Here is a 57671-nt window from a genome sequence, read left to right as displayed (position 1 = left end):
GGGTTTCCGTGGCGGTGAGCGTCGCGAGGGCGGTTTCCGTGGCGGTGAGCGTCGTGAGGGTGGCGACAGGCCCGGCGGTGGTTTCCGTGGCGGTGACCGCGAGGGTGGCTACCGTGGCGGCGACCGTGAGGGCTTCCGCGGTGGTGAGCGCCGCGACGGTGGGTTCCGTCGTGAGGGCGGCGAGCGCCAGGGCGGCGGCTTCCGGGGCGGTGACCGCGAGGGCGGGTACCGCGGCGGTGACCGCGAGGGCGGCTACCGGGGCGGTGACCGCGAGGGCGGCTACCGGGGCGGTGAGCGCCGCGAAGGCGGGTACCGCGGCGGTGAGCGTCGTGAGGGCGGCTACCGGGGTGGTGACCGCGAGGGCGGTTTCCGTGGCGGTGAGCGCCGCGAAGGCGGGTACCGGGGTGGTGACCGCGAGGGCGGTTTCCGGGGTGGCGAGCGCCGCGACGAGCGGCGGGAGCGACCGGAGGCGGAGGGGGAGCGCACCCAGGCTCCCGCGCTGCCCGACGAGATCGTCGCCACCGACCTCGACAAGGATGTCCGGGCCGAGCTGCTGTCGCTGGCCAAGCCGGTCGCCGAGACGGTCGCCCGACACCTGGTGGCCACGGGTCAGCTGATCGACGAGGACCCGGCGGAGGCGCTGGCGCACGCGCTGGCCGCCCGTCGGCTGGCGTCCCGGATCGCCGCCGTCCGCGAGGCGGTGGGCCTGGCCGCGTACCACGCGGGGGAGTGGCAGACCGCGATCGCGGAGCTGCGCACGTACCACCGGATGACCGGGCTGCAGAGCCACCTGGCGGTGCTCGCGGACTGCGAGCGGGCGCTGGGCCGGGCGGAGCGGGCGATCGACCTGTTCCGTGGCGCGGACCGGGAGAAGCTGGACCAGGCCGTGGCGATCGAGCTGCTGATCGTGGCGGCCGGCGCGCGCGGCGACCTCGGCCAGAAGGACGCCGCGGTGGCCATGCTCCAGGTTCCCGAGCTGACCGCCGAGGCGGCCGAGCCGTGGACGGCCCGGCTGCGCTACGCGTACGCCGACGCGCTGCTCGCGGTCGGTCGTCGCGAGGAGGCCCGCGAGTGGTTCTCCCGGGCGGCCGACGTGGACACCGAGGGCGAGACCGACGCCGCCGAGCGCCTGCTGGAGCTCGACGGTGTGGTGATCGAGGGCGACGAGGAGGACGAGGAGTCCGCTGAGGCGATCGCCGCCGGCCCCGGCGCCCCGGGTGCGGTGCCGGCCTGTCCGGATGCCGACCTCACCGGCGACGCCGAGCGCGACGAGCGTGACGACGACGGGCGACGGGACGAGGCCGGCCCGACGGCCGACGAGCGGGACGAGGCCGGGAGCGCGGACGTGCCGACGGACGACCTGGCCGACGACGAGCTGACCGACGACGAGGCGCGCGCTGTCGCGGCCGGTCCCACTGCCGACGGCACCGGGACCGACGCCACCGACGCCGCCGCCCGTGGCGAGTCGGCCGGCACCGGCGAGTCGGACGCCCCGCAGCGATGACGGCGTACGCCGGGGAGCGGCTGGTCGACGGGTACGCCCTGGTCGTGTTCGACCTGGACGGGGTGATCTACCTGATCGACCGGCCGATTCCCGGCGCCGTCGAGGCGGTCGGCCGGCTGCACGCCGAGGGGCGGGGCGTCGCCTACGCGACCAACAACGCCTCGCGCCGCTCCAGCGAGGTGGCCGCCCTGCTCACCGGGATGGGCGTTCCCGCCCGGGCGGAGGAGGTGCTCACCTCCGCGGCGGCCGCCGCCGAGTTGCTCCGCGACCGGCTGCCCCCCGGCGCCGCGGTGCTGGTGGTGGGCGCCGAGGCACTGCGGGCCGAGGTTCGCGCCGCCGGGCTGACGCCGGTGTCCCGGGCCGACGAGTCGCCGGTCGCCGTCGTGCAGGGGTACGGGCCGCAGGTCGGCTGGGTGGACCTGGCCGAGGCGTCGGTGGCCGTACGCGGCGGGGCGACCTGGATCGCCACCAACACCGACCGGACGCTGCCCAGCGGTCGGGGACCGCTGCCGGGCAACGGCGCGCTGGTCGCCGCGCTGCGGACCGCGCTCGGGCGGGATCCCGACGTGATCGTCGGCAAGCCCGAGCCGGCGCTGTTCGCCACCGCGGCCCGCCGCGCCGGCGAGGGCCGGGCACTGGTGGTCGGCGACCGGCTGGACACCGACATCGAGGGCGCCCGGCGGGCGGGCCTGGACAGCCTGCTGGTGCTCACCGGCGTCAGCGACGCGACCGAACTGCTCGTCGCCCCGCCGCAGCACCGGCCGACGTACGTTGCGATGGACCTCGGCGGGCTCTTCGACCCGGCGGCGGTGGTGCGGGTCCCGGGCCCGGCGGACGGGTGGTCGGTGGCGTCGCGGGACGGCGCGCTGGAGCTGTCCGGGGCGGGCCGCCCGCTGGACGCTCTGGCGGCGCTGTGCGCGGCCGCCTGGACCGGGGACGCGACGCGGGTGCGTGCCGGGTCGGCGGCGGCCGGGCAGGCGCTGACCGCGTTCGGCCTGTCCGCCTGAACGGTCCCGCCCTCCCGGCCCGGTCCCACCCCGGCGGTCGGGCCGCCCCTGGCCGGGGCTCGGCGCAGGCTGCCTCGGCCGCGGCTCAGAGCAGCTTGCGCAGCTTCATCAGGTCGAGCGGGTTCGCCTTGATCGACACTCGCCGGGACGTGACCGCGCGGGTGATGTCGAGTTCACCGCGGACCAACGCGAGCAGGTCGTCGCTGCTCGTGCTCAGCGCGATCTTCGCCTTCGGGTCGTCGCCGTCGGTCAGGTCGACCAGGCGGCCGTCGGCGAGCCGGCCGTGGAAGGCCGTGTCCAGGTCCGTGATCCGGCAGGCCAGCGTGCGGTCCAGGTCGATCCGTTCCCGCACCGTCTCCGCGTTGCGGTCCAGCCGGGCGGCCAGCTCCTGCAACGCCTGCCGGCACTCGTCCACGCTGGCCACTGTCGCCCCCTCGCCGTTCGCCACGCCGTCCCCGGCACCGTACCGCACAGGGCCTCGCGGGGTGCCCGGTAGCGTGACACCTGCACACCCCCGCCCCGCGGAAGGACTCAGGCATGCAGGACGCGTGGCGCGCCTACCTCGAGCTGGCCATGGGCCTGACGGAGGCGCCCCGGAAGAAGGCCCAGGACGCGGTGCGCCGCCTCGTCGGCTCGGGCGGAGCGACCGCCGGCCAGTTGCAGGCGCTCGCCGAGGAACTCGTCTCCACCGGCGCGGCGAACCGGGAGGCGCTGACCAAGCTGGTCCGGTTCGAGGTCGACCGGGCCCTCGGCGCGGTGGGGCTCGCCACCGCCGACGAGGTCGCCGAGCTGACCCGCCGGGTGCACGAGCTGGAGCGCCTGCTCCGGGAGGCCAGGGCGACCCCCGCCACCCCGTCGCCGGCGACCCCCGCCACCTCGTCCGCGGCACCCACCACCTCGTCGGCGGCCCCGGGCGCCACCGAGCCGGCCACGCCCCCCACGGCCGGGCCGGGCGCGCCCGTCGCGACGCAGGCGGTGGCCAAGAAGGCGGTGGCCCAGAAGGCGGTCGCGAAGAAGGCCGTGGCCAAGAAGGCGGTGGCGAAACGGGCGCCGTCGGCCGTCGCCCCGGCCGAGGGCAGCCACGTCGAGCAGGTCCAGCCGGCGAAGGCCCAGGGCGCCGACGCCGGACCGGCCCGGCCGGTGAAGAAGGCGTCCGCCCGCAGGCAGCAGCCGGGCGGCGAGGCGTGATCCGCCTCGCGGCCGGGAGCGGGTCGTGACCGGCCCCCACCGTCCCGGCCCGCCCCCGGGTGCCCGTCCCGGCCCGCCGCCCGCTGCCCGGCCGGGCCCCACGCCCGGACCGCGCCCCGGGCCCCCGCGACCCGAGCCGCTCGACGATTTCGACGAGGCGCGCCACCCCGCCGTCGACGCCGCCGTGCGCGCGATGGCCAACGCCGCGACGCTCGCCCCCGCCGACCAGATCGCGCAGTACGAGGCGGCGTACGAGACGCTGCGGGAAACCCTCGCCACCATCGACCAGGCCTGACCGGACCGGAGAAGAACCACGCATGGCACGTCGTAACCGGCTGGACGCCGAACTCGTCCGCCGCGGCCTGGCCCGCTCCCGTGAGCAGGCCGCCGCGCTGGTGGAGGCCGGCCGCGTCCAGCTGCGCGGGGTGCCCGCCCGCAAGCCCGCCGCGATGGTCGACCCCGCCGACCCGCTGCTGGTCACGGGCGAGGACCCCAGCTCGGAGTACGTCTCCCGGGGCGGGCACAAACTGGCCGGCGCGCTGACCGCCTTCGCCCCCGGCGGGCTGCGGGTGGCCGGCCGGCGCTGCCTGGACGCGGGCGCCTCCACCGGCGGCTTCACGGACGTGCTGCTGCGCGCCGACGCGGCCGAGGTGGTGGCCGTCGACGTCGGCTACGGGCAGCTCGCCTGGCCGCTGCGCAACGATCCCCGGGTGCGGGTCTTCGAGCGCACCAACGTCCGTACGCTCACTCCGGAGGCCATCGGGGGGCCGGTCGACGTCACGGTCGCCGACCTGTCGTTCATCTCGCTGCGGCTGGTGCTGCCGGCGCTGGCCGGCTGCACCCGGCCCGACGGCGACCTCGCGCTGATGGTGAAGCCGCAGTTCGAGGTCGGCAAGGAGCGGGTCGGCGCCGGCGGGGTGGTCCGCGATCCGGCGCTGCGCGCCGAGGCGGTGCTCGACGTCGCCGCCGCGGCGGCGCGGCTCGACCTCGGTCTGGCCGACGTGGCCGCGAGCCCGCTGCCGGGGCCCAGCGGCAACGTCGAGTTCTTCGTATGGTTACGCCGGGACGCACCGCCGGCCGACCCGGATCGGGTGCGTGCCGTGGTGACCGCCGGGCCGCAGGGCCCGGTGCCGTCCGGCGACCTGCCGGACACGGCGACGGAGGAGGTGGCCGGGTGAGCGAGCAGGCGAGCCCCGCGGTCGCGGCTGGGCCGCGCGGGTGCGGGTGCCGGGCGGGCGTGACGGGACGGCCGTCCCGGTGAGCCGCACGGCCCTGCTGGTGACCCACACCGGCCGCCGCCGCAGCACCGAGCACGCGCGGGCGGTGGCCGCCGACCTCATCGCGGCCGGTTTCGAGGTACGGGTCGTCGCCGAGGAGGCCGACGACCTCGACCTGCCCGGCGTGGTGCCGGTGACCGGCCTGGAGGCGGCCGAGGGCGCGGAGATCGTCTTCGCGCTCGGCGGGGACGGCACGTTCCTGCGCGCGGCCGAGCTGGCCCGGCCGGCGAAGGCGCCGCTGCTCGGCATCAACCTCGGCAAGGTCGGCTTCCTCGCCGAGGCGGAGATCGACGACCTGGACAGCGCGGTGCGGGACGTGGTGGGCCGCAACTACACCGTGGACGAGCGGCTCACGCTGGACGTGACCGCCGAGTTCGACGGCGGCCCGACCATCGAGTCCTGGGCGCTCAACGAGATCAGCGTCGAGAAGGGCGAGCGCGCCCAGATGCTGGAGCTGCTCGTCGACGTGGACGGCCGCCCGCTGTCCCGCTACGGCTGCGACGGCGTGGTCTGCGCGACCCCCACCGGCTCGACGGCGTACGCGTTCTCGGGCGGCGGGCCGGTGGTGTGGCCCGAGGTGGAGGCCCTGCTGCTGGTGCCGATCAGCGCGCACGCGCTGTTCAGCCGGCCGCTGGTGACCGCGCCCACCTCCACGTTCGCCATCACCGTCGACCCGTTCACCACCCTCGCGGTGTTGTCCTGCGACGGCCGGCGCGTCTACGACCTGCCGCCCGGGGCCCGGGTCACCGTGCGGCGCGGCGCGCTGCCCGTGCGCATCGTGCGGCTGCGGGACCGCCCGTTCACCGACCGGCTGGTGGCGAAGTTCGACCTGCCCGTGCACGGCTGGCGCGGCAACCGCCGCTGACGGCGCGTCGGTGGCGCGTATCCGGTCGGCGGTGACCGGCCTCACCGGGGCGTCCCGGCCGGTGGTGAGGCGGGGCGCGACGCCCCGGTACGCCCGCGCCGGCTGGTCAAGTGTCGGGGGCCGCGTCTACTGTCGGTTGCTGTGCTGGAAGAGCTGCGCATCACCGGACTGGGCGTCATCGAGGACACCACGCTGCCGTTGACCGGCGGCATGAACGTCATCACCGGCGAGACCGGTGCGGGCAAGACCATGGTGGTCACCGGCCTCGGCCTGCTCTTCGGTGGCCGTGCCGACGCGGGGCGGGTCCGCGCCCAGCCCGGCCGGGCGGTGGTCGAGGGGCGGCTGCGGCTCGACGGCCGGGTCGCCGCCACCGTGCACGCCCGGGTCGTCGACGCCGGCGGCGAGCCCGACGAGGACGGTTCGGTGCTGCTCAGCCGCACGGTCACGGTGGAGGGTCGGTCCCGGGCGCACCTGGGCGGGCGCAGCATGCCGGTGGCCATGCTCGGCGAGGTGGGCGAGCAGGTGGTCGCCGTGCACGGCCAGTCCGACCAGCTGCGGCTGCTGCGTCCGGCCGAGCAGCGGGCCGCGCTGGACCGGTTCGCCGGCCCGGAGCACGAGAAGCTGCTCGACGCGCTGCGCGAGGCGTACGCCCGCTGGCGCGCCGTGGTCGACGACCTGGCCGACCGGCGGCGCAACGCCCGCGAGCGCAGCCAGGAGGCCGACCTGCTGCGGCTCGGCCTGGACGAGATCACCCGGGTCGACCCGCAGCCCGGCGAGGACGACGAGCTGAAGGCGGAGGCGCAGCGGCTGGAGCACGCCGAGGGGCTGCGCACCGCGGCGCAGCTGGCCCACCAGTGCGTGGCCGGCGGCGTGGAGGCGGCCGACGAGACCCCTGACGCCACGGCGCTGCTCGGCACCGCCCGGCGCACCCTGGAGGCGCAGGCCGGCACGGATCCGGCGCTCGGCGAGCTGGCGGGGCGGCTGGAGGAGGCGGCGACGCTGGTGGCGGACGTCTCCGCCGAGCTGTCGGCCTACCTCGCCGCGCTCGACGCCGACCCGGCCCGGTTGCAGGCCCTCTACGAGCGCCGGGCGGCGCTGCGCGCCCTGACCCGCAAGTACGCCGACGACGTCGACGGCGTGATCGCCTGGGCGGAACGGGCCCGCACCCGACTGTCCGACCTGGACACCTCCGACGAGTTCCTCGACGAGTTGGAGCGGGAGTCGGCGCGGCTGGCCGGCGAGGTCGCCGACCTGGCCGGCCGGGTGTCGACGTCCCGGCAGGAGGCGGCGACCCGCTTCGCGGAGCAGGTCACCGTCGAGCTGGCTGGCCTGGCCATGCCGCACGCCCGGATCGAGGTGGCGGTGCTGCCGCGGCCGGCCGGCCGGGCGGAGCCGAGCCTGCCGGTCAACGGCGCCGAGGTCGGCGTCGGCCCGGACGGCGGCGACGAGGTCGAGCTGCGCCTGCTGGCCCACCCCGGCGCGCCCGCGCTGCCGCTGCAACGCGGCGCCTCCGGTGGTGAGCTGTCCCGGGTGATGCTCGCCATCGAGGTCGTCTTCGCCGGCTCGGGCGGGCCGCCCACGCTGGTCTTCGACGAGGTGGACGCCGGGGTCGGCGGCCAGGCGGCGGTGGAGATCGGCCGGCGGCTGGCCCGGCTGGCCCGCAGCCACCAGGTGCTCGTGGTCACCCACCTGCCGCAGGTCGCCGCGTTCGCCGACCGGCATCTGGTGGTGGCGAAGGACACGGGCGGAGCGGTCACCACGAGCGGGGTCCGCGTGGTGGAGGACACGGAGCGGGCCCGGGAACTGGCCCGGATGCTCGCGGGTTTGCCCGATTCCGACCTGGGTATCGCCCATGCCGAGGAGCTTCTCGCCGTGGCGGCCCGGGAAAGGCGTCCGTGAGGGCGGCGATTGTGAGCACAGGCACACCGGCCTGCGCGCTAGTGTGCTTCCCTGGGTAGGCGGCCCTGCTCAGGCATGTCGCGACAGAAATGCCTGCCTCACATGCCAGGATGGTCACGATGCGTCTACCCACGTTGCGCCGGACCCGGAACGCGGAACCGGGCAGAATCCTCGGCACCGCGCGCCTGGACCGCCGGACGAAGCGCCTGGTCGGCCGGCTCCGCCCCGGTGACATCGCGGTCATCGACCACGTCGACGTGGACCGGGTCGCCGCCGACTCGCTCGTCGCGGTCGGTGTCGCCGCCGTGCTCAACGCGAAGCCGTCGGTCTCCGGTCGCTACCCCAACCTCGGGCCGGAGGTGCTGATCGGCGCCGGCATCCCGCTCCTCGACGACCTGGGGGAGGGGATCTTCGAGCGGATCCGTGAGGGCGACACGGTCCGGATCGAGGGCAACACCGTCTACGTCGGCGACGAGCCGGTGGCGCACGGCAGCCTCCAGGACGCCGAGACGGTGGCCAAGGCGATGGCCGACGCCCGGGAGGGCCTGTCGGTCCAGCTCGAGGCGTTCGCCGCCAACACGATGGACTACCTCAAGCAGGAGCGTGCCCTGCTCCTCGACGGCGTCGGCGTGCCGGAGATCCAGACCGAGATCCAGGGGCGGCACTGCCTGATCGTGGTGCGCGGCTACGACTACAAGGCCGACCTGGACGTGCTGCGTCCCTACATCCGCGAGTTCAAGCCGGTGCTGATCGGCGTCGACGGCGGCGCGGACGCGCTGGTGGAGGCCGGCTACACGCCGGACATGATCATCGGTGACATGGATTCGGTCACCGACGACGTGTTGCGCTGCGGCGCCGAGGTGATCGTGCACGCCTACCCGGACGGGCGGGCGCCCGGCCTGGCCCGGGTCACCGGGCTCGGCGTACCGGCGGTGACCTTCCCGGCCGCGGCCACCAGCGAGGACCTGGCCATGCTGCTCGCCGACGAGAAGGGCGCCTCGCTGCTGGTCGCCGTCGGCACCCACGCCACGCTGGTGGAGTTCCTGGACAAGGGCCGCGGCGGCATGGCCTCCACGTTCCTGACCCGGCTCAAGGTCGGCGGCAAGCTCGTCGACGCCAAGGGTGTGAGCCGGCTCTACCGGCAGAGCATCTCCGGGTCCTCGCTGCTGCTGCTGGTGCTCTCCGCGATCGCGGCGATGGCCTCCGCCGTGGCGGTCTCCACCGTCGGCAAGGCGTATTTGGGTGTGGTTTCCGAGTGGTGGAACAATTTCGTGTTCCAGCTTGAACAGCTTTTCTAGCGTCCGACCGATCAAGAGGCTGCAGGTGTGATCAACTTCCGGTACCACGTGGTGTCCCTGACCGCGGTCTTCCTCGCGTTGGCGATCGGTCTGGTGGTCGGCACCGCCGCACTGAACGGCCCGGTCGCCGACTCGCTCAAGGAGAACGTCAACGGGCTGCGCAAGGACAACCAGCTGATGCGCCAGCAGGTCCAGAGCATGGAGAAGGAACTGGAGCTGGAGGAGGACTTCGCGGCCCAGATGGCGGAGTTGTTCCTGCCGGGCAAGCTCGCCGGCAAGCGGGTGGTGGTGGTGACCCTGCCCACCGGGCGGGACCACACCGAGGGCGTGGTCAAGATGCTCCAGCTCGGCGGGGCCGAGATGACGGGTCGCATCGACCTGCAGGACAAATTCATCAATCCGGACAACAACAACGACCTGCTGGAACTGGCGGTCACCGCCGCGCGCCCCACCAGCGCGCCGACCGCCGACCTGCCGGGCAACGGCAACGGGGTGGAGACGTCCAGCGCGCTGCTGGCCAGCGTCCTGCTGGACCGGGCGCCCGGCGCCACCCCGGTCACCGAGGCCGACCGGCGGGCGGTGCTGGCCGCGTACACCAACGCCAACTACCTGACCACCGAGGAGCGGGTCAGCGCGTCGGCGGAGGCCGTCGTCGTGGTCAGCGGGCAGCCGTACGTGGACAAGGACTCGGCGAAGAAGGACGAGTCGGTGCTCAAGGTCGCCGAGCAGTTCGACCGCGCCGGGACGATCGTCGTCGCCGGCAACGGCTCGACCGGCGGCAACCTGGTCGCCGCCGTCCGCAGCGACCCGGTGCTGGTGCAGAGCATCTCCACCGTCGACAACGCCAACACCGTCCAGGGCCAGCTGGTCACCGCCCTCGCGATGGTGCAGCAGGTGACCGAGAAGAAGGCCGGGCAGTACGGCGTCGGCGACAATGCCACCCTGCTGCCTAGACTGCCCCAGTGAGCGAGCGACGTACCCCGGTGTCCGGATCCAGCCGCACGCACGAGCGGGAGGGGGCCGCATGAGTCTGCTCGGTCGACTGTTGATCGCCGGGGCGGGCGCCGCCGCCGCCCGGTACGCGCTGCGCGAGGTGCGCACCTCGCCGGCCGGCCCGGCCCTGGGCCGGACGAACTTCCGTGGCCGCACGGTGACCCTGGCCGCCGGGCCGGCGCTCGCCGCCGGGGCCGCCGGCGCGGGCGCGTTCGGCGCCTCCAGCGCGTCCTCGGGGGCCGCGGCCCTGGTCGCCGGGGTGGGTGCCGGGGCCGTCGGGCTCTACGACGACGTGGTGGGGGCGCGGCCGGAACAGAAGGCGGCGAAGGGCTTCGCCGGTCACCTGGCCGCGCTGCGCGAGGGCCGGATCACCGCCGGGCTCGTCAAGGTCGTCGGGGTGGGCGCGGTAGGGCTCGGCGCCGCCGCGCTGCTCGCCACCGACCCCGGGGTGGCCGGGCACCGCCGCCGCCAGCGGCAGGGCACGCTGGGCCGGGGCGTCGACGTGCTGCTCGGCGCGGGCGTCATCGCCGGCACCGCGAACCTGCTGAACCTGCTCGACCTGCGACCCGGCCGGGCCCTTAAGTCCGGCATCCTGCTCGGCGCCCCGCTGGCCGGCGGCCCGCACGGCGGGATCGCCGCGGGTGCGGTCGGCGCCGCCGCCGGGCTGCTCCCCGACGACCTCGGCGAGGACGTGATGCTCGGCGACAGCGGTGCGAACGCGCTCGGCGCGCTGCTGGGCGTGGCGCTGGCCGCGCGTACCGGGCCGGTCGGGCGGGCCGGGCTGCTCGCCGTGCTCGCCGGTCTCACCGCGGCCAGCGAGAAGGTCAGCTTCACCCAGGTCATCCAGCGCACCCCCGGGCTGCGCGAACTCGACGCGCTGGGCCGTCGCGCCGACTGACGTGACTACCCCGGCACCCCTCGCCGGCGCCGGCCGCGTCGCCGGAGCGGCCGCGCTCATCGCCGTCCTCACCGTGCTCAGCCGGCTCGCCGGGTTCGGCCGCACCGCCGTCTTCACCTGGGTCGTGCAGAAGAGCGACCTCGGCGGCATGTACGTGATCGCCAACACGGTCCCGAACATCATCTTCGAGATCGTCGCGGGCGGCGCGCTGGCGAGTCTGGTCGTACCACTGCTGGCCGGGCCGGTCGCGGCCGGGGACCGGCGCGCGGTGGCCGCCACCACCGGCGCCCTGCTCACCTGGACGGTCACCCTGCTGGTGCCGCTGGCCGTGCTGGTCGCGGTGGCGGCCGACCCGGTCGTGTCGCTGATCAGCGAGGGGCGCTCCGAGGCGGAGGTGGCCGCCGGCGCGCGGATGCTGCGGGTCTTCGCCCCGCAGTTGCCGCTCTACGGCATCGGCATCGTGCTGACCGGCGTGCTCCAGGCGCACCGCCGGTTCGCCTGGCCGGTGATCGCGCCGCTGCTGTCCAGCCTCACCGTGATCGTGGTCTACCTCGCCTTCGGCGGCGCCGAGGGACGTGGCGCGAGTGTGGCGCAGGTGAGCCGCGGCGGCGAGCTGATCCTGTCGGGCGGCACCACGGCGGGCGTGGTGGTGCTGTCGTTGTCGCTGCTGATCCCGCTGCGCCGGCTGGGGCTGCGGCTGCGCCCCGGGTACGCGTTCCCCGCCGACGCCCGGGCGCGGGTGAAGGGGCTGGCGCTGGCCGGCGCCGTCACCGTCACCGCCCAGCAGATCGCGCTGCTGGTGCTGCTCAACCGGGTCTCCGGCGGCCCGACCGGCTCGCCGCAGGTGTTCAACCTGGCCCAGACCATGTACCTGCTGCCCTGGGCGGTGCTGGCGGTGCCGCTCGCCGTGGCGGCCTACCCGACGCTGGCGACCGCGGCGGCCGCCGGGGACGACGGGGACTACCGGCACACGCTCTCCTCGACCGCGCGCGGCGTGCTGCTGTTCAGCTGCCTCGGCGCGGCGACCCTGGTCGGCACCGCCGCGCCGGTCGCCTCGTTCTTCTACCCGGACGATCCCGGGTCCACGGCCGCCGGGATCGCCGGCTTCGCCCCGGGGCTGCTCGGTTACGGCCTCTTCGCGGTGCTCTCCCGGGCCCTCTACGCCCGCGGCGACACCCGCCCCGCCACCGTGGCGATCACCGCCGGCTGGCTGGCCGTGCCGGTGGCGGCGGTGCCGCTGGCGGCCCTGCTCCCGGTGGCGGACCGGGTGCTGGCGGTCACCCTGGCCAACTCGGCCGGGATGCTGCTGCTCGGCGGCCTGCTGCTCGCCGCCGTGCTGCGCTCGGCCGGGGCCGCCGCGCTCGCCGGCGTCGGCCGGGCCGGCGCCGCCGGGCTGCTCGCCGGTGCCCTGGCGGCGCTCGCCGGGGCGGCCACCGCCCGCTGGCTGGACGCGGCCGGCGACGGCACCCCGACGACACCGGCCGCACTCGTGCAGGGCATGCTGTCCGGAGTCCTGGTCGGCGTCGTGTTCCTCGCCGTCGTCTGGCTGGTCGACCGGCGGGACGTGCGACCGCTGCTGGCCGGGGTGCTCCGGCGGCTGAGCCGGGGCCGGCGCGCGCCGACGGCCCCCGCCGAACGGACGGGTGAGGGCGAGATCCCCCCGGAACGGGGTGACGGGAAGGAGACGGTGTCCCGGTGAGCGGGTGCAGGACGGGTGACCGGCCGGCGGCGACCGACGAGCGGGGGTGGTCCCGGTGACGGAACCGACACCGGACACCAACTGGCGCGGCACCGTGGCCCTGCTGCTCGCCTCCAGCACCGGCGGGGTCGGACAGCACGTCCGTTCCCTCGCCCAGGGGCTGACCGCCGCGGGCGCCGCCGTGCTGGTCTGCGGGCCCGCCGCGGCGCAGGAGCAGTTCGACTTCACCGGCGTCGGCGCCCGGTTCCGGCCGGTGGAGATCCCGGCCAGCCCGACCCCTGCCGACGCCCGTGCCGTGGGCGCGCTGCGCCGGGCCCTCGCCGCCGAGCCGGTCGACGTGCTGCACGCCCACGGGCTGCGGGCCGGGCTGGTCGCCGTCCTCGCCCGGCCGGCCGTGCCACTCGTGGTCACCTGGCACAACGCGGTGCTCGCCGGCGGGTTGCGCGGCGGCGTGTCCCGCCTCGTCGAACGGGTCGTCGCCCGGGGCGCCCGGGTGGCCCTCGGCGCCTCCGCCGACCTCGTCGAGCGGGCCGCCGCGCTGGGCGCGACGGACGCCCGGCTCGCCCCGGTCGCCGCGCCGGCGCTGCCCGCGCCGCGCCGCCGCCGGGCCGCCGTCCGCGCCGAGTTCGGCGTCGGCCCGGACCAGCCGCTGATCCTCTCGGTCGGCCGGCTGCACCCGCAGAAGCGGTACGACGTGCTGGTCGACGCGGCGGCCCGGTGGCGCACCCGGACCCCGGCACCGGTCGTGGTGATCGCCGGCAGCGGCCCGGCCTACCTGCCGCTGGCCGCCCGGATCTCCGCCGCCCGGGCCCCGGTGACCCTGCTCGGGCACCGCACCGACGTGGCCGACCTGCTCGCCGGGGCCGACCTGGCGTTGGTGACCAGCGACTGGGAGGCCCGTCAGCTCTTTGCACAGGAGGCGATGCGGGCCGGCGTACCACTGGTGGCGACCGCCGTCGGCGGCCTGCCGGAGCTGGTCGGCGACGCCGCGGCGCTGGTGCCGCCCGGGGACGTGGACGCGGTCGACGCGGCCGTGCGCGCCCTGCTCGACGACGAGGCCGGTCGGGCCGCGCTGGGCCGGCGGGGCGCCGCCCGGGCCGCGACCTGGCCCACCGAGGCGGACACCCTCGCCCAGCTCGCGGCGCTCTACGCCGAGCTGGCCCCGGACGCGGCAGGATCCGCCGCCCCCGGCGCCGACGGCGGGCCCGCCGAACCCGGACGTGACGGTCACGCCCCGTCGACGGGACGCCGGTGATGTTGCGCAGACTCGCCCCGGCCCTGCTGACCCTGGTCGTGGTGGCGCTCGGCATCGCGGCGCTGACCGCCCGGCCGGACCGGGAGGCGCCCGAGCGCACCGCCGACTTCGTCGTGCTCGCCGGGGTGGCCGGGCTGCGCTGGGAGGACGTCGACCCGGAGACCACCCCGACGCTGTGGCGGATGGCCCGCGACGGCTCCATCGGTTCCCTCTCGGTGCGCTCCGCGCACCGGCCGACCTGCCCCGTGGACGGCTGGCTGACCCTCGGGGCGGGCAGCTTCGCCGCCTGGAACGGCAGCCGGCAGGCCGGGGGCTGCCCCCCGACGGCGGTGACGGTGGAGCAACCCGACGGTATCGGCGCGAACCTGCCCGACCAGGAGAGCGTCGTCCTGCACAATCAGGAGCGGCTGCCGTGGGGCGCGGTGCCCGGCGCGCTGTCGGAGTCGGTGCGCTGCTCGGTGGCGGTCGGGCCCGGCGCGGCAGTGGCCGCCGCCCGGCCGTTCGGCCGGGTCGACCGGTATGCGGCCGCCCTGCCCGAGGACCCCGCCGAGCTGCTCGGCTCGTGCGTGCTGAGCATCGTCGACCTCGGCACGGTCGCCGGCGAGGACCCGACGGCCCGGGCCGCGGCGGCCCGCGAGGCCGACGCCCGGCTGGCCCGGGTGCTCGCCGCCCGGCCGCCCCGCTCGTTGGTGATCGTCGCCGGGGTGTCCGACACCGAGGTGCCGTCCCGGCTGCACGTGGCCGTCGCCGACGGGCCGGGCTGGGAGCGCGGGTGGCTCACCTCGGCCAGCACCGGCCGGGAGGGCTACCTGCAACTGGTCGACCTCGCACCGACCGCGCTCACCGCGCTGGGCCGGCCGATGCCCGAGCGGCTCTTCCTCGGCCGGCCGGCCGAATCGGTCGGCGGGCGGCCGGCGGACCTGGCCACCGCGATCGCGCAGCCCGCCGACGCCGACCGGGAGGCGGCCGCCCAACGGCGGGTGGCGGACTGGTTCTTCGCCCTGCTCGCCGGCGTCCAGGTGCTCCTGGCGGTGGCGGTGCTGCCGTTGCTGCGCCGGGCCCGCCGGCACGCCGGCCCGTACGGCCCGGAGCCGGTGTCGCGGCGGGTCGTGTCGGTCGTCGAGCTGCTGCTGATCGGGGCCGCCCTGGCCGTGCCGGCCGCCCTGCTCGCCGACGCGGTGCCGTGGTGGCGCGGCGACCACGCCGGCGTCTACTTCGCCGGGGTGACCGTGCTGCTGCTGGTCGCCGCGACCGCGGTGGTCCGGCTGGCGCCGGGGTACGCGAGCACCCTCGGCCCGCTGGGCGCGGTGGCGGGCCTGACCACGCTGGCCGTCGGGGTGGACGTGCTCACCGGCGCCCGCCTCCAGCTCAACGGGGTGGTCGGCTACTCGGCCCTGGAGGGCGGCCGGTACGCCGGGCTGGGCACCGTCGGGCTCGGCGTGTTCCTGGCCGGCGCCCTGCTGAGCGCGGGGTGGCTGGCCCAGCGGGTCCGCCGGTCCTGGCGGCCGATCGTCATGGTGGTCGTCGGCGGCGCGGCCGTGGTGGTCGTCGGCAGCCCGTACCTGGGGTCCGACCCGGTCGGCGCGATCGCGTTGACCGCCGGGCTGAGCGTCGCCGCCGCGATCAGCGCCGGCGGCTGGCTGACGATCAGCCGGCTGGCCTGGGCGACCATGGCCGGGCTGGCGTTGACCATCGGCTTCGCGGTGCTGGACCTGCGCCGGCCCGCCGCCGAGCGGGGCAGCCTCGGCCGGTTCCTGGCCGCCGTCGGCGACGGCACCGGTGGGCTCACCGTGCACCGCTCCAGCACCGCCAACTTCGACACCCTGGTCAACAGCCCGCTGACCGTGCTGGCCCTGGCCGGCGCCCTGCTGGTCTGGTTCGCCCTGCTCCAGCCGTGGGGCGGGCTGATGCGGCTGTTCGGCATCTACCCGGCGATGCGGGCGGCGATGGCCGGCACCGCCGTCGCCGCGGTGACCGGCGGGGTGTTGGGCGGCGACGCCCTGGACGTGGCCGGCGCGGCCGGCGCCCTGGTGGTGCCGATGGCGGCGCTGGCCGCGCTGCGGGTACTCGACCACTCGACCGACCGCACCCAGCCCGACGCGGCCCGCCAGAGCGACGACGGGCCGGGCGGGGCCGGCCAGAGCGACGGCGGGCCGGGCGGGGCCGGCGGCGGGTCGGGCGGCGGCGGGGGATCGGACGACGGCGGCCCGGACGGCCCGGACGGCCCGGGGCCGGCGGGCGCCGGGGCGAGCGCCGCGGATCCGGTCACCGGGCCGGACGCGTCGGCCGGCCGGCCATCGACCGAGGTCACGGCCTCCTGAGTCGGCCGGCGACACCCGGACGGCCGGTACGGGTGCGCCGGGCGGCGGGGGCGGGTGAGGTGTTACCGTGGAATCCCGTGGATCGCGTGATCACTTTGCTGATCGGCACGGCGGTCTGCACGACCGCGACGGACGACACGGGAGCAGGCCTTGGCCCCTTCAGCACGGACGACCAGGCACATTTTCGTCACCGGGGGCGTCGCCTCCTCGCTGGGTAAGGGCCTCACCGCCTCCAGCCTCGGCAACCTGCTCACCGCGCGCGGCATGCGCGTGGTCATGCAGAAGCTCGACCCCTACCTCAACGTCGACCCGGGGACGATGAACCCGTTCCAGCACGGCGAGGTCTTTGTGACCGAGGACGGCGCCGAGACCGACCTCGACGTCGGGCACTACGAGCGCTTCCTGGACCGGGCGCTCTCCGGGAAGGCGAACGTCACCACCGGCCAGATCTACTCGGACGTGATCGCCAAGGAGCGGCGCGGCGAGTACCTGGGCGACACCGTCCAGGTCATTCCGCACATCACCAACGAGATCAAGTCGCGGATTCTGGCCATGGCCGACCCGGACGACGACGGCCAGGTGCCGGACGTCGTGATCACCGAGGTCGGCGGCACGGTCGGCGACATCGAGTCGCTGCCGTTCCTGGAGGCGATCCGGCAGGTCCGCCACGACCTGGGCCGGGACAACTGCTTCTACCTGCACGTCTCGCTGGTGCCGTACCTGGCGCCGTCGGGGGAGCTGAAGACCAAGCCGACCCAGCACTCGGTGGCCCAGCTGCGCAGCATCGGCATCCAGCCCGACGCGCTGGTGCTGCGCTGCGACCGGGAGATCCCCGACAAGGTCAAGCAGAAGCTGTCGCTCTACTGCGACGTCGACCGCGAGGCGGTCACCGCCGCACCGGACGCGCCGAGCATCTACGACATCCCCAAGGTGCTGCACCGGGAGGGCCTCGACGCGTACGTGGTGCGCCGGCTTGGCCTCTCCTTCCGCGACGTGGACTGGGCCAGCTGGGACGACCTGCTGGACCGGGTGCACCAGCCCCGGCACACCGTCACCGTCGCCGTGGTCGGCAAGTACGTCGACCTGCCCGACGCGTACCTGTCGGTGAGCGAGGCGATCCGGGCCGCCGGCTTCGGCCACCGGGCCCGGGTGCAGCTGCGCTGGGTGCCCAGCGACGAGTGCGTCACCCCGACCGGCGCCGCGGCCGCCCTGGCCGGCGTGGACGGCATCGTCATCCCGGGCGGCTTCGGGGTGCGTGGCATCGAGGGCAAGATCGGCACCGCCCGGTACGCCCGGGAGAACGGCATCCCGCTGCTCGGCCTCTGCCTCGGCCTGCAGTGCATGACCATCGAGGTGGCCCGGCACCTGGCCGGCCTGGAGGGCGCCAACTCGCTGGAGTTCGACGAGGAGGCGAAGCACCCGGTCATCGCCACCATGGCCGACCAGGAGGACATCGTCGCCGGCAGGGGCGACCTGGGCGGCACGATGCGGCTCGGGGCGTACCCGGCGAAGCTGGCCGAGGGCTCGCTGGTCGCCGAGGCGTACGGCAGCACCGAGATCAGCGAGCGGCACCGGCACCGGTACGAGGTGAACAACGCCTACCGGGACCAGCTCACCAAGGTGGGCCTGCGCTTCTCCGGCACCTCGCCGGACGGCCGGCTGGTCGAGTTCATCGAGCTGGACCGCGGCCTGCACCCGTTCTTCGTGGCCACCCAGGCGCACCCGGAGCTGAAGAGCCGCCCGACCCGGCCGCACCCGCTGTTCGCCTCCTTCGTCAAGGCGGCCGTGGCGTACTCCGAGGCCGACCAGCTCCCGGTGGACCTGGAGGCGGCGGAGAACGCGGCGGCGAAGAAGGCCGCCCGCAACGGCGGCGCCGCCGCGAAGGCGGCGTCGGCGTCGTGAGCGAGCGGAGCGAGCAGACCGTCGGGCACAGCAGCGCCGTCGAGCACCGCTACGAGGTGCGCTCCCGCACCGAGCGCTACCGCGGCCGGATCTTCGACGTGGTCAGCGAGGAGGTGACCATGCCGGGTGGCGGGACGGGGGTCCGGGACTTCGTCCGGCACGTCGGCGCGGTGGCCGTGGTGGCGCTCGACTCCGCCGGCCAGGTGGTGCTGATCCGCCAGTACCGCCACCCCGTCGGGCGGCACCTGTGGGAGCTGCCCGCCGGGCTGACCGACGTCTCCGGCGAGGACCTGGCCGCCGCCGCGGCCCGGGAGCTGGCCGAGGAGGTCGACCTCGTCGCGGGACGGCTCGACGTCCTGGTCGACCTGCACAGCTCGCCGGGTTTCACCAACGAGCTGGTCCGGGTGTTCCTGGCCCGGGACCTGACCGACGTGCCGGCCGAGCGGCGCCACGAGCGCAGCGAGGAGGAGGCCGACCTCCAGGTCGTCCGGATCGACCTGGACGAGGCGGTCGGCATGGTCCTCGCGGGGGAGATCACCAACGCGTCCTGCGTGGCCGGGCTGCTCGCCGCCGCCCGGGCCCGCGACGCCGGCTGGTCGGCGCTGCGCCGGGCGGACACGCCGCCGCCGCGCTGAGTCGGCCGCGCCGGACGCGGTACGTGGGAAGGGGCCGTGCGGTTCACCGCACGGCCCCTTCGTCGTCCCGGTCGGGTCAGTCGCGCAGCGGCCGGCCCTGCCCGTCGACGCCACCGTTGACGAGGATCAGGATGCCGTCGATGAGGCCCCAGAGGCTGCCGAAGCCGCAGGTCACGATGGTCACCACGAGCTGGAGGACACCGGTCTTGGTGTCGCCCATGTAGAACCGGCCGGCACCGAAGCCGCCCAGCAGGATGCCGAGGAGACCGGCGACGAGCTTGCTCTTGTCGGAAACGCCCGTCGGGTAACCGGGCTGGTAAGGAGGTGTGGTCATGAGGCGACACCCTAGTGATCCACTCTCGTCGTGTCCGCAGCGGGACCCACTGGATGGGACGATAATGGACGAACATTGTCCTGACGGCTGAGGTGGCGTCCCACCGCCGGCCGGGTCGACGCCTGACACTTCGTCAGGGTGGGCGGGCACCGGATGTCACTGTGCTGGCTCATTTCGGGCGGCGGCGCGCCTAGACTGCCGCCGACGGGACCGGTGGACCGTGGCGGCAAAGGGGCCGTCGTGGCGCCGAGCAGTCGGGGGAGAGCAGCCCCGGAGAGAGGTGTCTGCATCGTGAAGGTCGGAATCCCCCGCGAGGTCAAGAACCACGAGTACCGCGTGGCGATCACGCCGGCGGGCATCAACGAGTTCGTCCGCAGCGGTCACCAGGTCTTCGTCGAGGCCGGTGCCGGGGTCGGGTCCAGCATCAGCGACGACGACTTCGCCGCCGCCGGGGCCAAGATCCTGGCCACCGCCGACGAGGTGTGGGACACCGCCGAGCTGGTGCTCAAGGTCAAGGAGCCGGTCGCCGAGGAGTACCACCGGATGCGCGAGGGGCAGGTGCTCTTCACCTACCTGCACCTGGCCGCGTCCAAGGAATGCACCGATGCGCTGCTCGACCGCAAGGTGACCGGCATCGCCTACGAGACGGTGGAGATGCCGGACCGGTCGCTGCCCCTGCTCGCCCCGATGTCCGAGGTCGCCGGCCGGCTCGCACCGCAGGTCGGCGCGTACCACCTGCAAGCGCAGGGCGGCGGGCGGGGCATCCTGATGGGCGGCGTCTCCGGTGTCTACGCCGCGAAGACCGTGGTCATCGGCGCCGGCGTCTCCGGCATGAACGCCGCCGCGATCGCGCTCGGCCTGCAGGCCGAGGTGCTGCTGCTGGACAAGAACGTCGCCCGGCTGCGTCAGGCCGACGCCATCTACCGCGGCCACCTCCAGACGGTCGCCTCCAACGCGTACGAGATCGAGCGGGCCGTGCTCGACGCGGACCTGGTCATCGGCGCGGTGCTGGTGCCCGGCGCGAAGGCCCCGACCCTGATCTCCAACGAGTTGGTCTCCCGGATGAAGCCGGGCAGCGTGCTGGTCGACATCTCCATCGACCAGGGCGGCTGCTTCGAGGACTCGCGTCCCACCACGCACGCCGACCCGACCTACAAGGTCCACGAGTCGATCTTCTACTGCGTGGCGAACATGCCGGGCGCCGTGCCGCACACCAGCACCTACGCGCTGACCAACGTCACCCTGCCGTACGCCCTGGAGCTGGCCAACCACGGCTGGCGGGAGGCGCTGCGCCGCGACCCGGCGCTGGCGCTGGGCCTGAACACCCACGACGGCCAGGTCACCTACGGCCCGGTCGCCGAGGCGCACGGCATGCGGGCCCTGCCGCTGGCCGACGCGCTGGCCTGAGGGGCGGCGGGCTGACCGGCACACCGGACGGGGCCGGCGCGGGCGCGGAGCCCGCGCCGGCCCTGCGCCGTGCCGTCCGCGGCTACCTGGACCACCTCACCGTCGAACGCGGACTGTCGGCGAACACGCTCTCGTCGTACCGCCGGGACCTGGAGCGTTACCTGGCCACCCTGGCGGCGGCCGGGGTGCCGGACCTGGCGGCGGTCGGCCCCGGCCAGGTCGAGGAGCACCTGTCCCGGCTGCGGGCCGGCGACGACGCGCACCCGCCGCTGGCGGTCTCGTCCGCGGCGCGGGCGGCCAGCGCGGTGCGCGGGCTGCACCGCTTCGCGCTGCGCGAGGGGCTGGCCGGCGGCGACCCCAGCCGCGACGTCCGCCCGCCCACCCCGCCGCGCCGGCTGCCCCGCGCGCTGCCGGTGGACGACGTGGTCCGGCTGCTGGAGACCGCCGGCGCCGTGACCGCCACCGGCGACGGCGCGTCGCTCGCGCTGCGTGACCGGGCGCTGCTGGAGTTCCTGTACGGCACCGGGGCGCGGATCTCCGAGGCGGTCGGCGCGGCCGTCGACGACGTCGACGTCGACGAGGGCACCGTCGTCCTGCGCGGCAAGGGCGGTCGCACCCGGCTGGTCCCCATCGGCGGGTACGCGGTCGAGGCGCTGCGCGCCTGGCTGGTGCGGGCCCGGCCCGGGCTGGCCGCCGCCGGCCGGGGCACCCCGGCGGTGTTCCTCAACGCCCGCGGCGGCGCGCTGTCCCGGCAGGGGGCCTGGACCATCCTGCGCCGCGCCGCCCAGCGGGCCGGCCTGCCGGTGGACGGGCCGCAGGCGGTCTCTCCGCACACCCTGCGCCACTCCTACGCCACCCACCTGCTCGACGGCGGCGCGGACGTGCGGGTGGTGCAGGAGTTGCTCGGTCATGCCTCGGTGACCACCACCCAGGTCTACACGCTGGTCACCGTGGAACGGCTGCGCGAGGTGTACGCCACCGCCCATCCCCGGGCCCGCGGCTGACCCCGTCGACCGTCCGGCCGGTGGGCGTCGGCCGGTCCGCCGGGGGTGGCCTGGTCGGCGGGGCGGCGACACGCCGAGCGGGTGCGACCGGCCCGCCGGCCGGTGGCGTACAGTCGGCATCGGCGCGGACCTCCTGGGGCGAGGCAGACGGGGTGCGCAGCGGCGCCGCGCAGGACGTCGGACGGCTCCGACGCCGGGTGGTCGTCGGGAGGGGGCAACGAGGACATGGCTGGCAACGGTGACCGTGCCGAGACCTGGACGTCGGAGCTCCGCGAGCAGCAGGCCACGCTCGGGGCGGATCTCGGCCCGGCGGATCCGGCGGCCTACACGATGCGCAAGCCGATCCCCGAGCCGATGCCGACCGACCGGCACGGCCCGGCCCGGATCATCGCGATGGCCAACCAGAAGGGCGGCGTCGGCAAGACCACCACGACCATCAACCTGGGCGCCGCGCTGGCCGAATACGGCCGCAAGGTGCTGCTGGTCGACTTCGACCCGCAGGGCGCCCTCTCGGTCGGGCTGGGGGTCAACCCGCACAACCTCGACCTGTCGGTCTACAACCTCCTCATGCAGGACGACGTCACCGCCGAGGACGTCCTGATCAAGACCGACGTGGCGGGGCTGCACCTGCTGCCGGCCAACATCGACCTCTCCGCGGCCGAGATCCAGCTGGTCAACGAGGTCGCCCGGGAGATGGCCCTGGCCCGGGTGCTCCGGTCGATCCGCAAGGAGTACGACTACATCCTGATCGACTGCCAGCCCTCGCTGGGCCTGCTGGCGATCAACGCGCTCACGGTCGCGCACGGCGTGCTCATCCCGCTGGAGTGCGAGTTCTTCAGCCTGCGCGGTGTCGCCCTGCTGCTGGACACCATCGACAAGGTGCGCGAGCGGCTCAACTTCGACCTGGAGCTCGAGGGCATCCTCGCCACCATGTACGACAGTCGCACCACCCACTGCCGACAGGTGCTCCAGCGGGTGGTGGAGGCGTTCGGCGACAAGGTCTACCAGACGGTGATCACCAAGACCGTCAAGTTCCCCGAGTCCACCGTCGCCGGTGCCCCGATCACCACGCTCGACCCGGCCTCGTCCGGCGCCCGCAACTACCGCCAGCTCGCCCGCGAGGTGATCGCCGCCCAGGCGGAGCGGTAGGCCCGGGGTGTACCTTCACGCCGAGGCGTCCGGGGCGTGGACTACGGTCTTCCGGTGACCGCGCCACCCCTCGATCCGCCCGCGACGCCGGAGCAGCCGCCCGTGCGGGCCGCTGAGTCCGCCGCCGAGGTGCCGGCGAGTCCCGGGGGCGTGCCCGAGGCGGCGGAGAGCGGCGGCTTCACCGTCCGGCTGGCGAACTTCACCGGCCCGTTCGACCTGCTGCTCCAGCTGATCGGCAAGCACAAGCTCGACGTCACCGAGGTGGCGCTGCACCGGGTCACCGACGAGTTCATCGCGTACATCCGGGCCATGGGCGACCAGTGGGACCTGGACGAGGCCAGCGAGTTCCTGCTCATCGCCGCCACCCTGCTCGACCTCAAGGCCGCCCGGCTGCTGCCCGCCGCCGAGGTCGAGGACGAGGAGGACCTCGCCCTGCTGGAGGCGCGGGACCTGCTCTTCGCCCGGCTGCTGCAGTACAAGGCGTACAAGGAGGCGGCGGCGCACATCGCCGCGCTGGAGGAGGTCGGCGGCCGGCGTTACCCCCGGGCGGTCACCCTGGAGCCCCGGTACGCCGAGGCCCTGCCGGACCTGGTGCTCGGCATCGGCCCCGAGCGGCTGCTGAAGTTGGCGATCAGGGCGATGACGCCGAAGCCGGTGCCGGAGGTGTCGATCGCCCACGTGCACATGGTCCGGGTCAGCGTCCGGGAGCACGCGGCGATCATCACCGAGCGGCTGCGCCGGGCCGGCACCGCCACCTTCTCGCTGCTCTGCGCCGACTGCGACGCCACCCTGGAGGTGGTGGCCCGGTTCCTGGCGCTGCTGGAGCTCTACCGGGAGGGTCTGGTCGCCTTCGTCCAGGAGCAGGCCCTGGAGGAGCTGACCGTACGCTGGACCGGCCCCGCCGAGGGCGGCCCGGACCTGCACATCGACGAGTACGCCGGCACTCCCGCCGAACCGGCGGACCAGACACCGCCTGCGGGCCCGCCGGGCGCCGCCGCGAGTGCGGCGGGCCCGGCCCACGAGGCCGGGGCGGGCGCGGCGGCGGGCGGGGACGGGACGGCGACGACGGAGGAGCAGAGCGGATGAGCAGCGAGGAGCGCCGGGACTCCCTGGCGGACCAGGCCGCCGCCTGGATCCCACCCTGGCAGCGACCCACCCCGGCGGCCGAGTCGCCGTCGGGTGATCCAGGCAGCGACCCGCCGCCGGAGGTGCCGGATCCCTCCGAGGTCCCCGCCGCGCCGGCCGGCGGCACGGGGGAGACCCTCGGGGACGCCGCGGGGGAGGGCACCGGGCAGGGCGGGACGGCGGCACAGGGCGCGGAGCGGCCTGACCCGGCGGAACGAGGCGCGGAGCGGCCTGACCCGGCGGCGCAGGGCGCTGGGCAGGCGGAGACCGCGGCACAGGACGCGGTTGCGGGCGTACCGACGAAGCAGCCGGCCGGGCGGCGGCGGGCGGCGCCGGCACCCGCGCCGGCGCCGGAACTCGACGACGCGGAACTGCGCGGGGCGCTGGAGGCGATCCTGCTGGTGGTCGACGAGCCGGTCAGCGAGCTGACGCTCGCCCAGGTGCTGGAGCAGCCCGCCGAGCGGATCGGCCCGATGCTGGACGAGATCGCCGCGGGCTACACCGCCGCCGGGCACGGCTTCGAGCTGCGCCGGGCCGCGGGTGGCTGGCGTCTCTACACCCGCCCGGAATACGCGACCTACGTGGAACGGTTCGTGCTGGACGGGCAGTCCGTGCGGCTGACCCAGGCCGCGCTGGAGACACTGGCCGTGGTCGCCTACAAGCAGCCGGTGACCCGGTCGCGGATCTCCGCCATCCGGGGTGTCAACTGCGACGGGGTGATCCGTACCCTGGTCTCCCGCGGGCTGGTGGAGGAGTGCGGCACCGAACCGGACAGCGGGGCGTTCCTCTACCGGACCACCACGATGTTCCTGGAGAAGCTCGGGCTGAACAGCGTCCACGACCTCCCGCCGCTGGCCCCGTTCCTTCCCGACGACGTAGAAGAGCTTGCCGATGCCACGCGATGACCGCACCCCCCGCCCCGACGCGCCCGTCTTCGAGGGGGCCGAGCGCCTCCAGAAGGTGCTGGCCGCCGCCGGCGTGGGCTCCCGGCGCGCCTGCGAGGACCTGATCTTCCGCCGCCGGGTCACCGTCGACGGGCGGGTCGCCCAGCTCGGCGACAAGGTCGATCCGGCCACCGCCGTCATCCACGTCGACGGCGAACGCCTCGTCGCCGACACCCGCCTGGTCTACCTGGCCATGAACAAGCCGCGCGGGGTCGTCTCCACCATGGCCGACGAGAAGGGGCGGACGGCGCTCGCCGACTTCCTCGGCAACCGGGTGGAGCAGCGGGTCTACCACGTCGGGCGGCTCGACGCCGACAGCGAGGGCCTGCTGCTGCTCACCAACGACGGCACCCTCGCGCACAAGCTGATGCACCCGTCGTACGGGGTGCAGAAGACCTACCTCTGCGAGGTGTCCGGGCCGATCCCGCGCAACCTCGGCAAGCGGCTGACGGCCGGCGTGGAGCTGGAGGACGGCCCGGCGAAGGCCGATTCCTTCCGGGTGGTGGACACCCTGGGCCGGACCGCCCAGGTGGAGCTGAGCCTGCACGAGGGGCGCAAGCACATCGTCCGGCGGCTGCTCGCCGAGGTGGGCCACCCGGTGAGCCGGCTGGTGCGTACCGCCATCGGGCCGATCCGGCTGGGCGACCTGCGCGCCGGGCGCACCCGGCGGCTGACCAACGCGGAAGTCGCCGCCCTGTTCAAGGCCGTGGGTGACTGACCGGCCGGCTCGCGGGTACGGCTGCCGGTAGGCTCCGTGGCGGCCCGGCGGCCGGCGGCGACCTCGCGCGCCGCCGGGCATGATTGAGGACGTGTGGAAACCGCTCGCGGGACGCGGTGGGCGTTTCGTGGGGTACGGGCTGAGGAGGACAACGGTGGAGGAAAACGTACGGGCCGGGCGCTGCGTGGTCGCTGTGGACGGGCCGTCCGGTTCGGGTAAGTCCACCGTCTCGCGGCGGCTCGCCGTCGGCCTCGGTGCTCGCTACCTCGACACCGGCGCCATGTACCGGGCCATCACCTGGGCCGTGCTGCACTCCGGTGTCGACCTGACCGACACCGAGTCGGTGGCCAAGGTCGCCGGCGAGGTGGACCTGCGCATCGGTACCGACCCCACGGGGTACGGCGTGACCGCCGACGGCGTGACCGTCGACGCCGAGATCCGCGGCCCGGAGGTCACCGGGGCGGTCTCCGCCGTGGCCGCCGTGCCGGCGGTGCGCGCGCTGCTGGTCACCCGGCAGCGCGAGATGATCGCCCACGCCGGCCGGATCGTGGTCGAGGGCCGCGACATCGGGTCCGTGGTGGCGCCGGACGCCGACCTGAAGGTCTACCTCACCGCCTCCGAGGCGGCCCGGGCCGCCCGGCGCAGCGCCGAGGACGCCACCGACGTGGCGGCCACCGCCGCCGACCTGGCCCGGCGGGACCGGCTCGACTCGACCCGCAAGGCCGACCCGCTGGCGCAGGCCGCCGACGCCGTGGTGCTGGACACGACCGAGTTGGGCATCGACGAGGTCGTCGCGCGCCTGCGTGACCTGCTGACCGAGCGGGGAGTGGCATGACCGACGCCGACGGTTGGGTGGAGCTGCGGGAACCGGACGTCGACACCGAGGAAGCGACCGGCCCGCAGCCGGTCGTGGCCGTGGTCGGCCGTCCCAACGTGGGCAAGTCGACCCTGGTCAACCGGATCATCGGCCGCCGGCAGGCGGTCGTCGAGGACATCCCCGGGGTGACCCGGGACCGCGTCCCGTACGACGCGCAGTGGGCGGGCCGGCAGTTCACCGTGGTGGACACCGGCGGGTGGGAGCCCGACGCCAAGGACCGGGCGGCCGCGATCGCGGCGCAGGCCGAGACGGCGGTCGCCACGGCCGACGTGGTGCTGTTCGTGGTCGACGCGATGGTCGGCTCGACCGATGTGGACGAGGCGGCGGTACGCATGCTGCGCCGCAGCGCCAAGCCGGTGATCCTGGTCGCGAACAAGGCCGACAACACCTCCATCGAGATGGAGGCGACCTCCCTGTGGTCGCTCGGCCTCGGCGAGCCGTACGCGGTGTCGGCGCTGCACGGCCGCGGCTCGGGCGAGCTGCTCGACGCCATCATGGACGCGTTGCCGGAGGCCCCGAAGATCGTCGAGCACCGCCCGCGCGGCCCGCGCCGGGTGGCCCTCGTCGGCCGGCCGAACGTCGGCAAGTCCAGCCTGCTGAACCGCTTCTCGGGCGAGGAGCGGGCGGTCGTGGACTCGGTGGCGGGCACCACGGTGGACCCGGTGGACAGCCTCGTCGAGATCGGCGGGGAGACCTGGCAGCTGGTGGACACGGCGGGCCTGCGCAAGCGGGTGGGCAAGGCCAGCGGCACCGAGTACTACGCCAGCCTGCGGACCGCGTCGGCGATCGAGGCCGCCGAGGTAGCGGTGGTGCTGCTCGACTCCAGCGAGGTCATCAGCGAGCAGGACCAGCGGATCCTGTCCATGGTCACCGAAACCGGCCGGGCGCTGGTGATCGCCTTCAACAAGTGGGACCTGGTCGACGCCGACCGCCGGTACTACCTGGACAAGGAGATCGAGCGCGAGCTGCGCCGGATCCCGTGGGCGATCCGGCTCAACCTGTCGGCGCGGACCGGCCGGGCGGTCGACAAACTCGCGCCGGCGCTGCGCAAGGCCCTGGCGAGCTGGGAGACCCGGGTGCCGACGGCGCAGCTCAACTCGTGGCTGACCGCCCTGGTGCAGGCCACCCCGCACCCGGTGCGCGGCGGTCGGGCGCCGAAGATCCTCTTCGCCACCCAGGCCGGCGTGGCCCCGCCGCGCTTCGTGCTGTTCACCACCGGTCCGCTTGACGCGGGCTACCAGCGCTTCGTCGAGCGCAAGCTGCGCGAGGAGTTCGGCTTCGAGGGTAGCCCGATCGAGATCTCGGTACGCCCCCGCAAGAAGCTCGGCCCGGGCGGCCGCGGTAAGGCGCACGGCTGACCCCTGGCCGGACCTGATGCCGGATGGGAGCACCGCTCCCATCCGGCATTTTCCGCTCCCAATCTCTTCCCTATCCTCCTAGGACGCTCTGCGGATGGTGAGGTGGGCGACGCGGCTCGGGGGCGGCAGGGGCCAGTGCGGGCGACGGGATGATCGTGCGCTAAGCTGTACCGGCTGTCGCGGGGAGAACCTTGCGGGAGCATCGGGACGTGGCGCAGCTTGGTAGCGCACTTGACTGGGGGTCAAGGGGTCGTCGGTTCGAATCCGGCCGTCCCGACAGTAAAACAGCAGGTCAGGGCCTTGATTCACTTCGGTGGGTCGAGGCCTTCTTGCTGTTCCGTCTCACAATTCATCACGTACGCTCGTACTGCTGAAATCTGGGCGTCAAAAGTCACCCGAACAGCCCTGATTCAAGGTGCTCGGCCGCCACCTTGAGGTGGCTGTTGTCGGGGTGGACGTAGACCCGCTTGGCGAGCGTGCCGCCGTCCGCGTGGCCGGCCCAGGCAGCCAGCACCACGTCCGGCACCCCGGCACCGGCGAGGTAGGTCAGGCAGGCGTGCCGGGCGTCGTACGGCCGGACCTTGCGTACCCCGACCTTGGCCATCAGCTCGTACACCCGGCGGCGGAGCCAGTCGGTACGTTGCGGCTGACCGAGTTCGTTCACCAGGACGTAGCCGCTGTCGACGTAGACGTCGCCCGCCTTCAGGCGCTCCTTCTTCTGCAAGGTCTGGAACGCCTTCAGCGCCTTCACGACCGTCGCCGGCATGGGAAGCCCGCGTTTGCCAGCCGCTGACTTGGCCTCCTTCTCCTCAATCTCGCCATCGACGAGCGTCCGAGTGTTCTCCCCGGCCGCGATCGTGCCGGCCTCGAAGTCGACATCGGACCAGCGCAAGCCACACACCTCAGCCGGTCGCAGGCCCATGAGCGAGAGTAGGCAGGGTGCGTACAGGCGTTCGCCGGTGATGCCGGTCAGGAACGCCTTCACCTCCTCCTGCGTCCATGGCTTGCGTTCGGCCCTCGCCTCAATGGCGGCCTTCGCCGCTGCCCTGGGGATGGCTGCGAACGCTGCAACGTTCCGCACCACGAGCTGGCGGCGAACCGCGACGTTCAGTGCCGTCCGGAGCCGGCCGAGAGTCAGACGCACCGATCGGACTCCCAGCCCCGTTCCCGGCTTGCCGCCGCGGCGGCGGCCCTCCGTCAGCATCCAGTCGATCAGCGCCTCGATGTCGGCCTCGGTGACATCCTGGAGTGGCTTGCTGCCGAGGCGGGCGCGGACCGGGAGGAGCGCGTCGCGGTAGTTGGCGGCGGTGGCCTTCTCGACATCGCGGGTAGCGGAGGTCAACCACTCGTCGAGGAACTCGTCGACGGTGATCTTGCCGGGCTTGACGTACGTGCCCCGGTCGGTCTCGTGCTTGATGCGGGCGTACTCCGCCTTGGCTTCCTTCCTGGTGTCGAAGGTGTACGTCCGTTGGTCCCGACGTCCGTCCGGTTTGCGCCCGATGTCGATGACGAACCGGTAGCGGGTCTTGCCGCTCCGAAGAGTGACCTTCTTGATCGGGTCCGAGGTGCTCACGTCGGTCCTGTTCCTTTCAGGGAGGGATGAGTTATCGCCCTGGCTTCCATGCCTGAATCAGCGGTGAGGCTGAAAGTGATGGTACCTAATAGCGGTACCTACTTTTGGGCCCGAGGTGGCGCGTGCCTCGCCGGTTGGTGATAGGCGATGTGGGATGTGGGAACCTCAACTCGTCATCCAGCCGTTCGAGTGCTCGCCGAGGAGTTGAGGCATGCCGCGACAGCGTCCTGTCGCCGAGAACCTGCCGCCGTTGCCGGCGCGCGAGAAGCGGGATCAGCAGGTCAAGATCCGGCTCACGCCTTCGGAGATGGAGAGGCTGGCGGTGATGCGGCCTGACCTCACGCCGTCCGGGATTGTCGCGTTGCTCGTCGATGACGTGCTCGCCGGACGGTACCGGCCGGCGTGGGCGGCCGCTGCGTCGGACGAGGCCGGCCGTCAGCGAGAGGCGTAGTCATGTGTCCGTCCGGGCTGGAAGGTCCTCACGGCCCGGCTGCTGTGGTTCAATGCCGACGAGGTTGAGTAGGTCCGCTGTGCGTACGCGGTAGGTGTTTCCGATGCGAAGCACCGGGCAGGGGAAGGTGCCGCTCTTCGCCAGTTCGTAAGCCTTCGTGCGGCCGACGCCGAGAGCGCGAGCGGCGGTCGCGAGATCGACCATCGCGGGTAGTTGCAGTAGCTCGTCCCGGTTGAGAGTGCTGACGGTCATCACCCTGCTCCTTAGGTCGAGGGGGTCGGACGCCGGGGTGTCCGGCCGGAGAGGCACGGTCTGACATGCCTCGACACGACCATCCGGCCTCAGCGTTGCTTGTGGCGCTACCTCTCCTTGGCTGCGTGGCCGAGAGCATTGGTAGCGCCTCGTTCATCCGGCACTCGCCACCGCTGAAAGCGTTGACGGCAACGCGACCGGCAGGACTGCGGAATTACGGATGGGAGTTCGGCAGCTTGATCGCGCCAAGTCGGGTGATCCGGCGGTCGGCGAGGGTCACCTAAACTCTCCAGGTCACGGGGGAGTACCACCCTCTATGGCCTGTGCCGCTGCCGGGTGCTCGGTTCCCGCCGCCTCGTCTGCCTTCTCTCGCCAGTAGGCGAGGCTGTTACGGGTGACAAGGGTGGGGGTGATCGGGTTCGAGGACCCAACTCGTCGGTCAGCAGGTCGGCCCGGGCGGTGGCGGCGCCGGCTAGTTTCTGGCCTCCCCTTGCTGGCAGGCTAGGTGTGGCGGGTGTTGAGGGTGTTGGGGGGATCGGGTCCGAGGACCCGCACCTGGCCGGCGAGCAGGTAGGTGAGGGCAGTGGCAACGCTCGTCCGGTCTCCGGCTTCTCCCGTCAGTAAACGAAGTTGTTTCGGGTAGCGAGGATGTGGAGATGATCGGGTCCGAGGATCCGCACCTCGTCGGTGAGCAGGCGGGGCAACGCAGAGATGGTCGCCGACGCGATCCGCACCAAAGATCTGCGCGCGCGGAATGAATTATTGGCCTCCACCTTTAGTTGTGCGGATCGGAAGAGGCCCTGCGAGTGCGGGAAACGACATGCCCTCCTCCAGGGTCAGGTTCGCTTCGTCGAAGGCTCCCGCGCATGCGGAGCCGACGGCAGAGGGCACGGCAGACAGCGACCACTGGCAGACCGGAAGATCCCCATGTGCGAGGACGACATGGCCCGACCGTTCGGATGGTGCATCCCCTGGGGAAGATCCTCGCGTTTATGGTGACGACGCGGCGAGCACCCACTCGCCGAGGAGGAACCGCGGAAGAACAACACGCTTGCGGGGACGACAGCGGCCGCCAGCATCACCAGCGCCTTGGCCGGAGAAGGCTTTTGCGCATGGGACGTGCCCCCGTCCGGGGACACAGGCTGCCGTCCCCTTGCTCGTCGATGTCGAGGCTTGCTCATAGCTGTACGCCGCCACGGTCGGCTGATTGGGCGGATCAGTCGGGATGAAGGCCTCCGGTGTCTCCTGCTGCTTCGGCTCGACCAGGGAACTTGGAATGCGGTGGTTACAGGTTCAGAGTCGCCAGCACCGGGGCGTGGTCGGAGTCTCGGGCGTTTCTGCGCTCGGTGGGATTGTCGGTGATTGAGGGGAGCGTGCGGTCGACGATCACGCGGACCTGACTAACTCGATCGAGCAGGGTCCGGCTGACGAGGATGTGATCGATCAGCTCTTGTCGGCCTCGATAAATGCGCGAGTAGCGTTCGACGTCGCGGATGAGCGGGGCGAGGTTCCACAGGCGCCACGCGTCGCCAGCGTCTGGACGGCGCTCGCCGGCAGTGCCGATTTCTGAGCCTGGCGGACCGAGCAGGACTTGGGTGGTGGCGGCTTGCGGTTCATCGTTCAAGTCGCCAAGCACAACCAGTGGCCGGGCTATCCCTTGGCCGTCGAGGAGGTCGTCCGCCAGGGCGCGGACGGTGACCGCTTCAGCCGCTCGGCGGTTGAGCGCGTATGCGGAATAGCGCGCACGCTCCCCTTCGTCTCGGGGCGAGAACCTCTTCTTGCCTGGCGGCGCGGGGTAGGTCACCAGCTTCGACTTGAGATGAACGACGACCACGGTGATCGCCTCACCGGTGACGAGCTCGACCTGCACGGCCAGTGCTCCACGGCCCATCTTCGTGGTGACCTTGGTCAGATCGTCGTCTGTGTGCACGGGAGCGAGACGTTCGGGGAGGTCGGCGACGTCCTGTACAACGTCGATCGGATGCCGGCTGAGTACTCCCACCCGAATGGTTCGATGTGCGTCGAAGTGTTCGGACAGCGCTACGTGCCAGTCGCCGTGGAGCAGCTCGACGAGGTCGCCTAGCGCCTGGGGACTACCCACTTCCTGAACCCCGAGGACGTCGGGCGTGGCCCCGTTGATCGTAGCGGCCAAGCCCGCGAGTTTCCCGCGGTACGCCTCCTCGCTGGTGGGCCCGGACGCTTCCCCTGGACGAAAGAGGTTCTCCAGGTTCCATGTGCCAAGTACAACCACGAGGACCCCCTCACCGAGCAACTGCACCGACAGTCAACAGCGACGACGGCATAGCCGCAGTCACTTCAGCGACTCGAAACTTGTTGTTCAACACCGGTCCGGCGAACCCCCGGTAGCAGCGCGCGGGTTGCGAAGTCTCGCACGCTGCGTCAGGGCTCAGCTGCGACCGCGACTTCTCACCGCGTTCCGACAACTGTCCACCGCAATCTCGCGCGAACGGCCCCAGATCAGGGCAACGCCACACATACCAGCCATAGTGCCGCGATACTTGCACGGGAGCCCGCACGGCCACTGTCCCGAAAGGGGACGCCATGCCCGATCAAGGCGCCACCATCTCTGGTCGCTGCGTCGACGACGAGGGTCAACCTCTGGCCGGTCTGGAGGTGCGCGCCTTTCACCGCCTTCCGGGGCAGACGGACCTGTCGCTCGGAGTCTCCACCACCGACAGCGACGGCAGTTACTGGATAGGCCTCGACCCTCAACAGGCGGAAGGGCTACGCCAGCCGCAAGGATTCGTCTTCATCCAGGCCAGGCGCGCAGACGAAGTGATCGCGGAAAGCGAACTGGTGCCGGCCGGATCGGACGCCCCGGTCATCGACGTGCGGCTGCGAGAACGACCGAGAGGGGTGGCGGCACCCGCGCCGCGCCGCGTTCACGGTCTGGTGCGCGACGAGCACGATCGACTGGTCTCCGAGGCCACTGTGCGTGTGTTCGACCGCGGCGTGCGCTCCGAGACGCTCCTGGGTTCCGCGCCGACGGTCGATGGGCAGTACGAAATCCGTTACCTTCAACATCGAAACGAGCGCGGGATCGACGAGACCAACGTGCTGATCGAAGTCGTCGACGAGTCCGGCCGTCGGCTGCATCGAACGCCGGTGCAGTTCGGGGTCAGCGACGACCTTAATTGCGATGTCTCGCTGCGACCCGACGGTTACCGCGGCCCGTCGCAGTGGGAACTGAGGATGTCACGGCTGTGTGGACTGCTCGGCGACATCCCGCCTGAAGAGGTCAGGGAGTCTGACGAATTCGGTGAGATCACCTTTCTGGCCGGCCAGACGGGATGGGGTCCGCCGGGGGTAGCCGCCTTGATCGCCTGCTACCTGTTATCGGCCAAGACCACGCAGCTGGCCGAGCGTGTCCCGCCAGAGCTGTTCTATGCATTTCTCGCAACGGGCCAGCCAAGCCTCTTCAAGGCGACCATGTTGGAGGATTTCCGTCGAGACGAGCGCCTTGACGTGCTGGAGGAACGGCTGCTGCAGGATGTGGTGGACCTCGGTAACGCCGAGCAGCGCAGACTGATCGACGAGGCCGTCGCAGCCAACATGATCTCTTCCCCAACCGAATCGGAGATCGAAACCGCGCTGCGCAGCTTCGAGTTCCTGCGGCGCAAGCTTTTGGCCGATCGCACGTTCGGATCCCGCGGCGAAACCGTCGCGGATCTGCTCTCGCTCGTTCCCGCCGCGGCACCGCATAAGGAGGATCTGCTCGCCAACATCAGTGCCCACGCGGGACCGATGGACCGGTTGTGGGACAACCTCCTCGAACGTTCCGTGGTGCCGCCGGAAACCGTCCGGGACCTCCGGCGCACGGTCGAGCTCGCCGCCATGACCCGCAATCACTTGCCCATGGTCGGCGCGCTCACCGCACGGCTGAACCGGGGCGAGGCGTCGTCGATGCGTGACTTCGCAAAGCTGTCTCGGCAGGACTGGATCGACCTGATCACTGGCTGTGAAGGTCCCGAACCGCCGATTGGCACGCCCGAGGGCATCGACGGCAACGGGGAAACCGAGCGCGCCGAGGCGTACGCCGCGCGGTTGGACTGGTACTTCGAACGCAAGTATCCGACAGCATCGTTCGCAGCCAAGCTGGACCGGGCACTGGACGACGGCAATGACGTCCCACACGCGTCTCGCAGCGTAGCTCGCTTTCTCGCCGACAAGTCCGACTTCCACCTGGACCGACACCGCATCGACCACTACCTCGCCGACCATCCTGACGACCTGCAGGAGGTCGACACCGAGCCAGGCTTGCGCTCCGACCTGATGGCCGTGCAACGCGTGTTTCGTCTGCAACCCACCTTCGACGCGGCCGAAGCGCTGCTTCGCCGAGGGCTCGACTCGGCCCAACGGATCTACGAACTGGGTGAACAGCGTTTTCTGGACCAGGTGGCCGACACCCCCATCAATGCCGTCGACGCCCGGAAGATCTATCGCCACGCCGAAACGTCCTATGCGACAGTGCTGGCGCTGCTCGGCGAGTACAACACCAATCTGAACGGCCTCGCGCCGGCGGTGGTGCCGGGCCTGTTGATCAGCGATGAGCAGCGGCGCCGCATAGATGATCTACCCAACCTGCAGACGCTGTTCGGATCGGAGGACTACTGCGAGTGCGCGCACTGCCAGTCCATTTACAGCCCGGCCGCCCATTTCGTCGACATGCTTCGCTTCCTCGACTTGCGCGCTACTGGCGTCGAGGCGAACAAGACCTGCAAGCAGGTGCTGTTCGAGCGGCGTCCCGACCTCGGCGACGTCGAACTGTCGTGCCACAACACCGATACCCCGCTGCCCTACATCGACCTGGTCAACGAGGTGCTCGAAGATGCAGTCGCTCCGAGCGGCAGCTCGATCAGCATCGACGCCTCAGTGGTCGCGGCGGGAAAGATCAGCTCAACGCTGCAGGCTGCGCTGAAAGAGACGCGGTTCACCGTCGAAAGCGACGCCGAGGTGGAGAAATCGCCCATTGTGGGGCAGTGGATCGTCCGTGACAGCAGAAGCGCGCTCACGCTCTCCGATTCCGGGGGAGGCACCGGATCCGGCGTAGCGCCTAACGAGTTCCTCGTCACCGACCGGAGGCAAACGCTCGGCACCGCCGAGGAGCTGCGCGCCGCACCCGAACACCTCAACGCCAACGCTTATATCCAACTCTTCGACGACGTCTTCCCTTTTGAGCTGCCATTCAATTTCTGGGACCGACAGGCCCGGTCCTACCTGACTCGCCTCGGGATAAGCCAGGCGAGGTTGCTGCAGCTGTTCGGCGAGAATGAGAACGAAGGGACACAGGAGTTCCTTGGTCTCCGCAAGGCCCGCGCCCAACTGGGGATACTCGACCGCACCCTGTTTCGTCCGGCTGAACGCGATGATCTCGGTAGCGTGGACCCGCCGTGGAAGTACTGGGGCCTCGACGAGGACAACAACGCTATCCCCCACCCTGACTTTCCGGCCGACGAGACCAAGAACCTCATGGGCACATGGGTCGAGGTACTAGCCAGCGTGTCGGTGTTTCTACACCGGGCCGGTCTGACGTACACCGAACTGCGCCAACTACTCGACATGGTTTTCGTCAACCCCGACCACGGCATCTCGATCGCCGACAACCCGAGCTGCGATACGTCGACCTCGCGCTTAGACGGCCTGACTGCCGCCGCACTGAACCGGGCCAACGGCTTTATTCGCCTCTCGCGTGCTCTCGGCTGCACCATGATCGAACTCGACCGCTTCCTGGGCAGGGTCTCCCCCACACTCGACCACGTCCTACCGGCCCAATTGAAGCTGATTGCCGAATGCATGGAGGTTCACGAGCGCACCGGTCTCGATTTGGAGATTCTGAGCGCTTTGTTCAACGGTTTGAGTGGTGTGCGCTATGTCGATCGGGCCCACGGTGACGCGCCGATCCTGAGCGTCTACGAGAAAACGTTCCGGGGCGACCCGGCGTCGGCCGCGGTGTTTCCACCGAGTCCGGCCGACTTCGAAGCTAAGGTCACCGATTGCGCTGCGCCCCTGATGGCGGCGCTGCGAATCACCGAATCGGACCTCGCTCGATCACTTCACCCGTTGGGCGTACACTTGCCCGCCGATTCCGACGCGATTTTGCGGGCACAACATCTGCGGTATCTAACTGCCGTCACCACTTTTTCAAAACTGGCCGGGCTCAGTGTCCCGGATATGTCTCAGCTACTCGACCTCACCGACAATAGCTTGTTGACGAGCCCGCACGGCACGCTGACGCTGCTCGATACCATTGATCAGCTCAAGATCCTAAGCTTGACCATTGGCGAGCTATACTGGTTGCTGAGAACGGACGGTACCGTCCCGCCCTCACCCGACCCTGACCCGGCGCAGTTCATCTCCGACCTCAAAGATCGCCATGCCAAGATCGTCGATCCCCAACCGGTACGGATTGCCGACGATGGGCTGCCTGATGCGTCAGAAATACGCGACCTGCTCCAACAACGAGCAGACACCCAAAAGCAGCTTCTTACCACCGAGGCAGTCGCGAGCGCTATCGGAGTCGCGCCTCCGATTGCCGCGCTCCTGCTCGATGCGCGTGTCAATTCGCAACCGCTGCGCAAATTGTTTGACGGTGTGCTGAGCGCCGACTCAGCACTCGGCCCCGCAACGAGCGAACAGATCACGGCGGTCGATACGGCCCTGCGGCGACTTCGCAAGAGCGCGTTCGTGACCACCAGGCTAGGCCTCGACGCCAATGACGTGGCGTGGTGGCTCGCCAAAGGCGATGCCAAGCACATGTCGTGGCCACCGCTGCTGAACTTTCCGGTGGCACCGGGCGACCGCGATCTTGTGATCCGTGATTGGTTGTCGCTTCAATCGTTTTACGCTACCTGGCGGACGACGCCAGGCACGACGGTAACCGCACCGCAGTTCGCCGCCGCCCTGACCGCCGAAACGCCACCCGAAACCCTGGCCGCGATGGCCGGCTGGTCGTTTGACGACTTCGCCACGATCGCCAAGAGCCTTGGTTGGACCGAGGACGACGGGTCTCTCGCACCGTCAACCGTCCGACTCAAACTGCGCTCTATGTTGAAGCGCGTCAGTGACTGCATGGCGGCGCTGCGCCGCATCGGCGCAACCGCTGAACGCGCGGTCTCGTGGGCGGCCGCGACCGGCACCACGTCCAACGGCGCAGATAAAGAGACCGCCGACGACATCAAACGGGTGGCCCGCGCACGTTATGACGCCACGCAGTGGCGACAGATCGCACAACCCATCGAGGACAACCTGCGCGAGACCAAACGCCGAGACTTGGTCAGCTGGCTCGTCTCTCACCCCGACTCAGGATCGGGGCGGAACTGGCATGACCCAGACGGGCTCTACCACCACTTCCTCATCGACATCGAGATGAGCCCGTGCATGCTGACCTCGCGGCTGGTGCAGGCCAGCGCGGCGGTCCAGCTGTTCGTGCAGAGGTGCATGCTGGGTCTGGAGCCCCAAGTGCATGTCGATCCCGAGAAGGACCCCCGCTGGCTTCAGTGGCAGTGGATGAAGAACTACCGAGTCTGGGAAGCCAACCGGAAAGTGTTCCTATATCCCGAGAATTGGATTGAGCCCGAGCTGCGCGACGAGAAGTCGCAGCCGTTTGTTGAACTGGAGCAGGAACTGCTGCAAAACGACGTCACCGCCGACACCGTTGAGCAGGCCTACACCAACTACCTCGCCAAGCTCGACGCAGTGGCCAACCTGGAGATTCGCACGTCGGTGCGGGAACACATCGACACGACCAGCTCGGTGCTGCATGTGATTGGCCGCGCCCGCAGCAGCGGCGGTGGCGACCACTATTACCGCCGCAACATCAACGGCGGCCGCTGGACCCCTTGGGAGAGAATCGACCTCGACATCGGCTCTGACCACCTGATCGCCGCGATGGAAAACCACCGGCTCTTCCTGATGTGGCCGCAGTTCGTGGAGAAATCGGAGGTGACGAGTGCCGTGACCGCGCCCCAGCCGGGAACCTCCGCGCCAGCGCAGCAGCCGCACAAGAAGTGGGAGGTAAGACTGTTCCGCAGCGAGCGAATCAAGGAGCGATGGTCCCCCAAAGAGCTCGGCGATGACTTACTCATCGTGGAGGGCGGCTCGATCGGGCTCGACGTCAACAACATCGGTTTGCACGTCACCGTACGCGACGGCGTGACGATCGAGCTCGCCAACACGACGAAGCCGGACTCGTTCGCATCGGTGAGTCAACTGTTCTTCCACAAGGTCGGCCGACAACTGAAGGCAAGCAGCTTTGCCGGCCTGTGGGACTGGTTCCCGCCGCCTAGCAGCAAGTTTGTCAATAACGCCATCAGGCACGACAGGCAGATGCAATTTGGTTTCGCCAAGCGCTCACATCCGACCGGTTGGGCGTCGCCGCAGGTCACGGACGGGATGAAAAACATCCTCGTCCTGCGCAGCCTGCCGTACGACGTCGCGTACACGGTGCTGCAGTCGGACGCCGCTGACCCCGGCGAGCGGGGCGCGTTTTTCTACGTCGATTGGTTACGAACCTATTTTGTGCGTTATTGGGCCAACACCCTCACCTCGTCGACCGCGTCGACGGCGTCCGGGCGGCCCCTGGTCACCGGTGTCGAATGGGGCTTTTCGTTTGTTCCCCACTACCACCCCTTCGTCGCGGTGTTCGCCGAGCAGCTCAACCGCCGTGGCTTGCGCGGACTGCTCAACCGCCAGATCCAGCTCGACCCAGCGGCCGCTTCCGGATACACCCCCTTTGACTTCGCCTCCTACGAGCCTGCGCAGCGCGAGGACATCGATGATGCCATGGACGGAAACAGTCTGCAGTCCTTCGTCTCCGACGACTATCCCGTTGAGGAGGTGGACTTCAGCTATGGGGGCGCGTACTCGCCGTACAACTGGGAACTGTTCTTTCATGTGCCATTCCTCATCGCATCCAAGCTGAGCGCCAATCAGAAGTTCGAGGACGCCCTCAACTGGTTCCACTTCATCTTCGACCCGATTGCCGGCGACACCGTTCCCCTCGACCCCGACGGCGCAACACCCACGCCGCAGCAGAAGTACTGGGTCACAAAGCCGTTCTATGTTCGCAGCACGGCCGAATATCAGGCGGACCGAATCGCAGCGATTCTCGCTGGTGTGGCCGCACAGAGTCCGACTCTGGTCAAGCAGGTCGAGGAGTGGCGCAACAACCCGTTCAAGCCGCATCTGATTGCACAGATGAGGACGGTCGCCTACCAGAAGAACGTGGTGATGAAGTACATTCAGACGCTTATCGCCTGGGGCGACAGCCTGTTTGCGCAGGACACCATGGAATCGATCAACGAGGCGACCCAGCTCTACGTTCTCGCCGCGGCGATCCTGGGCAGGCGACCGCGACAGGTTCCGACGACCAAGCCGGGGCCACGGCGAACCTATAACGAGCTCAAGGCGCAGGGCCTGGAACTGGCCGATCCACTGGCGGACGTCGAGAACCTTCTGCCGCCCGTCGTCTCGGGAGGCGGCACCAGCCCCACTACACCAGCGTTGCCGCAGCTGAACATGCTCTACTTTGGGCTGGCGAACAATGAGAAGTTGTTGAGCCTGTGGGATCTGGTTGAAGACCGACTGTTCAAGATCCGCAACTGCATGAACCTGGCCGGCATGGTGCGCCAACTTCCGCTCTTTGCGCCCCCGGTTGATCCGGGTCTGCTGGTCAAGGCCACTGCGGCCGGGCTGTCGATCGCCGAAGCGCTGGCAGAGACGGGGGCCCCGCTGCCTAGGCAACGCTTCACCCTCGTACTGGCACAGGCGCGGGCGGCGGTCGACGAGGTCAAGGCCCTCGGGTCCGCGCTGGGTTCGGCGCTGGACAAGCGCGACGCGGAAGCGCTCGCCGTCATACGCCAGAACCTCGAACACGACGCGCGCCGGTACGTGCTGCAAATCCGCGCGGACCAGACGACCGAGGCGCTTCGAAGCGCGGAGAGCCTCAGCGAGCAGCGCAACACGACTCAGGCCCGCTTGGATCACTACCGCACGCTGATCGACAGTGGCTGGAACCTCCGAGAAAAGGACGCGCTGGCGTTGACCGAGAAGGCGATGTCGCTGGAGGCCGCCGGCACTGTCGTCAGCGCAATCGCTGGTGCGATGGCCGTCATCCCTGACTTCGATGCCGGCGCCACCGGCGCGTTCGGCAGCCCGACGGCGAAGATCAAGTTCGGCGGAAGCCATCTGTCCGCAGCGCTTCAGATGACCGCGGGCGTGCTGCGCGGCCTGACAAGTCTGGCGCAAATGGGTGCCGGCCGAGCCTCGACGATCGGCGGATACGTGCGCCGCGAGGAGGACTGGAACTTGCAAAAGACGCTCGCCGAGAAGGAGCTCCTTCAAATCGACAAGCAGATCCTGGCCGCGCAGATTCGACACCAAGTCGCGCTAAAGGAGCACGAAAGCCAGAAGATCCAGATCGCGAACAACGAGGCCGAAACCGGCTATCTGCAAAGCAAATTTACCAATAGCCAGCTCTACGACTGGATGGTCGCGCAGACCTCGCTTGTCTACTTTCAGACCTATCAGATGGCATTGGATCTGGCCAAGCGTGCCGAGCGGTCGTTCCGATTCGAGATGGGGCTCATCGACTCCAGTTACATCCAAGGGCCACACTGGGACAGCCTGCGCAAGGGTTTGCTCGCCGGCGAACGCCTCTCCTACGACCTGCGCCGGCTCGAGACCGCGTACCATAACGAAAACCAGCGCGAATACGAACTAATCAAACACATCTCGCTGGCGCAACTCGATCCGGTCGCGCTGCTGGCACTGAAACGCAGCGGCCGATGCACATTCACCGTTCCGGAGCTGGCTTTCGATCTCGACCATCCGGGCCACTATTTCCGCCGCATCAAATCGGTTAGCTTGTCGATCCCTTGTGTGGTGGGGCCGTACACCACGATCGGCGCCCGCCTTACCCAAACCCGGGGCGAGATACGCATCAGCCCACTGCTGCGCGAGCCCGAGGGTGATCGGAATCGCTACGCACGGACGGCAGACGACGACCGCTTCCAAGACCAGATGGGCGTGGTGAACTCGATCGCGACAAGCCAGGGACAACAGGATGACGGCCTGTTCCAGTTGGACTTCAACGACTCCCGTTACCTGCCATTCGAGGGCGCTGGGGCCATCAGTGATTGGGATCTGAAGCTGAACAATGAACCTGCCCAGTTCGCCTTCGCCACGATCACCGACGTCGTCGTCCACATGAATTACACCGCACGTGACGGCAAGGATCAATTGGCCGGGGAGGCTTCGAAATACGCCAAACGCGTGCTGGCCGGCAATCCGGAACCAGCCGATACCAGCGCGAAGAAGCTATTCCGTGTTTTCGACCTTCGCCGTGAGTACGCCGACCAGTGGCAGCGCTTCCGAGAGGCAGTGCCGGCGGCTGGAGAGGTTCCGTCGCTGGCGCTGAAGGACGTCGCGTTACGGCTACCGCACTTCACTCGCGACAAGACCAAAGTGGTGCATCAGGTGGAGATCGCGGCACTCGTAAACGGCGAGACGAAGGTGACGGCAAGAGTGTCGGGACTCGGAGACGATGTCCAGATCCCACTGACCGGCGAATCGCGGTTCGAGGGCCTAGTCTCCGGCGCGAAGGAGGTGGCCAAGATGCCGCTCGGTGAGTTGGTGCTGCAATTGCTGCCCGACGCAAAGCGTTTCGAAGAGCTGTTCCTCATCATCGTCTACACGGTTGGGTAGGCATCAAACATGCTCACCGACGGCGAGATCAACACCTTGGTCGCGCGCATCGCTTCGCACTTACGTCCGGAGCGCATCATCGTCTTCGGATCATATGCGAAGGGCAGCGCGACACCACACAGCGATCTGGACATGCTGATCGTGCTCGACACGCCAATGGCCGAAGAGTACCGACCACAGTTGGTCGCGCCGCTGATCGCCGATCACTCGGTCCCCATCGACGCACACGTGATCACACCTGCGGAACTTGCCGCGCTGAGCGCCGTACGGTATTCGTTCATGGACGCGGCGGTGCGTACAGGCCGTGTTATCTACGAACGCCGGGACTGCCGCTCATGACCGCGCCGCAGACACCCAAGACCGACGTCAAAGTCTCGGCGCCGGCCGTCTCGCTTCCCACCGGGGGCGGTGCGATCCGGGGAATGGGTGAAACATTCACGATGAATGCCGTCACGGGCACCGCGTCCTTCACAGTACCAATTGCGAGCTCGCCGGGCCGCGCTGGCTTCGGCCCAGACCTCGCGCTGTCGTACGACTCCGGCGAAGGCAACGGTCCGTTTGGCTTGGGCTGGTCGCTGTCACTGCCGAGCATCACTCGGAAGACTGGCAAGGGGTTGCCGCGCTACGACGACACGACCGACGTCTTCGTGTTCTGGAACTCCGACGACCTGGTGCCGGAACTGGGTGCAGACGGACAGCGACGCACCCAGCCGGTGGACGGCCATACCGTGCAGCGCTACTTCCCTCGCATCGAGGGAATGTTCACTCGCATCGAGCGCTGGACCGAGGACCGCACAGGTGACGTGCACTGGCGAACCACCACGCGAGACAACATCTTGTCGATTTACGGCGGAAGCCCCGACTCCCGGATCGCCGACCGACTCGGCCGTATCTTCAGTTGGCTGCTGTGTGAGGTCCGCGACGACCGCGGTCAGGCGATGCTATACAGCTACCTCGCCGACGACAGCACCGGCGTAGCGGTAAACCAGGCGCACGAGCAGCAGCGCGGCGGGCCGGATAGTGAGAGCCGACGAACTAACCGGTACCTCAAGCGGGTTCGGTACGGCAACCTCACCTCATTGCTCGGTCGCGATGGGCGACGACCCCGCTTCCTGGAGCCGGCAGCGGTCGAAGGCACCGACTGGATGTTCGACGTGGTGTTCGACTACGGCGACCACGACGCCGCCGTTCCAGTGCCCGAGCCCACTCCGGGCGCATGGCCGTGCCGCCCGGATCCGTTCTCCACCTATCGACCAGGGTTCGAGGTGCGGACCTACCGCCTGTGCCGCCGCGTGCTGATGTTCCACCATTTCCCAGGCGAGCCGGACGTCGGCCGGAACTGCCTGGTGAAGTCGACCGACCTCTCCTACACCGGCACGGTCTACTCGATGCTGAGCCGAGTTCAGCACACCTGCTATCGCCGAGCCGGGGCGGGCTACGATTCTGCATCGCTACCGCCGCTCGACTTCGAATACCGTGCAGCAGCGGTGGATCCGACTGTGCACGAGATCACAGACCTGCCCACCGGCGTCGACGAAGACGTATATCTGTGGGCAGATCTGGACGGCGAAGGGCTCCCCGGGGTACTGACCGAGCAGACCGGGGCCTGGTTCTATCACCGCAACACCAGCCGGGTGGGGCAACCGGCGTTCTCTGGGGCGGAGATGGTGTGGCGGGTGCCCTCACACTCGTCCACCGCGGACCAACAGCTGTTGGACCTCGCCGGTGACGGACAGCTCGACCTGGTCGACCTGAAGGGCCCCACGCCCGGGTTCTATGAGCGGACCACAGACCAGGACTGGATGCCGTGGCGACCGTTCACCGCCCTGCCACAGATCGACTGGACGGATCCGCGGCTGCGGTTCATCGACCTGACCGGAGACGGACATGCGGACATCATGATCGCAGGCGATGACACGCTGATCTGGCACGCGTCCGACGGCGAGTCCGGGTTCGGTCCCGCGCGCTTCGCAGGTGGAATGTTCGACGAGGACACCGGTCCGCGACCGCTTCTGACTGACCCGGCAGAGTCGATCTATCTGGCGGATCTATCGGGTGATGGCCTAACCGACGTGGTACGGGTGCGTAACGGTGAGATCTGCTACTGGCCGAACCTGGGCTATGGGCGGTTCGGCTCAAAAGTCGTGATGGACGACGCGCCGGTGTTCGACAGTTTCGATGCGCGCCGAATACGGTTGGCGGACATCGATGGTTCGGGCACCACCGATGTGCTGTACCTGGGTGCCGACGGAGTGCAGATCCATCTGAACCGGTCCGGAAACTCTTGGGTCGCCGACGATTCCCTGGCCAGCGTTGGCGTGACCGACGACGCGACGACGGTGTCGGTGGTCGATCTGGCGGGTTCTGGCACATCGTGTTTGGTATGGTCCCCGAAGTTCGACGGTTCGCTGCGCTACGTCGACCTGATGAGTGCGGGGAAGCCGCATCTACTGACCGGCATTCGCAACAACCTCGGCCTGACCACCACGATCGATTACACGCCGTCGACCGAATTCTTCCTTGCGGACCAGGCCGCCGGCACACCATGGGCGACACGCACGCCTTTCCCCGTGCATTGCGTGAGCAAGGTCGTCGTCGCCGACAAATGGCGCGGCACCCGGTTCGCCAGCAGCTACTCCTATCACCACGGGCACTATGACGGTCTAGAGCGGGAGTTCCGCGGATTCGGCCGTGTCGAACAGGTGGATGTCGAGTCGTTCGGTGAGTTCGCCGAGGGCAACTTCGAAAGCCCTTACATCACCGACGATCTCACGCTGTATCAGCCCCCGGTTAAGAAGGTGTCCTGGTTTCACACCGGAGCCGACGTCGACTTTCGGACCGAATACCGCCATCCCGACGGGGACCGGGCAGTGCCTGCCGTAGCTCTACTCGGCGACCTGGGCGCGGACGACTGGCGGCAGGCCATGCGAACCGCCAAAGGCACGTTGCTGCGGGAGGAACTCTACGAGCTCGAGGTCGACGAAGCCAACGCGGGTCGCCACGTCCCGACGCGGCTGTTCTCCACGGTCACGCACAGCTGGGAAGTCTGCCGCCTACAATCCAGCGGAACGAACCTCCACGGCGTGTTCCTGCCGATACCCGTCGAATCGATAACCGCCCATTACGAATTGGATCTACGGGCCGTCGGCGTGCCGGTAGATCCGCGCGTTCTCCACACGCTGACCGTGCGCGCCGACAAGTTCGGCAACCCGTTGCAGACCGTCACCGTCGGATATCCGCGCCGAGGGCAGTTCACCGACGACGCGCTCGATGAGGTTACGATCGCCCGTGTCCGCCGAACACAGCACGAGTTGCATGTCTCCTACACCGAGAATCGGTACACCAACGACGTCGATACATTGGGCGACGATTACCGGCTACGAGTGCCGTGCGAGACGCTCAGATACGAATTGTCTGGCCTCGCACCGGAGGACGGGGCCATGTTCACCCGCGATGAGCTGCGCAAGACACCGTTGAGCCGGGTGCACCAGCAGAACGGTACCGAGGTGGACGAAGTCGGCTACCACCAGAACGCCGACGCTTCGTCGCCGCGCAAACGACTGCTCGAGCATCGTCGCACTCTGTTCACCGACGACGCGGTCGCTACCTTTGACAGGCCGGCGGCCTGGCGGGCGCTGCCTCGGATGGGCCTGATCTACGAGTCGTATCAGCTCGCGTTCACCGACGACTTGCTGAGCGCGGTCTTCGGTGACCGGCTCACACCCGAGATCCGCACCGCCCTCGGCGATCGGGTTCGCAGCGGCTACCTCACCGGGTCGCCGCTGGCGGCGAGTTTCCCCGGCGATCCAACCGCCGGGCAATACTGGTTGCGCTCGGGCAGCGTCGGGTTCGGCGATGACCCCGCTGGCCACTTCTTCCGGCCCCGCCGCTACACCGACGCGTTCGGAGCAGTCACTCGCCAGGAGTTCGACAACCCAGTGTTGCTTCTGCGGTCTGACACCGATCCGCGAGGAAACACCACCACCGTCGAGCGATTTGACTATCGCGTGCTGGCGGCCGCAGAACTGCGCGATCCCAACGACAACCGCTCACAGCTGGCATTCGACGTGCTCGGGGTGCCCACCGCGCTTGCGGTGCTCGGCAAGGGCACGGAGGCCGACGATCTCGACGGCCTCGACGAGCCCACTGTTTCCGAGCGCGCAGAGTTCTTCGACCAGGCCCACCTGGATGACGCGCGAGCGCGGCAGTGGCTCGGCAACGCCACGGCACGCTACGTCTATAACCTTGGCACGCAGACGAGTGCGGACGGCACCGTCTCCTGGGAGAATGCCCCCGCATGTGCCTGCACCATCCGCCGCGAGCGCCATGTCCGCTCCCTCGAGGACGGACAGCTCAGCCCGCTTCAGGTCGGGTTCGAATATTCCGATGCCACCGGCGCGCCCCTGATGCGCAAAGCGCAGGCGGCGCAGGAGGCGCCGGGACATCCGTTGCGCTGGATCGCCGACGGCCTCACCGTCGCCAATAACAAGGGCAACACCGTCAAACAGTACGAGCCGTTCTTCAGCCCGCCCGACCTCGGCCACCGTTTCGCCCACTCCGCGCCGGTGGGCCTGGCCACCATCACCTACTACGACGCTGTCGACCGACCGGTACGCGTTGAAATGCCCGACAAGACGCTGCGCCGCGTCGAGTTCTCGCCATGGGAGGTGCGGCGCTTCGACCAGAACGACACCGTCAAGGAGTCACGGTGGTTCACCGAGAGGACGGCACCGGGCGCGTCACCGCAGGACGCTCGCGCCGCCCGGCTGGCCGCGGAGCACGCCGACACCCCGGCGGTTGCGGTGCTCGACACCCTCGGCCGCGAAGTCGTCGCAATTGCCCACAATCGGGTGGTCGACGGCGCCGCTAACTCCCGCGACGAGAAGCTGGCGACGCTGACGGTTTACGATGCCAACGACCGTCCGCTGTGGACGCGTGACGCCCGCGGCAACCTGGTTGTCCAGTTCATCAACCCGGTCAAGCCGACTCGGCTGTCCGATGAACCCGTACTGGCGCTGGCCGAGGCGGTTCCGGACAGCAGCGCGCCGGGATACGACATGGTGGGCAATGCCCTGACCGAATACAGCCCGGACGGCGGCGGCCGGTGGCGACTGCCTGACGCGGCCGGCCAGAACATTTTCGCCTGGGACGACGTTGAAGTGTCAGGCGCGCCAGTGCGCCGCCTGCACTCCACCGATTACGACTCGCTGCGCCGCCCCGTAGCGCACTGGCTCACCGTCGGTGGCGGCGGCCCAGTCATGGTGGACCGTTTCGAGTACATCGACGCCGACGACAACGTCGCCGGCACCAAGGCCCGCAACATGTGCAAGCGGCTGCGCACCCAGTTCGACCAATCGGGCCTGACCACAACCGTGGCGGCCGATCTGGGCGGCAATGTCACCGAGGTTCGGCGCCGACTGATCCGCGATCACCGCCGACGCACCACGGACTGGCAGGACGACCCGCTCAAACAGTTGGAGTCCGACGAATACGTCCAGATGTCAACGTATGACGCCCTGAACAGGGTGATCCGGCACTATAACTGGCACCAAGGGGTCGGTAGCCGCGTGTCCGTGCACGAACCGCGCTACGACGCGGGCGGCCTGTTGACCGCCACCGATGTCGTCATCCGAGCCACTAAGACCGCGGACGGCCACACCGACAGCGTTGCGACACAGAGCCGCACGGTGATCACCTCGATCACCTACGACGCAATGGGGCGGCGTCGCTCCATCGCCTACGGCAACGGGACGATAACGCTGTTCGACGTCGACCCGGCGGCGCATCGCTTACGCCAGCAGCGCACCACCAGACCCGGCTTCAGCTCGACGTTTCCCAATACTCGGGGCCAGTTACGCGACGCCCGGGTGGTGCAGAACTTGCACTACACCTACGACGCGGTCGGCAACCTCGTCGAGGTCCACGACGACGCCTATGCACCCGCGTTCTTCGACAACCAGCGCGTCGAGGCTCGCAGCAGCTACACCTACGACCCGCTGTACCGGCTCGCCTCCGCCACGGGGCGCGAAAACGGCGTCGCCACAACACCACCCGAGCAGTTCGAGACACTGCCGTTCGCGGTCGATTTTCCCGTCGTCGCCCCGGACACCTTGCGCAACTACGCCCAGGACTTCACCTACGACGCGGCCGGCAATCTGACGCTTATCCGGCATCAGGCTGGGCCGAGCGGCAGCTGGACACGAACGATGAAGTACCTCGACGACTCCAATCAGCTCACCACCGCGGCCGTCGGCGCGCAGCAGCTGATCAGCTTCCGCCATGACTCGCACGGCAACCTGCTCAATCCCAGCGGCGACTCCGACGCCGATCAACTGTCGTGGGATTACCGCGACCTGCTCGATGTCTACGACCGCGGTGGCGGCGGTCTCGTGTTCTACGACTACGACGCCGGCAAGGAGCGCACTCGCAAGGTCAACGACGACGGTGGTGAGGTGCGCTGGAGCCGAACATATCTCGGCGGGTTGGAGATCTTCCGCCGCTTCGTACGGGGCATCCTCGTCGAGGAGATCGAAACCATTGAGATCCTCGACGAGCAACGCCGGGTCATGCTGGTCGAGGATGTGCTGCGCAGCGACCAACCACAGGCACGGATCGGCCCGTTGTACCGGTACCAGTACGACAACATGGGTTCGGCGACGTTGGAGCTAACGGACAACGCCGATGTGCTGTCCTACGAGGAGTTCTATCCGCACGGTTCGACTGCGTACAGGGCCGTCAGCAAGTCGATCAAGGCCGCAGCCAAGCGCTACCGCTTCCTCGGCAAAGAGCGCGACGAGGAAAGTGGCCTGAATTATCACGGCGTCAGATACTACGCGCCATGGCTGGCGCGCTGGGTCAGCGCGGACCCGGCCGGCATGGCCGGGGGGCTTAACCGCTACGCATACGCGCACAACAACCCGGTCGAACTGAAGGACGAGAACGGCCGCTGGCCAAAGTTCGTCGACAGTTTCCGCCAGGACCCTCTCGGCGCGACCAAGCAGATCGCGCAGACGACGGGCAAGATGGCACTGGCCTACGCCGAGAAACGCATCGCCGACCTCGACGACAAGGCTCAGATGCTCAACCCGTTGACGGCGACGGTCAAGATCGGCGCGGGTGTGGTCGCAAAGGGCGTCCAAGAGGCCAAGGAAATCAAGCACGAGTATGCAGAGGGAGGCGGTGGGACCAGGGGAGCCGCCCGCGCCACGGTGCGAGCGCTTGCCGGACCGGTCAGCTCGCACACCAGCGACGCGATGGTCAAGGCGCATAAGGCCGGTGCCAGCCCGGCGAAGGTCATCGACGCCGGGCTGGCCAAGTGGGCTGAAGAAGTCAACGACGCCAACCCGCTGTATCACCTGGGCGTCGCGACTGTGGGAGCTCCCGTGGCGGCGATGGACGCACTCGACCGGGGCGACCCGACGGCGGCTGGCAAGCACCTGGCCGAGGGCCAGTCCAGCATGGAAGAGGCCGCGAAGACGTTGCTGCCGATGGCGATGGAGGCGGGATTGGTCAACACCGCCCCACGGGGCGCGATGACGGGACCGAAGGCACCCGCGAAGCCGGGCGCGCTCTCGTACTCCCCGGAACCGATGCCCCACGACGTGGAAGCCGCGGTGCGAAAGACGATGCAAAAACTAGAGATCCCCACTAGGAATCAGGGCAGCCTAAGAGCTGGCAAGAAGGGATTGGTCTACGAGCGCCACGACAACATGGGCATCGGTCGGAACAGCCGGAAAGGCATCAGCATTGATGCGGGGATCTTGCGGAACTGGCCCACCGACTGGGCGGAATGGAATGCCGCCTCTCTAGAAACCCGCATCGAGGCGGTACTCCAGCACGAGTGGTACGAGTTCAAGGGTGCCAGCCACGAGGAAGCGATCGCGATGGGCCACCGGGGTGAATTTACGTTGCGCAACCTCAGCGAGGAGGCCAAGCAGCTGCTCCGCTCCATGCCGACGAAGAACGCGCATCGCTGATCGACCCTCTTGTCCACCACGTCGAGGTCATCTCCTTGAACGGGCGCATCTACCACCGGCCCGGAGTTCGCACAGCCCGCCTGACGAACGCGCCCAGCGTTGCGTGGATCTGACGTCGCGAGTAGGGCTGGAACTGGCGAACATCGACCTTTTGCTGTCCGCCGACGGAACACCTACTGCTCCAAGGTCGACCCCGGCCCGCGTTCAGCTTCTAGGAGGCAAACACGGCCAGCCGATCGCTCCAGGCACAGCGCTTGCAATGTCGTGCTGGAGCAGCGGCCGCTGCAGCGCTCGGAGCGGTGGTCGCGTGAACCTCGTCGCGACCCTCTGCAGGTCATGTGCGGGGGACCGGACAGGACGACTTCACCCCGTGGTCGGGTAACGGCGGCCGCATCGGCGAAGCAAGATATGGCCATTGGCCGCCAATCTCGACCGGGCGCGGTCGAGGACACCCGGCGGGGTGTGGCTGGCGATGCTCAGTGCGACCCGGTAGCGCACCCGTGGCGGGAAGGTCGCGTGGTCCTGATCGCACGAGACCATGCCCGGCGACGCGGGCGTTGCGCTGATCGAACGGTCGCGGTGGCATCGCCGCAGCGGACGCGGGATCCGACTCCGTCGACGGTTGGTAGCGGCGCAGCTCGCTGACCGGGCAACCCTGGCCTCGCAGCGTGCACCCATGACTCCATCACGGTTCGGTGCCAGAAGCCGGGATCTGCAGGACCTCGTCAAACGGGTGGACGCCGGGCGCCTCAGCCCGTGGCTGATCGACGGCATCGGTGGCGACCCCAGCCGCCAGGTGCGGTTTGACCTCGGCGCTCATCGGCCCCACTGGCTGACTACCGCCAGCGTGCCGCTGTTCATCTCGGCGAATACCCTGAAGCACTACCGCAGCACAGGAGACGACTGGCCGACCCGCAAGGCCGGAACCTTCGGCTGCGGCGTGTGGGCATGCGACTCCGGCGGCTTCACGGAACTGCGTGACCACGGTCAGTGGCGACAGCACCCTGACGAGTACGGCGGCATGATCACCCGGTTCATCGAGGAGATCGGCGCGCCACCGGCCTTCGTATCCACCTCAGGACTGGATGTGCGAGCCGTGGGTCATCGCCGGTGGCGTGCACCAGGGCCAGCGCTTCGCTGGCACCCGGCTGGACGTACGAGCGCACCTGGAGTTGACGGTGGAGAACCTGCTCTACCTGCGTCAGAACTTCCCGCACGTGCCATGGGCGCCGGTACTGCAAGGCTGGCAACTGGAGGATTATCAGTTGTGCCACCAGATGTACGCCGAGGCAGGCGTCGACCTTGCTGCCGAACCGTTGGTGGGCCTCGGCAGCGTCTGCCGGCGGCAGTCCACTGCCGAGATCGGAGCGATCGTCGAGACGTTCTGGCGGGCCGGGCTGTCCCTGCACGGCTTCGGCGTCAAGCGAGACGGTGTCCTGCGATACGGACACATGATGGCCAGCATCGACTCTATGGCCTGGAGCTTCGGGGCTCGAGCCGACAAGATCCGCCTGCCCGGCTGCCAGCACGCGGGACCCTGCAACAACTGCCTGCGCTACGCCCTCGTGTGGCGGGAAAGGTCATGCACGCGCTGAGGCAGCCACGCCAGCTCACCCTCGACCTGTTCGGTGCCGGTACCGGGCAGCACGCCGGATCCGCCTTCCCCCGCCCACCTCAGTCGTCGACCGCGTCGTCCACGCGGCCATCGCCGCCCGATGCTGCAGCCATCAGGTTGCCCGGGTCCCAAGGTCCGGCCGCTGGCCGGCGCCGGTAACGGTTGCGCTCACAGGGGCGTTAACGGCCAGGCGTAAGGCTCGATGCCGTGAGCACCGAAGGCATTGTCAGCGCCTCTGGCCAGGGCCGGCACCGGGAGCACCTCAGCCCCGGCCGGCCCCACCGGATCTATCCTCGGCTTTCGAACGAGGAGAAGGCGCTGGTCGCTGAGGCGGCCCGGCGAGCCGGTCTCACGCCAGCGGGATACACGGCGCAGGTAGTGGTCGGCGCAGCGCGCGCAGAAGAGCCGGCCACGGGCCTGACCGGTGACCTGCGGGAGCTGCAGCGAGAACTGTTCGCTGCCCGCCGTGCGGTGAACATGTTCGGCTCCAACGTCAATCAGGCTGCTGCGGCCGCGAATGCGACCGGGGAGCTGCCCGGTTGGGCCGTTGAGGCGGTGCAGTTGTGCGCGCATGCCGTCGTCCGCCTCGACCAGGTGACGGCACTGATTGACCGGCGGCTGCGGTGATCTCGCGCGTCCACCGTCGAGGCGCCCGCGTCGGTGGGTTGCTGCGCTACCTCTACGGGCCGGGGAAGCAGGAGGAGCACGTCAACCCGCGGTTGGTCGCGGCGTGGGACGGTGCCGGGGAGCTGGCCGATCTGGAGCCAGGGATCGCCGCCTCGGGTAAGCGGGACTTCCGGAGGTTGACCGCTCTCCTGGAGGAGCCCGTGCGCGCGGGGATCCGCGCGCCGGCGAAACCTGTGTGGCACTGCTCGATGCGCCTGGCGCCGGAGGACCGCGACCGGGTGCTCACTGACGGCACCTGGGGGCGCATGGCCCGGGAGATGCTCACCGAAGCGGGACTCGCCTCGGAAGCGGATGACCCGGGCCTGCGGTGGGTGGTGGTGCGGCACAACGATGACCACGTCCACATCGTCGCCACCCTCGTGCGCGAAGACGGCCGCACGAACTGGGCCCGCAACGACTACCTCAAGTGCGTGAAGGCCACCTACAACGTCGCCCGCCGCTACGGCCTGCGCAGGCAGGTACCTCCGGCCGACCGCACCGCCCACCGGAGGCCACACCCGGTGGAGGTCAACAAGGCCCGCCGCAAGGGTTGGAGCGACACCCCGCGCGACGAGTTGCGACGGCGGGTCCGCACCGCCGTCGCCGCCGCCAGCAGCGAGCGGGAGTTCCTCGACCGGCTGGGGGAGGCAGGGGTGCTGATCAGAGTGCGTCGCAGCACCGTCAACGCCGATGAGATCACCGGTTATGCCGTCGCTCTGCCTGGCGTGGGCACCGGTGACGGGCAACCGGTGTGGTTCTCCGGTGGGCGCCTCGCTCCGGACCTGACCCTGCCGAAGCTGCGCCGCCGGTGGGGCGACCCGCCGCCGGCCGTCGGCCTACCGTCGGGAGGTCGGGTCACGGCCCGCGCCCAAGCCCTACGCGACGCCGCCGGCGTCACCCAGGCGGCGGCTGAAGAGATCCGCCGCAGCGCGCGCGAGGATCCCGCGGCCGCCCAGGCCGCCGCGACCGCCGCAGCCGACGTGCTCACCAGCCTGGCGTACGCGAGGGAAGGCAGCCTGCGTGGGCCGTTGCACCGGGCGGCGGAGGTGTTCGACCGCGCCGCACGCGACATGTACGCACGAACCGCGCGCACGACATCCCTGTCGTACGAGCTACGAGCGATGTCACGGCTGGTAGCGCTCATGGGCCGCATCGCCGCAGACGAGGACTCAGCCGCCGCGATGGCGCTGGTGCTCGACATGGCGCGGCTTGCCGACGCGCTGGAGCACCTCCGCACCGCTCAGCAGCGACTGCACCAGGCGAAGGCAGCCCGGGACGCAGCCCGGCAACTCCGGACCCTCGCCGCCGGCTGGCAGCGGCCGGTAACGACGCCGCTCACCGTGACGGCAACACCCAGCCCGACAGTAGACAATGCCCGCCGCGCAACGCGGACTTGGTAACAGGAGGAGCCCAGCATGATGCAACCGCAGCACGAAGACCCGGTCGACGAGGCCAGACAGAAGGCGATGCAGTTCTTCGGCGTCGTCTCCACCCTCAGCGAAGCCGTCGCCCGCTTCGCCGCAGTGGGCACCCAGCGCAAGGCCGCCGAGGAGGAACGCGCCGCCGGCCGGGAGCGGGCCGCCGAGGCGGCCAGCCGTGAGGCCGACCGGCTCAGCGACTCCGTCCGCGCCGACCGCGAGCGACTCGCCCGCCGAGTCGACGGCGCGTGGCTGAAGGACGCCACCCTCACCGAGGTGGCCCAGGTATGGCGTACGGCGACGGTGCACGCCGCCGCCGGCGACCCCGTCGCGCAGAAGCTTGCGGGGCTCGCACTGGACCGCCTGGGCGAGCTGCACCCGCAGTGGCGGGCCGCGTACGACCGGCAGCGGGCGGCCGGAAAGTCCGCCCCCGACGCCGCCCGCGCCGCGGCCCACGAGGTCTGGGAGAGCGAAGCGACGAGGGCCGGCGCCAGCGGCAGGGCAGCGCGACCGCACGGTGGCCTTGAGGACCCGAAGCTGCGCGCCGGCGCGAACGGGAAGGCGCTACCCGCTGGTGGGCAGGCGCTCAACGACCTGGACGCCGCCGTACGCGCTGAAGCAGTGCGGTTGCTCGCCGACGTCAGTCCCGAGGCGCTGGACCGACTACAGCGTGACCTGCGCGCCAGCGGCCGGGCACCAGCGGCGGACGGCCTCGGACTGGCACGTCAGTACGTGAGTCAGGCCCGAGAGGCAGGCGCACTGACGCCGGTGGTCGCCGATGCCGTCGACCGCGACCTGCTGGCACGCGCAGACGAGGAACGGGCGCAGGCCCGCGCCGTCGCAGGGACGCCGGATTACCCGCGCACCGCAGTCGACGAGCATACCGAGGGGCTCGTTGTGGCCACGGGGCATTTCGGATCGGCCAGCCACGACGAAGCCGTGGCCCAGCAGCGCCGCCTCGGCAGTACGTTCGCTCCGCTGGTCGTTGGCGGGAAGGTGGACCCCCTCGCGGCCTCCAAGCGGCCGGCGACCGTGGTAACGGAGCGGGTCCGGGCGGTGACGCGATGACCAGCGTGGAAACCTCAAGTCCTTTCGGCGAGGTGGACGGGACGACAGAGGACCTCGCAGCCCAGGTGGCGCTGTTGACCAGGCAGGTCGCCGAACTTCAGCAGGTTGTCGCCGACCGCGCGGCCAGCGGCGGGGAGGGGCAGCCACCGGTGTACGCGACTGTCGAGGAGTGGGTCCGCGACTACCTCCTGCCGGGATTTCCCCGGCCGGTCGGCGAGGTTGGGCTGGTGCGGTGGCACTGGTGCGAGCAGTGGTGGCGCCACGACGAAGCCGTCACCCGGCTGACCGCCTTGTGGTACGGCTGGGAACACGCCCGGCTGGAGATGACCGGCATGCTCGGCTGGCTACGCGAACTGGACCACCACCTGCCGGTGCTGTTCGGCCCCGACGGGCCATTCCGCTCCTGCGCCCCCGGCATCGACGGCAGCATTGCCCGACACAAGGCGCCTACCGTTGCTGCCTTCGAGCAAGCGCCGGAGCAGTGGTGGGACTGGTGGGATACCAAGTAGGCACAGCGGCCTTCCTCTACCCGCTGGTCCTCGACACTCGTCCTGGCGGCACGGAACTGGGGGTCGAACGGTCGACGCCGGGCACGTCCTCGGCCGTCTATGGTCGATCAGTCCACGTTCCCGGAGGTAGCGCCATAGCCGAAGCCCAGCTCGCTTCGTATCGCCGTGCGGCGTTATTCGTCGACTTCGAGAACGTGTACATCGGTTTGCGCAACTCAAGCCCCGACGCGGCTGCGGCGTTCGCCACTGACCCCGGGGCGCTGGGTGCGGTGGATGGAGCAGGATCTCGGCCCATTCCGGGTCGATGACGACGAAGTCCCGCGGGTGCTGCTACGTCGGATCTGCTACCTGGAGCCGAGCCATTCCGGCAAGTTCCGTTCATACTTCACTCGGGCCGGGTTCCGGGTCGTGGACTGCCCGTCGCTGACGAGCATGGGCAAGAACAGTGCCGACATCCACATGGTGCTCGACATTCTCGACACCCTGACCCACCCGACCCGGTTCGACGACTTCGTCGTCCTGTCGACCGACGCAGACTTCACCCCGGTGTTCATGCGGCTGCGGGAGCACGACAGGACCTCGGCGATGCTGGTGAGCGGGCCGACCACCGCCGCGCTGCAGTCGGTGTGCGACTTCGCGATTCCGGACATCATGTTCATCGAGGAAGCCTTGGGCCTGAGCCCGTCGCAAGCCGGAGCGGACCAGGTTCGAACCCCCGTGCCGCAGCCACGCGCGACCGCTGCTGCGCTGGCCGACCGCGACAGCAAGAGCGTGCGGAACCGCCTCGAGGCGGCGGTGCGGCAGCTTGTGGCACGTCGACGACACCGGTCGACCTCGCCTCCGCAGCACACTACGAACTGCTTGAACCCGCCCGCCCCGGCCCAGTTTGTCGTCGCCTCCCGTCCCACGGCCTTGCAGACGTAGTTTTGGACGGCGGCTGCGAGCCGTAACGCGCGGTCGGCGGCAGATCCGGATGCCTACCTATGCGTGCCGTCACTGACGACGACCGGTTCAGCAGCGTCGAACCACGGCTTGCCGGCCGCCCAGTGCCGAACCCACCCGACGAACCCCGACGTCCCGGTGGTGTAGCCGAACTCTGCTCCGAAGGGCATCGCGCCCTCACCGCTGATATTCCAGATCTGCCCGCGGTGCGGGCCGGTCACGACGAGGTGCCAATACATCCCACAGCCATCCGTGCCGAGCACGATCGATCCATGGTCGAAGACGGGATGAAGCAGCCGCTCAATCTCCTCCGACGGCCGGGAGTCCTCCTCCCACAGCCACGCCTCGGTCAGCGGAAACGGAGCCGCCAACTCGCGCACCGGGCGGTCGTCGCCCCAGTCATCGGGCATCTCGGCCACCCCGAGGAGGCCGAAGTCTGGTGGTCCGGAGAACGATCCATCGGTGATCTCCGCGACGAAGGTGCGGTATGGCTCCGGCAGCACGATTCCATGCTCCGCTTCAAAGGCGTGTACGCCTGGCCAACCCAGAGCCGATTCACCGGCGTCGTTCACCATGAAGGCAGATCGAAGCTCGGCGAGGTCGTCCGGGCGAGGATGCTCGTTCATGACGCGTAGTCGTACCACGTCGGATCGCGGTGCGCGGCTGGTCAGCCTAACCTCACCCTCTGGTCTTGGTTCGACTCCACGCTGCATCGCGGGCGCGGCGGCACAGCGCCGCACTTGGCGCGGGTCGCAGCTACTTGTGCGCGTCGTGGCCAGGTCGGCGGCTCGCTGCCACCACAGTTGCGATCGTAGGTTAGCGGACATGGTCGAGCGGGCGGCGTTACCTCAGGCGCTTTGGCCCGGACACGCAGGAAACCCGTCGGCTGGCGTGGAGCAGCGGAGTCGGGCCGCGCCAACCACAGACAATCCGTGGGTTATGAGGGTGGGAAGATTTGGCCGGCGGCCGACCGGCACGGCCTGGACGACGTGCACCAGCTGCCCGCGTCCGGCCGCAGAGCGCGTCACGGTCGTCGAGCTCCGGGTGCGGCGGCGCGCATGGTGTCCGGCCACCCTCCACCGTCAAAGGCGCTTCGCTTCGCAGGCGACGGCCACAAACCGGTTGCCCTTGAGCAGCGGAGCCTCTGCGACCCTATGCGGTCAGGAGTCAAGCGGCAGGCCGGTAGCCTGCCCGCACGAGGCGCACGCTGCCGCACCCGTCATCGACTCAAGGGCGGTGTGAGCGAGCGTCAAGGCCGCCTCGACGTCTAACGAGCCGAACGGAGGAGACGGCATGTGCCGGACATGGCTATCCTTGATCACGGAGCCGGTCGGTTGAACCCGGTGTTGACCCACTGGGCCGTGGTGCTGATTTTCCTTAGTTTGGCTTGCATCTCAACCCTTGTCTCAGTGTCCGTATCGGCAATGAGTCCTGAGAGCAAGGTGAGCCGGATGGTAGCAACGCTTGTCACCGTTGTTATGTCTGTCGAAGCAGGTCTGATGACCAACTTGGCAGCGTCAGCACTGGGTTGAGTCGATCGTCTCCACCCCAGTTACCCTTCCGAGTCGTATGGCAATTGGCAGGCCGGAGATGGCAGGGTGGACACTGTGACTGGACGTGAGATCGCCGAAGTGGGAACCTGCGAGACCTGTCATGATCCAGTTGACCTTACGAACGAGCAAGCCGTGGCGCACCACACTTTGCGTACCAACGATGCCGCCTGTGACGGAACCTGTCAAGTCAAGTGAGACGTTTTCGTGGTCAGGTGTTCTGTAGATCTGCGGGTTGAGCTGCTGGTTTGTTGATCCACACCGTGGTCG

Annotated in this window: 41 protein-coding genes, 1 tRNA gene and 1 pseudogene (1 of these 43 running past the window's edge); 34 read left to right on the top strand and 9 right to left on the bottom strand. The window is 70.2% G+C overall.

The features are described 5' to 3' along the window. Positions 1–595, bottom strand: a pseudogene (locus AB0G14_RS24465) (hypothetical protein) (its annotated part extends 332 nt beyond the left edge of the window); the annotation flags it as partial. Between AB0G14_RS24465 and AB0G14_RS24460 the strand changes: the two are divergent. Together AB0G14_RS24460 and AB0G14_RS24455 are read left to right on the top strand one after the other, a co-directional pair. Beyond that, positions 560–1504, top strand: a complete 945-nt coding sequence (locus AB0G14_RS24460) for a Replicase polyprotein 1ab (RefSeq protein ID WP_357701072.1) — start codon at positions 560–562, stop codon at positions 1502–1504. The pseudogene AB0G14_RS24465 and the gene AB0G14_RS24460 sit on opposite strands and share 36 nt — an antisense overlap. Further along, positions 1501–2511: an HAD-IIA family hydrolase gene (locus AB0G14_RS24455; RefSeq protein WP_357701061.1), complete on the top strand. Its 1011-nt coding sequence runs from the start codon at positions 1501–1503 to the stop codon at positions 2509–2511. Before AB0G14_RS24460 ends, AB0G14_RS24455 begins: the two co-directional genes overlap by 4 nt. Positions 2512–2596: 85 nt before the next feature. Here AB0G14_RS24455 and AB0G14_RS24450 read toward each other — a convergent pair whose 3' ends face one another. Continuing rightward, a complete protein-coding gene (locus AB0G14_RS24450) occupies positions 2597–2935 on the bottom strand; it encodes an SCP2 sterol-binding domain-containing protein (protein ID WP_357701070.1) in 339 nt (112 codons plus the stop codon). A gap of 113 nt (positions 2936–3048) precedes the next feature. On the opposite strand from AB0G14_RS24450, the gene AB0G14_RS24445 reads away from it, so the two are divergent. The 13 genes from AB0G14_RS24445 to AB0G14_RS24385 all read left to right on the top strand — a co-directional run bounded on the left by AB0G14_RS24445 (position 3049) and on the right by AB0G14_RS24385 (position 18741). Further along, positions 3049–3699 (top strand): hypothetical protein, encoded by a 651-nt coding sequence (locus AB0G14_RS24445; protein WP_357701059.1) that lies wholly within the window; start codon positions 3049–3051, stop codon positions 3697–3699. Between the two features lie 25 nt (positions 3700–3724). Beyond that, positions 3725–3994 carry a hypothetical protein gene (locus tag AB0G14_RS24440; protein ID WP_357701057.1) on the top strand — a complete coding sequence of 90 codons (270 nt, stop codon included), beginning with the start codon at positions 3725–3727 and terminating at the stop codon, positions 3992–3994. 22 nt (positions 3995–4016) lie between these two features. Next, entirely contained in the window at positions 4017–4877 is an 861-nt protein-coding gene (locus tag AB0G14_RS24435) for a TlyA family RNA methyltransferase (RefSeq protein ID WP_357701055.1), read from the top strand. A gap of 79 nt (positions 4878–4956) precedes the next feature. Further along, entirely contained in the window at positions 4957–5841 is an 885-nt protein-coding gene (locus tag AB0G14_RS24430; RefSeq protein WP_357463470.1) for an NAD kinase, read from the top strand. Positions 5842–5982: 141 nt separating this feature from the next. Then, positions 5983–7740 (top strand): DNA repair protein RecN, encoded by a 1758-nt coding sequence (gene recN, locus AB0G14_RS24425; RefSeq protein ID WP_357701052.1) that lies wholly within the window; start codon positions 5983–5985, stop codon positions 7738–7740. A gap of 119 nt (positions 7741–7859) precedes the next feature. After that, a complete protein-coding gene (steA, locus tag AB0G14_RS24420; protein ID WP_350712376.1) occupies positions 7860–9038 on the top strand; it encodes a putative cytokinetic ring protein SteA in 1179 nt (392 codons plus the stop codon). A 27-nt stretch (positions 9039–9065) separates the two neighbouring features. Continuing rightward, a complete protein-coding gene (locus AB0G14_RS24415) occupies positions 9066–10004 on the top strand; it encodes a copper transporter (RefSeq protein WP_357701050.1) in 939 nt (312 codons plus the stop codon). Positions 10005–10062: 58 nt separating this feature from the next. Beyond that, the gene (locus tag AB0G14_RS24410; RefSeq protein WP_357701048.1) at positions 10063–10929 is read left to right on the top strand and encodes a hypothetical protein; all 867 of its coding nucleotides are present in this window, start codon (positions 10063–10065) and stop codon (positions 10927–10929) included. Between the two features lies 1 nt (position 10930). Beyond that, positions 10931–12628, top strand: coding sequence for a lipid II flippase MurJ (locus tag AB0G14_RS24405; protein WP_357701046.1), 1698 nt, complete (start codon positions 10931–10933; stop codon positions 12626–12628). Positions 12629–12683: 55 nt separating this feature from the next. Then, the gene (locus tag AB0G14_RS24400; RefSeq protein WP_357701044.1) at positions 12684–13883 is read left to right on the top strand and encodes a glycosyltransferase family 4 protein; all 1200 of its coding nucleotides are present in this window, start codon (positions 12684–12686) and stop codon (positions 13881–13883) included. Next, positions 13883–16204 carry a hypothetical protein gene (locus AB0G14_RS24395; RefSeq protein ID WP_357701042.1) on the top strand — a complete coding sequence of 774 codons (2322 nt, stop codon included), beginning with the start codon at positions 13883–13885 and terminating at the stop codon, positions 16202–16204. The genes AB0G14_RS24400 and AB0G14_RS24395 overlap by 1 nt, the downstream gene beginning before the upstream one ends. 150 nt (positions 16205–16354) lie before the next feature. Continuing rightward, complete coding sequence (locus AB0G14_RS24390; RefSeq protein ID WP_357701040.1) at positions 16355–18106, top strand: CTP synthase; 1752 nt, start codon at positions 16355–16357, stop codon at positions 18104–18106. Beyond that, positions 18103–18741, top strand: a complete 639-nt coding sequence (locus AB0G14_RS24385) for an NUDIX hydrolase (RefSeq protein ID WP_357701038.1) — start codon at positions 18103–18105, stop codon at positions 18739–18741. Before AB0G14_RS24390 ends, AB0G14_RS24385 begins: the two co-directional genes overlap by 4 nt. A gap of 76 nt (positions 18742–18817) precedes the next feature. On the opposite strand, the gene AB0G14_RS24380 is transcribed toward AB0G14_RS24385, so the two are convergent. Further along, positions 18818–19141 (bottom strand): TM2 domain-containing protein, encoded by a 324-nt coding sequence (locus AB0G14_RS24380; protein ID WP_350712398.1) that lies wholly within the window; start codon positions 19139–19141, stop codon positions 18818–18820. A 225-nt stretch (positions 19142–19366) separates the two neighbouring features. Here AB0G14_RS24380 and ald point away from each other — a divergent pair, with 225 nt between their 5' ends. The 9 genes from ald to AB0G14_RS24335 all read left to right on the top strand — a co-directional run bounded on the left by ald (position 19367) and on the right by AB0G14_RS24335 (position 27934). Further along, entirely contained in the window at positions 19367–20482 is a 1116-nt protein-coding gene (gene ald, locus AB0G14_RS24375; RefSeq protein WP_357701036.1) for an alanine dehydrogenase, read from the top strand. 11 nt (positions 20483–20493) lie between these two features. Further along, positions 20494–21486, top strand: coding sequence for a site-specific tyrosine recombinase XerD (locus AB0G14_RS24370; protein WP_357701067.1), 993 nt, complete (start codon positions 20494–20496; stop codon positions 21484–21486). Between the two features lie 225 nt (positions 21487–21711). Further along, positions 21712–22635, top strand: a complete 924-nt coding sequence (locus AB0G14_RS24365) for an AAA family ATPase (RefSeq protein ID WP_036375269.1) — start codon at positions 21712–21714, stop codon at positions 22633–22635. Positions 22636–22689: 54 nt separating this feature from the next. Next, on the top strand, positions 22690–23721 hold the full coding sequence (locus AB0G14_RS24360) for a ScpA family protein (protein WP_357701033.1): 1032 nt from the start codon (positions 22690–22692) through the stop codon (positions 23719–23721). Further along, a complete protein-coding gene (scpB, locus tag AB0G14_RS24355; protein WP_357701031.1) occupies positions 23718–24665 on the top strand; it encodes an SMC-Scp complex subunit ScpB in 948 nt (315 codons plus the stop codon). The genes AB0G14_RS24360 and scpB overlap by 4 nt, the downstream gene beginning before the upstream one ends. Further along, positions 24652–25422, top strand: a complete 771-nt coding sequence (locus AB0G14_RS24350; protein ID WP_357701029.1) for a pseudouridine synthase — start codon at positions 24652–24654, stop codon at positions 25420–25422. The genes scpB and AB0G14_RS24350 overlap by 14 nt, the downstream gene beginning before the upstream one ends. A 154-nt stretch (positions 25423–25576) precedes the next feature. Further along, a complete protein-coding gene (cmk, locus tag AB0G14_RS24345) occupies positions 25577–26257 on the top strand; it encodes a (d)CMP kinase (RefSeq protein WP_357701027.1) in 681 nt (226 codons plus the stop codon). Next, a complete protein-coding gene (gene der, locus AB0G14_RS24340) occupies positions 26254–27657 on the top strand; it encodes a ribosome biogenesis GTPase Der (RefSeq protein ID WP_357701025.1) in 1404 nt (467 codons plus the stop codon). Before cmk ends, der begins: the two co-directional genes overlap by 4 nt. Positions 27658–27860: 203 nt before the next feature. Then, positions 27861–27934 (top strand) — tRNA-Pro (locus AB0G14_RS24335). A gap of 114 nt (positions 27935–28048) precedes the next feature. Here the strand turns inward: AB0G14_RS24335 and AB0G14_RS24330 are convergent. Further along, a complete protein-coding gene (locus AB0G14_RS24330) occupies positions 28049–29230 on the bottom strand; it encodes a site-specific integrase (protein WP_357701023.1) in 1182 nt (393 codons plus the stop codon). Positions 29231–29441: 211 nt separating this feature from the next. On the opposite strand from AB0G14_RS24330, the gene AB0G14_RS24325 reads away from it, so the two are divergent. Then, positions 29442–29681 (top strand): hypothetical protein, encoded by a 240-nt coding sequence (locus AB0G14_RS24325; RefSeq protein ID WP_357701021.1) that lies wholly within the window; start codon positions 29442–29444, stop codon positions 29679–29681. Here AB0G14_RS24325 and AB0G14_RS24320 read toward each other — a convergent pair whose 3' ends face one another. Both AB0G14_RS24320 and AB0G14_RS24315 read right to left on the bottom strand, forming a co-directional pair. Further along, complete coding sequence (locus AB0G14_RS24320; protein WP_357701019.1) at positions 29682–29933, bottom strand: helix-turn-helix domain-containing protein; 252 nt, start codon at positions 29931–29933, stop codon at positions 29682–29684. A gap of 1285 nt (positions 29934–31218) precedes the next feature. Continuing rightward, positions 31219–32184, bottom strand: a complete 966-nt coding sequence (locus AB0G14_RS24315) for an endonuclease/exonuclease/phosphatase family protein (RefSeq protein ID WP_357701065.1) — start codon at positions 32182–32184, stop codon at positions 31219–31221. A gap of 311 nt (positions 32185–32495) precedes the next feature. Here AB0G14_RS24315 and AB0G14_RS24310 point away from each other — a divergent pair, with 311 nt between their 5' ends. The 3 genes from AB0G14_RS24310 to AB0G14_RS24300 are packed head-to-tail and all read left to right on the top strand — an operon-like array spanning position 32496 to position 49633. Next, the gene (locus AB0G14_RS24310) at positions 32496–41657 is read left to right on the top strand and encodes a neuraminidase-like domain-containing protein (protein WP_357701017.1); all 9162 of its coding nucleotides are present in this window, start codon (positions 32496–32498) and stop codon (positions 41655–41657) included. Positions 41658–41666: 9 nt separating this feature from the next. Next, positions 41667–41996 carry a nucleotidyltransferase domain-containing protein gene (locus AB0G14_RS24305; RefSeq protein ID WP_357701015.1) on the top strand — a complete coding sequence of 110 codons (330 nt, stop codon included), beginning with the start codon at positions 41667–41669 and terminating at the stop codon, positions 41994–41996. Then, entirely contained in the window at positions 41993–49633 is a 7641-nt protein-coding gene (locus AB0G14_RS24300; protein WP_357701013.1) for a SpvB/TcaC N-terminal domain-containing protein, read from the top strand. Before AB0G14_RS24305 ends, AB0G14_RS24300 begins: the two co-directional genes overlap by 4 nt. A gap of 685 nt (positions 49634–50318) precedes the next feature. On the opposite strand, the gene AB0G14_RS24295 is transcribed toward AB0G14_RS24300, so the two are convergent. Beyond that, entirely contained in the window at positions 50319–50453 is a 135-nt protein-coding gene (locus tag AB0G14_RS24295; protein ID WP_357701011.1) for a hypothetical protein, read from the bottom strand. 358 nt (positions 50454–50811) lie between these two features. On the opposite strand from AB0G14_RS24295, the gene AB0G14_RS24290 reads away from it, so the two are divergent. From AB0G14_RS24290 to AB0G14_RS24265, 6 genes are all read left to right on the top strand, one after another. Then, positions 50812–51228, top strand: a complete 417-nt coding sequence (locus AB0G14_RS24290; protein ID WP_357701009.1) for a hypothetical protein — start codon at positions 50812–50814, stop codon at positions 51226–51228. 227 nt (positions 51229–51455) lie between these two features. After that, the gene (locus AB0G14_RS24285) at positions 51456–51875 is read left to right on the top strand and encodes a hypothetical protein (protein ID WP_357701007.1); all 420 of its coding nucleotides are present in this window, start codon (positions 51456–51458) and stop codon (positions 51873–51875) included. Then, the gene (locus AB0G14_RS24280) at positions 51872–53314 is read left to right on the top strand and encodes a relaxase (protein ID WP_357701005.1); all 1443 of its coding nucleotides are present in this window, start codon (positions 51872–51874) and stop codon (positions 53312–53314) included. Before AB0G14_RS24285 ends, AB0G14_RS24280 begins: the two co-directional genes overlap by 4 nt. A gap of 15 nt (positions 53315–53329) precedes the next feature. Further along, complete coding sequence (locus tag AB0G14_RS24275) at positions 53330–54400, top strand: hypothetical protein (protein ID WP_357701003.1); 1071 nt, start codon at positions 53330–53332, stop codon at positions 54398–54400. Further along, positions 54397–54909: a DUF4913 domain-containing protein gene (locus tag AB0G14_RS24270; protein ID WP_357701001.1), complete on the top strand. Its 513-nt coding sequence runs from the start codon at positions 54397–54399 to the stop codon at positions 54907–54909. The genes AB0G14_RS24275 and AB0G14_RS24270 overlap by 4 nt, the downstream gene beginning before the upstream one ends. 273 nt (positions 54910–55182) lie before the next feature. Continuing rightward, positions 55183–55833, top strand: a complete 651-nt coding sequence (locus AB0G14_RS24265) for an NYN domain-containing protein (protein ID WP_357700999.1) — start codon at positions 55183–55185, stop codon at positions 55831–55833. 53 nt (positions 55834–55886) lie between these two features. On the opposite strand, the gene AB0G14_RS24260 is transcribed toward AB0G14_RS24265, so the two are convergent. Together AB0G14_RS24260 and AB0G14_RS24255 are read right to left on the bottom strand one after the other, a co-directional pair. Continuing rightward, positions 55887–56477, bottom strand: a complete 591-nt coding sequence (locus tag AB0G14_RS24260) for an SMI1/KNR4 family protein (protein ID WP_357700997.1) — start codon at positions 56475–56477, stop codon at positions 55887–55889. A gap of 891 nt (positions 56478–57368) precedes the next feature. Further along, a partial coding sequence (locus AB0G14_RS24255) for a hypothetical protein (protein ID WP_357700995.1) occupies positions 57369–57671 on the bottom strand: 303 nt, incomplete at its 5' end.

Source organism: Micromonospora sp. NPDC023814, from assembly GCF_040639595.1.
Lineage (GTDB): Bacteria > Actinomycetota > Actinomycetes > Mycobacteriales > Micromonosporaceae > Micromonospora.
The sequence above is the reverse complement of the archived record's forward strand: the minus strand, read 5'-3'. Positions and strand labels throughout refer to the sequence as shown.

What these genes read in the sequence shown, in the direction of transcription:
- AB0G14_RS24320 (WP_357701019.1), bottom strand. Translation starts at nt 29,933, where the DNA reads ATGACCGTCAGCACTCTCAACCGGGACGAGCTACTGCAACTACCCGCG.
- AB0G14_RS24445 (WP_357701059.1), top strand. Translation starts at nt 3,049, where the DNA reads ATGCAGGACGCGTGGCGCGCCTACCTCGAGCTGGCCATGGGCCTGACG.
- AB0G14_RS24395 (WP_357701042.1), top strand. Translation starts at nt 13,883, where the DNA reads ATGTTGCGCAGACTCGCCCCGGCCCTGCTGACCCTGGTCGTGGTGGCG.
- AB0G14_RS24270 (WP_357701001.1), top strand. Translation starts at nt 54,397, where the DNA reads ATGACCAGCGTGGAAACCTCAAGTCCTTTCGGCGAGGTGGACGGGACG.
- AB0G14_RS24365 (WP_036375269.1), top strand. Translation starts at nt 21,712, where the DNA reads ATGGCTGGCAACGGTGACCGTGCCGAGACCTGGACGTCGGAGCTCCGC.
- AB0G14_RS24435 (WP_357701055.1), top strand. Translation starts at nt 4,017, where the DNA reads ATGGCACGTCGTAACCGGCTGGACGCCGAACTCGTCCGCCGCGGCCTG.
- AB0G14_RS24310 (WP_357701017.1), top strand. Translation starts at nt 32,496, where the DNA reads ATGCCCGATCAAGGCGCCACCATCTCTGGTCGCTGCGTCGACGACGAG.
- AB0G14_RS24260 (WP_357700997.1), bottom strand. Translation starts at nt 56,477, where the DNA reads ATGAACGAGCATCCTCGCCCGGACGACCTCGCCGAGCTTCGATCTGCC.
- AB0G14_RS24300 (WP_357701013.1), top strand. Translation starts at nt 41,993, where the DNA reads ATGACCGCGCCGCAGACACCCAAGACCGACGTCAAAGTCTCGGCGCCG.
- AB0G14_RS24265 (WP_357700999.1), top strand. Translation starts at nt 55,183, where the DNA reads ATGGAGCAGGATCTCGGCCCATTCCGGGTCGATGACGACGAAGTCCCG.
- AB0G14_RS24410 (WP_357701048.1), top strand. Translation starts at nt 10,063, where the DNA reads ATGAGTCTGCTCGGTCGACTGTTGATCGCCGGGGCGGGCGCCGCCGCC.
- AB0G14_RS24325 (WP_357701021.1), top strand. Translation starts at nt 29,442, where the DNA reads ATGCCGCGACAGCGTCCTGTCGCCGAGAACCTGCCGCCGTTGCCGGCG.
- AB0G14_RS24455 (WP_357701061.1), top strand. Translation starts at nt 1,501, where the DNA reads ATGACGGCGTACGCCGGGGAGCGGCTGGTCGACGGGTACGCCCTGGTC.
- AB0G14_RS24275 (WP_357701003.1), top strand. Translation starts at nt 53,330, where the DNA reads ATGATGCAACCGCAGCACGAAGACCCGGTCGACGAGGCCAGACAGAAG.
- AB0G14_RS24305 (WP_357701015.1), top strand. Translation starts at nt 41,667, where the DNA reads ATGCTCACCGACGGCGAGATCAACACCTTGGTCGCGCGCATCGCTTCG.
- AB0G14_RS24295 (WP_357701011.1), bottom strand. Translation starts at nt 50,453, where the DNA reads ATGAGCGCCGAGGTCAAACCGCACCTGGCGGCTGGGGTCGCCACCGAT.
- steA (WP_350712376.1), top strand. Translation starts at nt 7,860, where the DNA reads ATGCGTCTACCCACGTTGCGCCGGACCCGGAACGCGGAACCGGGCAGA.
- AB0G14_RS24350 (WP_357701029.1), top strand. Translation starts at nt 24,652, where the DNA reads ATGCCACGCGATGACCGCACCCCCCGCCCCGACGCGCCCGTCTTCGAG.
- der (WP_357701025.1), top strand. Translation starts at nt 26,254, where the DNA reads ATGACCGACGCCGACGGTTGGGTGGAGCTGCGGGAACCGGACGTCGAC.
- scpB (WP_357701031.1), top strand. Translation starts at nt 23,718, where the DNA reads ATGAGCAGCGAGGAGCGCCGGGACTCCCTGGCGGACCAGGCCGCCGCC.